Origin of the sequence: Oceaniglobus roseus (assembly GCF_002869745.1) — a bacterium.
Classification (GTDB): Bacteria; Pseudomonadota; Alphaproteobacteria; order Rhodobacterales; family Rhodobacteraceae; genus Oceaniglobus; species Oceaniglobus roseus.
Genome location: NZ_PNOS01000013.1, coordinates 55,680 through 104,171 on the forward strand (window position 1 = coordinate 55,680; position 48,492 = coordinate 104,171).

The 48,492-nt window shown below is 68.1% G+C and carries 49 protein-coding genes (1 of these 49 cut by a window edge); 10 read left to right on the plus strand and 39 right to left on the minus strand.

What is annotated here, in order from left to right:
* Both tatC and A7B20_RS08575 read left to right on the plus strand, forming a co-directional pair.
* Positions 1–797: the 3' portion of a twin-arginine translocase subunit TatC gene (gene tatC / locus A7B20_RS08570; RefSeq protein WP_102108155.1), read on the plus strand. 133 nt of this gene lie to the left of the window's left edge; only the last 797 of its 930 coding nucleotides appear in the window; its start codon lies beyond the left edge, outside the window; it ends in the stop codon at positions 795–797.
* Positions 794–1,636 carry an ATP-binding protein gene (locus A7B20_RS08575; RefSeq protein ID WP_102108156.1) on the plus strand — a complete coding sequence of 281 codons (843 nt, stop codon included), beginning with the start codon at positions 794–796 and terminating at the stop codon, positions 1,634–1,636. The genes tatC and A7B20_RS08575 overlap by 4 nt, the downstream gene beginning before the upstream one ends.
* 174 nt (positions 1,637–1,810) lie before the next feature.
* Here the strand turns inward: A7B20_RS08575 and A7B20_RS08580 are convergent, their stop codons facing one another.
* Positions 1,811–2,902 carry an ABC transporter ATP-binding protein gene (locus A7B20_RS08580; RefSeq protein WP_245866730.1) on the minus strand — a complete coding sequence of 364 codons (1,092 nt, stop codon included), beginning with the start codon at positions 2,900–2,902 and terminating at the stop codon, positions 1,811–1,813.
* Between the two features lie 85 nt (positions 2,903–2,987).
* Entirely contained in the window at positions 2,988–3,767 is a 780-nt protein-coding gene (locus A7B20_RS08585) for an SDR family oxidoreductase (protein ID WP_102108158.1), read from the minus strand.
* Between the two features lie 290 nt (positions 3,768–4,057).
* On the opposite strand from A7B20_RS08585, the gene A7B20_RS08590 reads away from it, so the two are divergent.
* Positions 4,058–5,077: a Hint domain-containing protein gene (locus A7B20_RS08590; protein WP_245866733.1), complete on the plus strand. Its 1,020-nt coding sequence runs from the start codon at positions 4,058–4,060 to the stop codon at positions 5,075–5,077.
* A 15-nt stretch (positions 5,078–5,092) separates the two neighbouring features.
* Here A7B20_RS08590 and A7B20_RS08595 read toward each other — a convergent pair whose 3' ends face one another.
* Positions 5,093–5,464: a nuclear transport factor 2 family protein gene (locus tag A7B20_RS08595; protein ID WP_102108159.1), complete on the minus strand. Its 372-nt coding sequence runs from the start codon at positions 5,462–5,464 to the stop codon at positions 5,093–5,095.
* Positions 5,465–5,634: 170 nt separating this feature from the next.
* On the opposite strand from A7B20_RS08595, the gene A7B20_RS08600 reads away from it, so the two are divergent.
* The 3 genes from A7B20_RS08600 (at position 5,635) to A7B20_RS08610 (ending at position 9,650) form a co-directional block, all read left to right on the plus strand.
* Positions 5,635–7,242, plus strand: a complete 1,608-nt coding sequence (locus A7B20_RS08600) for a peptide chain release factor 3 (RefSeq protein WP_102108160.1) — start codon at positions 5,635–5,637, stop codon at positions 7,240–7,242.
* 207 nt (positions 7,243–7,449) lie between these two features.
* On the plus strand, positions 7,450–8,898 hold the full coding sequence (locus A7B20_RS08605; RefSeq protein WP_102108161.1) for a DEAD/DEAH box helicase: 1,449 nt from the start codon (positions 7,450–7,452) through the stop codon (positions 8,896–8,898).
* 2 nt (positions 8,899–8,900) lie between these two features.
* The gene (locus tag A7B20_RS08610) at positions 8,901–9,650 is read left to right on the plus strand and encodes a hypothetical protein (protein ID WP_102108162.1); all 750 of its coding nucleotides are present in this window, start codon (positions 8,901–8,903) and stop codon (positions 9,648–9,650) included.
* Here A7B20_RS08610 and A7B20_RS08615 read toward each other — a convergent pair.
* The 30 genes from A7B20_RS08615 to A7B20_RS08760 form a co-directional block, all read right to left on the minus strand.
* Positions 9,625–10,050 (minus strand): OsmC family protein, encoded by a 426-nt coding sequence (locus A7B20_RS08615; protein ID WP_102108163.1) that lies wholly within the window; start codon positions 10,048–10,050, stop codon positions 9,625–9,627. The two genes, A7B20_RS08610 and A7B20_RS08615, sit on opposite strands and share 26 nt — an antisense overlap.
* A 162-nt stretch (positions 10,051–10,212) precedes the next feature.
* Positions 10,213–11,880 carry a ribonuclease J gene (locus A7B20_RS08620; protein WP_102108164.1) on the minus strand — a complete coding sequence of 556 codons (1,668 nt, stop codon included), beginning with the start codon at positions 11,878–11,880 and terminating at the stop codon, positions 10,213–10,215.
* Positions 11,877–12,656: a type III pantothenate kinase gene (locus A7B20_RS08625; RefSeq protein WP_102108165.1), complete on the minus strand. Its 780-nt coding sequence runs from the start codon at positions 12,654–12,656 to the stop codon at positions 11,877–11,879. The genes A7B20_RS08620 and A7B20_RS08625 overlap by 4 nt, the downstream gene beginning before the upstream one ends.
* A 12-nt stretch (positions 12,657–12,668) precedes the next feature.
* Entirely contained in the window at positions 12,669–13,427 is a 759-nt protein-coding gene (locus tag A7B20_RS08630) for a biotin--[acetyl-CoA-carboxylase] ligase (RefSeq protein WP_102108166.1), read from the minus strand.
* Entirely contained in the window at positions 13,417–14,856 is a 1,440-nt protein-coding gene (nuoN, locus tag A7B20_RS08635) for an NADH-quinone oxidoreductase subunit NuoN (RefSeq protein WP_102108167.1), read from the minus strand. The genes A7B20_RS08630 and nuoN overlap by 11 nt, the downstream gene beginning before the upstream one ends.
* 21 nt (positions 14,857–14,877) lie before the next feature.
* Positions 14,878–16,431 (minus strand): NADH-quinone oxidoreductase subunit M, encoded by a 1,554-nt coding sequence (locus tag A7B20_RS08640; RefSeq protein ID WP_102108168.1) that lies wholly within the window; start codon positions 16,429–16,431, stop codon positions 14,878–14,880.
* A 96-nt stretch (positions 16,432–16,527) separates the two neighbouring features.
* On the minus strand, positions 16,528–18,645 hold the full coding sequence (nuoL, locus tag A7B20_RS08645; protein ID WP_102108169.1) for an NADH-quinone oxidoreductase subunit L: 2,118 nt from the start codon (positions 18,643–18,645) through the stop codon (positions 16,528–16,530).
* Between the two features lie 4 nt (positions 18,646–18,649).
* A complete protein-coding gene (gene nuoK / locus A7B20_RS08650; RefSeq protein WP_102108170.1) occupies positions 18,650–18,955 on the minus strand; it encodes an NADH-quinone oxidoreductase subunit NuoK in 306 nt (101 codons plus the stop codon).
* A 91-nt stretch (positions 18,956–19,046) separates the two neighbouring features.
* Complete coding sequence (locus A7B20_RS08655; protein ID WP_102108171.1) at positions 19,047–19,661, minus strand: NADH-quinone oxidoreductase subunit J; 615 nt, start codon at positions 19,659–19,661, stop codon at positions 19,047–19,049.
* A gap of 47 nt (positions 19,662–19,708) precedes the next feature.
* A complete protein-coding gene (nuoI, locus tag A7B20_RS08660) occupies positions 19,709–20,203 on the minus strand; it encodes an NADH-quinone oxidoreductase subunit NuoI (RefSeq protein WP_102108172.1) in 495 nt (164 codons plus the stop codon).
* A gap of 3 nt (positions 20,204–20,206) precedes the next feature.
* Positions 20,207–21,244, minus strand: coding sequence for an NADH-quinone oxidoreductase subunit NuoH (nuoH, locus tag A7B20_RS08665; RefSeq protein WP_102108173.1), 1,038 nt, complete (start codon positions 21,242–21,244; stop codon positions 20,207–20,209).
* A gap of 36 nt (positions 21,245–21,280) precedes the next feature.
* Complete coding sequence (locus A7B20_RS08670) at positions 21,281–21,652, minus strand: hypothetical protein (RefSeq protein WP_102108174.1); 372 nt, start codon at positions 21,650–21,652, stop codon at positions 21,281–21,283.
* A 30-nt stretch (positions 21,653–21,682) separates the two neighbouring features.
* The gene (nuoG, locus tag A7B20_RS08675) at positions 21,683–23,701 is read right to left on the minus strand and encodes an NADH-quinone oxidoreductase subunit NuoG (protein WP_102108175.1); all 2,019 of its coding nucleotides are present in this window, start codon (positions 23,699–23,701) and stop codon (positions 21,683–21,685) included.
* Positions 23,702–23,879: 178 nt separating this feature from the next.
* On the minus strand, positions 23,880–24,230 hold the full coding sequence (locus A7B20_RS08680; protein ID WP_102108176.1) for a hypothetical protein: 351 nt from the start codon (positions 24,228–24,230) through the stop codon (positions 23,880–23,882).
* Positions 24,231–24,234: 4 nt separating this feature from the next.
* Complete coding sequence (locus A7B20_RS08685; protein WP_102108177.1) at positions 24,235–24,639, minus strand: DUF5333 domain-containing protein; 405 nt, start codon at positions 24,637–24,639, stop codon at positions 24,235–24,237.
* A gap of 107 nt (positions 24,640–24,746) precedes the next feature.
* The gene (locus tag A7B20_RS08690; RefSeq protein WP_102108178.1) at positions 24,747–25,112 is read right to left on the minus strand and encodes a hypothetical protein; all 366 of its coding nucleotides are present in this window, start codon (positions 25,110–25,112) and stop codon (positions 24,747–24,749) included.
* Between the two features lie 28 nt (positions 25,113–25,140).
* The gene (locus A7B20_RS08695; RefSeq protein ID WP_102108179.1) at positions 25,141–25,884 is read right to left on the minus strand and encodes a class I SAM-dependent methyltransferase; all 744 of its coding nucleotides are present in this window, start codon (positions 25,882–25,884) and stop codon (positions 25,141–25,143) included.
* Entirely contained in the window at positions 25,884–27,179 is a 1,296-nt protein-coding gene (gene nuoF / locus A7B20_RS08700) for an NADH-quinone oxidoreductase subunit NuoF (RefSeq protein WP_102108180.1), read from the minus strand. The genes A7B20_RS08695 and nuoF overlap by 1 nt, the downstream gene beginning before the upstream one ends.
* Positions 27,180–27,190: 11 nt before the next feature.
* Positions 27,191–27,415: a DUF5337 family protein gene (locus A7B20_RS08705; RefSeq protein ID WP_102108181.1), complete on the minus strand. Its 225-nt coding sequence runs from the start codon at positions 27,413–27,415 to the stop codon at positions 27,191–27,193.
* A gap of 93 nt (positions 27,416–27,508) precedes the next feature.
* Positions 27,509–28,273, minus strand: a complete 765-nt coding sequence (locus A7B20_RS21775; RefSeq protein WP_342747245.1) for an NADH-quinone oxidoreductase subunit E — start codon at positions 28,271–28,273, stop codon at positions 27,509–27,511.
* A gap of 74 nt (positions 28,274–28,347) precedes the next feature.
* Positions 28,348–29,553 carry an NADH-quinone oxidoreductase subunit E gene (locus tag A7B20_RS08715; RefSeq protein WP_102108182.1) on the minus strand — a complete coding sequence of 402 codons (1,206 nt, stop codon included), beginning with the start codon at positions 29,551–29,553 and terminating at the stop codon, positions 28,348–28,350.
* 15 nt (positions 29,554–29,568) lie between these two features.
* Positions 29,569–30,051, minus strand: a complete 483-nt coding sequence (locus tag A7B20_RS08720; RefSeq protein ID WP_102108183.1) for a hypothetical protein — start codon at positions 30,049–30,051, stop codon at positions 29,569–29,571.
* On the minus strand, positions 30,048–31,259 hold the full coding sequence (locus A7B20_RS08725; RefSeq protein ID WP_102108184.1) for an NADH-quinone oxidoreductase subunit D: 1,212 nt from the start codon (positions 31,257–31,259) through the stop codon (positions 30,048–30,050). Before A7B20_RS08725 ends, A7B20_RS08720 begins: the two co-directional genes overlap by 4 nt.
* A 14-nt stretch (positions 31,260–31,273) precedes the next feature.
* Entirely contained in the window at positions 31,274–32,155 is an 882-nt protein-coding gene (locus A7B20_RS08730) for a sulfotransferase (RefSeq protein ID WP_157937633.1), read from the minus strand.
* Between the two features lie 34 nt (positions 32,156–32,189).
* A complete protein-coding gene (locus tag A7B20_RS08735; RefSeq protein WP_102108186.1) occupies positions 32,190–32,804 on the minus strand; it encodes an NADH-quinone oxidoreductase subunit C in 615 nt (204 codons plus the stop codon).
* 11 nt (positions 32,805–32,815) lie between these two features.
* The gene (locus tag A7B20_RS08740; protein ID WP_102108187.1) at positions 32,816–33,340 is read right to left on the minus strand and encodes a NuoB/complex I 20 kDa subunit family protein; all 525 of its coding nucleotides are present in this window, start codon (positions 33,338–33,340) and stop codon (positions 32,816–32,818) included.
* A complete protein-coding gene (locus A7B20_RS08745; RefSeq protein WP_102108188.1) occupies positions 33,337–33,702 on the minus strand; it encodes an NADH-quinone oxidoreductase subunit A in 366 nt (121 codons plus the stop codon). The genes A7B20_RS08740 and A7B20_RS08745 overlap by 4 nt, the downstream gene beginning before the upstream one ends.
* A gap of 98 nt (positions 33,703–33,800) precedes the next feature.
* Complete coding sequence (locus tag A7B20_RS08750) at positions 33,801–34,469, minus strand: glutathione S-transferase family protein (RefSeq protein ID WP_102108189.1); 669 nt, start codon at positions 34,467–34,469, stop codon at positions 33,801–33,803.
* 68 nt (positions 34,470–34,537) lie between these two features.
* On the minus strand, positions 34,538–35,734 hold the full coding sequence (locus A7B20_RS08755) for a DegT/DnrJ/EryC1/StrS family aminotransferase (RefSeq protein WP_102108190.1): 1,197 nt from the start codon (positions 35,732–35,734) through the stop codon (positions 34,538–34,540).
* 4 nt (positions 35,735–35,738) lie between these two features.
* Positions 35,739–36,404: an HAD-IA family hydrolase gene (locus A7B20_RS08760; RefSeq protein WP_102108191.1), complete on the minus strand. Its 666-nt coding sequence runs from the start codon at positions 36,402–36,404 to the stop codon at positions 35,739–35,741.
* Between the two features lie 119 nt (positions 36,405–36,523).
* On the opposite strand from A7B20_RS08760, the gene glmU reads away from it, so the two are divergent.
* Entirely contained in the window at positions 36,524–37,882 is a 1,359-nt protein-coding gene (glmU, locus tag A7B20_RS08765) for a bifunctional UDP-N-acetylglucosamine diphosphorylase/glucosamine-1-phosphate N-acetyltransferase GlmU (protein WP_102108192.1), read from the plus strand.
* Positions 37,882–39,687, plus strand: a complete 1,806-nt coding sequence (gene glmS, locus A7B20_RS08770) for a glutamine--fructose-6-phosphate transaminase (isomerizing) (RefSeq protein WP_102108193.1) — start codon at positions 37,882–37,884, stop codon at positions 39,685–39,687. Before glmU ends, glmS begins: the two co-directional genes overlap by 1 nt.
* Before the next feature lie 22 nt (positions 39,688–39,709).
* On the opposite strand, the gene A7B20_RS08775 is transcribed toward glmS, so the two are convergent.
* Positions 39,710–40,237, minus strand: coding sequence for a hypothetical protein (locus A7B20_RS08775; protein WP_102108194.1), 528 nt, complete (start codon positions 40,235–40,237; stop codon positions 39,710–39,712).
* Between the two features lie 84 nt (positions 40,238–40,321).
* Between A7B20_RS08775 and moaA the strand changes: the two genes are divergently transcribed.
* Complete coding sequence (moaA, locus tag A7B20_RS08780) at positions 40,322–41,326, plus strand: GTP 3',8-cyclase MoaA (protein ID WP_102108195.1); 1,005 nt, start codon at positions 40,322–40,324, stop codon at positions 41,324–41,326.
* Between the two features lie 24 nt (positions 41,327–41,350).
* Here moaA and A7B20_RS08785 read toward each other — a convergent pair whose 3' ends face one another.
* The 5 genes from A7B20_RS08785 to argE form a co-directional block, all read right to left on the minus strand.
* The gene (locus A7B20_RS08785; RefSeq protein ID WP_157937634.1) at positions 41,351–42,964 is read right to left on the minus strand and encodes a sensor histidine kinase; all 1,614 of its coding nucleotides are present in this window, start codon (positions 42,962–42,964) and stop codon (positions 41,351–41,353) included.
* A 297-nt stretch (positions 42,965–43,261) separates the two neighbouring features.
* Positions 43,262–44,425: a M20 aminoacylase family protein gene (locus tag A7B20_RS08790; protein WP_102108197.1), complete on the minus strand. Its 1,164-nt coding sequence runs from the start codon at positions 44,423–44,425 to the stop codon at positions 43,262–43,264.
* A 63-nt stretch (positions 44,426–44,488) separates the two neighbouring features.
* Entirely contained in the window at positions 44,489–45,421 is a 933-nt protein-coding gene (locus A7B20_RS08795) for a calcium/sodium antiporter (protein ID WP_102108198.1), read from the minus strand.
* A gap of 169 nt (positions 45,422–45,590) precedes the next feature.
* A complete protein-coding gene (locus A7B20_RS08800; protein ID WP_102108199.1) occupies positions 45,591–46,100 on the minus strand; it encodes a DUF1697 domain-containing protein in 510 nt (169 codons plus the stop codon).
* Entirely contained in the window at positions 46,097–47,257 is a 1,161-nt protein-coding gene (gene argE, locus A7B20_RS08805; protein ID WP_102108200.1) for an acetylornithine deacetylase, read from the minus strand. The genes A7B20_RS08800 and argE overlap by 4 nt, the downstream gene beginning before the upstream one ends.
* A gap of 216 nt (positions 47,258–47,473) precedes the next feature.
* Between argE and A7B20_RS08810 the strand changes: the two genes are divergently transcribed.
* Positions 47,474–48,478, plus strand: coding sequence for an ABC transporter ATP-binding protein (locus tag A7B20_RS08810; RefSeq protein WP_102108201.1), 1,005 nt, complete (start codon positions 47,474–47,476; stop codon positions 48,476–48,478).
* Positions 48,479–48,492: the final 14 nt, after the last annotated feature.

Sequence of the window (48,492 nt, forward strand, 5' to 3'; positions counted from 1 at the left end):
CGATCCTGCAGTTCCTGCTGCACCCGATCGAGGAGACCCTGCGCAACCTCGGCGATCCCGCGCCGACGCTGCAATACACCTCGCCGCAGGAATACCTGTTCACGCTGTTCCGAATCTCGATGGTCTTCGGCTTCATGCTGGCCTTCCCGGTGATCGGCTACCAGATGTGGCGGTTCGTGGCGCCCGGTCTCTACCGCACCGAGAAGTCGGCCTTCCTGCCGTTCCTCATCGCCTCGCCCGCGATGTTCCTGATCGGCGCCGCCTTCGCGCAGTTCGTGGTCACGCCGCTGGCGATGAAGTTCTTCCTCGGCTTCGCGGACGTGAGCTCGATCTTCACAGCGATCCTGAAGAACGCCGTCTCGTCCGACCTGCCCGGCAATGCCGCCGTGGCGGTGCCGCCGGTCGAGGAAGGCGTGCGCATCACCTTCTTCGGCAAGGTGAACGAGTCGCTCGACATCACGCTGAAGTTCATCCTGGCCTTCGGGCTGTGCTTCCAGCTGCCCGTGCTGCTGACGCTGATGGGCAAGGCGGGGCTGGTCTCGTCCCGCGGGCTTGCCGGGGTGCGCAAGTATGCCGTCGTCGGCATCCTCGTGCTGGCGGCCGTCGTGACCCCGCCCGACGTGGTGACCCAGCTGATCCTCTTCACCGTGGTCTACGGCCTCTACGAGATCTCGATCCAGCTGGTGAAGCGCGTCGAGAAGCGGCGCACCGAGGAGCTGCGCGCCGAAGGCGTGCTGGGCGAGGACGAGGAGCTTTGGGACGATCTGGAAGACGGCGAGGACGAGCCCAAGGCATGACCAAGAAGACCCTGCGTCGCATCGCCGAGGCGCTGGAGCGCATGTCGCCCCCGCCCCTCGCCGCCCCCGACTTCGCCGCGGCCGAGGCCTTCGTCTGGCATGTCGCGCCCGACCGGCTGGTGCCGGTGTCGAAGGTGAACCGGGTGGACCTGCCGTTGCTCGTCGGCATCAACCGCTCGCGCGACACGCTCCTGGCGAACACCCTGCAGTTCGCGAAGGGCCTGCCCGCCAACAACGCGCTGCTCTGGGGCGCACGGGGCATGGGCAAGTCGAGCCTCGTGAAGGCGATCCATGCCGAGATCGTGGCGCAGGGCCTTCCGCTGAAGATTGTCGAGGTCCAGCGCGAGGACCTGCCCAGCATCTCGCGCCTGCTCGGCCTCCTGCGGGCCGCGCCGTTCCGCTTCGTGCTGTTCTGCGACGACCTGAGCTTCTCCCACGACGACGAGCACTACAAGTCGCTGAAGGCGGTGCTCGATGGCGGGATCGAGGGGCGGCCGGACAACGTGGTTTTCTACGCCACCTCCAACCGCCGCCACCTGATGCCCCGCGACATGATCGAGAACGAACGATCCTCGGCCATCTCGCCTTCCGAGGCGACCGAGGAGAAGGTCTCGCTCTCGGACCGCTTCGGCCTGTGGCTGGGCTTCCACCCCTGCACCCAGGACGAGTACCTTGCCATGATCCGCGGCTATTGCGACGCCCACGGGGTCGAGATCGACGCCGGCACCCTGCGCGCCGAGGCGATCGAGTGGCAGGCGACGCGGGGCGGACGCTCGGGGCGCGTGGCCTGGCAGTACTTCACCGACCTTGCAGGGCGGCGGGGCGTCGCGCTCGACTGAGGCGTTTTGCCGAAATAACTTTTGGTGCCTCCGGCGGGGATATTTGGAAAGCAAAGATGACGGGGGTCGGCGCTCCCATCCCTGGTCGTTCGGGCTCCGCCCGTCCGAAGGGGAAACGATCCGCCGGATCGTTTCTTTACCCCTTCGAACTCCCCGCCGGAGGCTCCCGCCCTCTCAGGCCGCGCTGCGTCTTGGGAACACGAAACACCGTTCCCGCCGGATCATCAGCCAGAGCGGCGTACCCTTCTTCGGCAGGAACACCGAGGGCACGGTCGCCGTCATCAGCGACCCGTCGTAGTCCAGCCGGAACTCCACCAGGCTTTCCTTGCCGATGAAGCGCGCCCGTTCCACCGTGGCGCGGGCCGGCGTACCGTCGACCGCCGTGGGCAGAGGGCCCCGGCCGCCGCGGTCGAAGTCGATGCGGACGTGCTGGGGGCGGATCACGATGTCGACCGGCGTGCCGTCGGCCACGCCGGGCGCCAGGAACTGCCCGAAGGCGGTTTCCGTCAGCGCGCCCTGCACCACGCCCTCGATCACGTTGATGTCGCTGAAGAAGGCCGCCGCGGCCTTGTCCACCGGCGCGTTGTAGATGTTGTAGGGCGCGCCCTGCTGGACGATCCGCCCGCCGCGCATCAGCGCGATCTCGTCGGCCATGCGCATCGCCTCTTCCGGCTCGTGGGTGACGAGCAGAACCGCCGTCCCCTCCTCCTTCAGGATCAACAGCGTGTCGTCGCGGATGCCGTCGCGAAGCCGGTTGTCGAGGCCCGAGAACGGCTCGTCCATCAGCATCACCTTGGGCCGGGGCGCCAGCGCGCGGGCCAGCGCGACCCGCTGCTGCTCGCCCCCCGACAGCTCGTGCGGATAGGCGTCGATGTAGCGGCCGAGCGCCACCCGTTCCAGCAGTTCCTCGACCCGGGCCCGCTGCGCGGCCTTCGGCCCCTTCAGCCCGAAGGCGACGTTGCCCGCCACCGTGAGGTGCGGAAACAGCGCGAAGTCCTGGAACATGAGCCCGACCGAGCGCCCCTCGGGCGGCACCCGCGTGACCGTGTCGCAGACCAGCCGCCCGTCGACCCAGATGCGCCCCGAGTCCTGCATGTCGACGCCCGCGATGATCCGCAGCGTCGTCGACTTGCCGCAGCCCGAGGGGCCGAGCAGGCAGGTCACCTGCCCCGGCATCACCGACAGCGACACGTCGTCCACCACCCGGCGGCCCGAGAAGCTGCGGGTGATGTTCTCGATCTTCAGGCGGGGGGTGACGTCCTTCACCGGGGCCTCCGGACAAACCCGAGCGTTTGCGTCGGGCAAGCCGGAGGTAGCAGCAGGGCCGCCGGGCTTCAACCCCGCCGCAGTCTCAGAGAGTCGCGTTGATCGCCCCGCCATCCAGCAGGATGTTCTGCCCCACGATGAACCCGGCATGCTGCGAACAGAGGAAGGCGCAGGCCTGCCCGAACTCCGCTGCCGTGCCGTAGCGGCGGGCGGGCACCGTCGCCGCACGCTCGGCCCGCGCCTCCTCCATCGAGATGCCGCGCGCCTTCACCACCGCCTCGTCCAGGGCGGTGGCGCGGTCGGTGTCGTGGATGCCGGGCAGCAGGTTGTTGATCGTCACGCCATGGGGCGCCACCTGCCGCGCGGTCCCGGCAACATAGCCCGTCAGCCCGGTCCTTGCCGCGTTCGACAGGCCCAGCACCGCGATCGGCGCCTTCACGGACATCGAGGTGATGTTGACCACCCGGCCCCAGCCCGCCTCCATCATCCCCGGAAGCGCCGCCTTCATCAGCGCGATGGGGGTCAGCATGTTGGCGTCGAGCGCCTTGATGAAGTCCTCCCTCTCCCAGTCGCTCCACATCCCCGGGGGCGGCCCGCCGGCATTGGTGACGAGGATCGCGATCCCCCGCGCCTTCTCCAGCACGGCGCGCTGTCCGTCCGGCGTGGTGACGTCGCAGGCCACCGTCTCGACCGTGACGCCGAAATCCGCCCGGATCGCCGCTGCGGCTGCTTCCAGCGCTTCGGCACCGCGCGCGTTCATCACCAGATCGCACCCCGCCTCGGCCAGGGCGCGCGCGCAGCCCAGTCCCAGCCCCTTCGAGGACGCCGTGACCAGCGCCCGACGTCCCGCAATCCCCAGATCCATTCCCGTCCCCTCCGTTTTCGGTGCGGCCCAGCTTGGGACGGCGCCCGCAGCCGCGCAAGGGGGCGCGGCGGCGTCACGATTCGGCGTGCCGCGCCTTGTGGGCAACAATCGCGCCCGGGACGGGGGATAGATCGGGCCAGCGGGACAATCGTGATCGGGAGCGCGACGAAACTGCCGTGCAATTGACCGATCTGCAGCACGCTCTTAACGTCCGGACGCTAGGGTGAGGCGGCAGGACGCGACCGGCAGGCAGCCGGCAGTGCGTCGGTTTCCGGTGGACGGGCGGTGTGATGCAGGGTGGCAGCGACATGCAGGGCGAACCGGCACAAAGCCTGCCGGTGTTCCATGCCACCCAGTTCACCGCCATCGACGGCGCGAACCTCGGCGATCCGGTGAGCTTCTTCGACGAGTTGAACCTTGGCGACGTCTACATGCTGTCGCGCACCGCGCGGCGTCGGCGCCTTTCCGTGACGCCCCGCAAGGACGGCCGCTGGCTGTCGGTCGCCGCGGGAACGGAGTGCGCCCGCCCCGGCGCGGCGCTGCACCTCGACTGCTGCGCCACTCTGATGTCGCCCGACGGCACCACGCTTGAGGCGCTGATCCTGGTCGAGCTCGATCCCGAGGAGCGGGCCGTCGCCGACATCTGGCTGTTCCCGATGGCCAAGCTGAAGCCCAAGACCGGCTACGCGCTGGTCGCAGTGGACCGTGCCGCTGCCCGTGCCCGCTTTGCCGAGGCCGCCTGCGTGTCCTTCACCCGCGGCACCCGCATCACCCTCGCCTCGGGCAGGATGGTCCCGATCGAGGAGCTGGAGGTCGGACAGGCGGTGCTGACCCGCGATCACGGGCCGCAGAAGATCCGCTGGATCGGCCAGCAGACGGTGCGCGCCCTCGGGGCCTTCGCGCCCATCCGTATCGCCGCCGGTGCGCTCCGGAACGAGGCGGACCTGATCGTCAGCCCCAACCACCGGCTGTTCATCTACCAGCGGCGCGACGCGCTGAAGGCGGGCCGCGCCGAGGTGCTGATCAAGGCGAAGTACCTTCTGAACGACGACACGGTGACCCGCACCGCGGGCGGCTTCGTGGACTACTTCCAGCTGCTCTTCGACCGCCACGAGATCATCTATGCCGAGGGCATCGCGGCCGAGTCGCTGATGGTCGACACCCGCACCCGCCCCGTCCTGCCCTCCGAGATGCAGGCGGGACTGGCCATCCACGGCGACCATGCCGCCCTGCCGGGCCACGACCTGACCGTCGACCGCGAAGCCGCGCCGCGGATGGTCGACCTGCTGCGCAGCGCCACCCGCGCCTGAGACGCGGCGCCCGGTTCAGCCGCCGGTATAGAAGAACTCCTCCCGCACGATCTTGCCATCGGCGACGTGATAAATGCCGACCTCGCGCATCCGGGTCCGCTGACCGGTCTGCTTCATGGTGCTGTCGGCGTCGAAGATCACCGCGAACCGGTCGTCGCCGTGCAGGTACGGGCCGTCCGCCGTCATCTCGTGCACCTCGAAATTCTCGTTCCACCAGGCGTGCTTGCCGCGTATGGCGTCGAGCCCGGCGCTCACCCGGTCCTGTCCCGGGGGTGCGCCGGCCTCCACCGAGACCGCGTCGTCGGCGTAGAGCCGCCCGAGGTTCTCCTCCTCGCGGTGCGTGCGGCAGCCTTCCACCAGAGCTTCGGCAATGTCCTTCAGTTCCATCTCCGATTCCTTTCCGATGTTCACCCAATGTTCCAAGGATACGCCCGTTTCGCAAAGCTGGGAAGCCGGGAAATCGGGCCCGGCCGAAGACAGCGCGACGATCCCGCAAAACCGCCGCGGGGCGGGACAGCCCGATTGCGCATGGCACCGCCCGCCGCTATATCCGCGCAATGCTAGACCGCGCCTCAAATGCCCCCGCCCTGCCGCCGGAGATCGCCCGGCGCCGGACCTTCGCCATCATCTCGCACCCCGATGCGGGCAAGACGACGCTGACCGAGAAGTTCCTGCTGTTCGGCGGCGCGATCCAGATGGCCGGCCAGGTCCGCGCCAAGGGCGAGGCGCGCCGCACGCGGTCGGACTTCATGCAGATGGAAAAGGACCGGGGCATCTCGGTCTCGGCCTCGGCCATGTCCTTCGATTTCAAGGAGTTCCGCTTCAACCTCGTCGACACGCCGGGCCACTCGGATTTCTCAGAGGACACCTATCGCACGCTGACGGCCGTCGACTGCGCGGTGATGGTGATCGACGGCGCGAAGGGCGTGGAAAGCCAGACCCAGAAGCTGTTCGAGGTCTGCCGCCTGCGCGACCTGCCGATCCTGACCTTCTGCAACAAGATGGACCGCGAAAGCCGCGACGTCTTCGAGATCATCGACGAGATCCAGGAAAACCTCGCCATCGACGTGACCCCGGCAAGCTGGCCCATCGGGATCGGGCGCGATTTCCTCGGCTGCTACGACATGCTGCACAACCGGCTGGAGCTGATGGACCGCGCCGACCGCAACCGCGTCGCGGAGTCCATCAGGATCGACGGGCTGGACGACCCGAAGCTGGCGCAGCACGTGCCCGCGGCCCTGCTCGACAAGCTGAAGGAAGACATCGAGATGGCGCGCGAGCTGCTGCCGCCCTTCGACCGGCAGGCGCTGCTCGACGGGACGCTGACGCCGATCTGGTTCGGCTCCGCGATCAATTCCTTCGGTGTGAAGGAGCTGATGGACGGCATCGGCGAATTCGGCCCCGAGCCGCAGCCGCAACGCGCCGAGCCGCGGCAGATTTCCCCCGACGAGACAAAGGTTTCGGGCTTCGTCTTCAAGGTGCAGGCCAACATGGACCCGAAGCACCGCGACCGCGTCGCCTTCGTCCGCCTCGCTTCGGGGCATTTCCAGCGCGGCATGAAGCTGACCCATGTCCGTTCGAAGAAACCGATGGCGATCAGCAATCCCGTGCTGTTCCTCGCCTCCGACCGCGAACTGGCCGAGGAGGCCTGGGCCGGCGACATCATCGGCATCCCGAACCACGGACAGCTCCGCATCGGCGACACCCTGACCGAGGGCGAGAGCATCCGCGTCTCGGGCATCCCTTCCTTCGCGCCGGAACTGCTCCAGAACTGCCGCGCGGGCGACCCCATGAAGGCCAAGCACCTCGACAAGGCGCTGTCGCAATTCGCCGAGGAAGGCGCGGCCAAGGTGTTCAAGCCGATGCTCGGCTCGGGCTTCATCGTCGGCGTCGTCGGTGCCCTCCAGTTCGAGGTGCTGGCGAGCCGGATCGAGCTGGAATACGGCCTGCCCGTCCGCTTCGAACCCTCGCAGTTCACCTCGGCCCGCTGGGTGTCGGGCAAGCGGGACGCTGTGGACAAGTTTGTGAATGCAAACAAGGGCCACATCGCCCACGACAACGACGGCGACATCGTCTATCTCACGCGGTTGCAGTGGGACATCGACCGGATCGGGCGCGATTATCCCGACGTCACCCTGACCGCGACGAAGGAAATGCTGGTCTGACAGCGGCTTCCCCGTCAAAGCTCAGGAAAAACATGCGCTTGGGCGCGGTCCGATGCAACCCGATGGACACTGTGGCGTTGACCCCGGCGGCGCTTTGCAGTAGCCACGGGCGCAGCGTGCTATCCATGTGGATAAGACTGGCCATCCGGGCCGCCGCACCCTCGACGCACGGGCCACGAGACTCGGTCCGTTAACCTTCGGATCCGAATGACAAATTTCTCTGACCTGAACCTCGACCCCAAGATTCTGAAAGCCGTGGACGAAGCGGGCTACACCACGCCGACGCCGATCCAGGCCGGTGCGATTCCCGCGGCCCTGCAGGGGCGCGACGTGCTGGGCATCGCCCAGACCGGCACCGGCAAGACGGCAAGCTTCGTGCTCCCGATGATCCACCAGCTGGCCCGCGGCCGCGCAAAGGCGCGGATGCCGCGCAGCCTGGTGCTGTGCCCGACCCGCGAACTGGCCGCGCAGGTGGCGGAAAACTTTGACACCTACTCGAAATACGTCAAGCTTTCCAAGGCCCTGCTGATCGGCGGCGTGTCTTTCAAGGAGCAGGACGTGCTGATCGACCGCGGCGTCGACGTGCTGATCGCGACGCCCGGGCGGCTTCTGGACCACCAGGAGCGCGGCAAGCTGATCCTGAACGACGTCAAGATCATGGTGGTGGACGAAGCCGACCGGATGCTCGACATGGGCTTCATCCCGGATATCGAGCGGATCTTCGGCCTGGTGCCCTTCACCCGGCAGACCCTGTTCTTCTCGGCCACCATGGCGCCCGAGATCGAGCGGATCACCAACACCTTCCTGTCCAACCCCGAGAAGATCGAGGTCGCCCGCCAGGCGACCGCCTCGGAGACGATCGAGCAGGGCGTGGTGATGTTCCGCGCCTCGCGCAAGGACCGGCAGGCGAGCGAGAAGCGCGACGTCCTGCGCGCCCTGATCGACGCCGAGGGCGACAAGTGCAGCAACGCGATCATCTTCTGCAACCGCAAGATCGACGTCGACATCGTCGCGAAGTCGCTGGCGAAGCACGGCTATGACGCGGCGCCGATCCACGGCGACCTCGACCAGTCGCAGCGCACGCGCACGCTGGACGGCTTCCGCGCCGGCAGCCTGCGCTTCCTCGTCGCCTCCGACGTCGCGGCGCGCGGGCTGGACGTGCCCGCGGTGAGCCACGTGTTCAACTTCGACGTCCCCTCCCATGCCGAGGATTACGTGCACCGGATCGGCCGCACGGGTCGCGCCGGGCGCGACGGCAAGGCGATGATGATCTGCTCGCCCTCCGACGAGAAGAACCTCGACGCCATCGAGAAGCTGATCGACCGGCCGGTGCCGCGGATCGACAATCCGCTGGGCGCCACCCCGCCCGCGGCCGACGATGAGGCGCCGGCGAAGCCCGAGAAGCGCAGCCGCAGCCGCACGCGCAAGAAGCCCGAGGCGGAGCCTGCACCCGAGGCGGCGAAGGCCCCCGTGGAAGCGGCCCCGCAGGCCGAGAGCACCCCGGAGCGCAACGAGGAGCGGCCGCGCGGCGGTCGCGGCGAGCGGCGCGGCGGCGAGCGCAACCAGGACCGCGGCGGCGACAACCGCGTGGTCGGCATGGGCGATCACCTGCCCAGCTTCATCGCGATGAGCTTCGACGAACGCCGCGCGGGCTGATCTTGCTGCGCAAGGCCCTGATCTGCTTCGGTCTTTGCATCGCGCCACTCTCGCCGGTTGCGGCGCAGGAAAGCTGCGCCTCGGTGGTGAATGGCGAGCTGGTGGTGTTCGATCCGTCCTTCCAGGCCCCGCAGGACACGGTCAGCCGCCGCGAACGCCTGCTGTCCTGGCCGGGACGGAAGCTCGACTCCCTGCGCGGCCGCCCGCCCGCCTGCGACAGCCAGACGATCATCGCCTACCTCGGCCAGACCATCCCGGCCGACCAGATCGACGGCTACTGCCTCAGCGAACAGGGCGAGGACGGCTTCCTGCTGCTGCCGGGCGAACGGACCTATAACGGGCGCTGCGCGAAGACGGCCTGCGAGCGGGTGAACGCCACCAAGGACAGCGCGCTGGCCATCGCCGGAACCGCGGCGCGCGGGGCGGCGGACAAGGCCCTGGGCATCGAGCGGGAGGAACCCGAGGAGGCGCCGAAGAGCCTGATCCACAGCTCGGGCGCGGCGATCCTGACGGGGACGTCCGGCTATATCACCTCGAACCTCGGGGCGATCGGCAGCAGCCTGACGGCGGCGCTCTCGACCCCGGCGATCCTCGCGGCCACCGCCGTCACCGTGGTTGCCGTGGGCGGCGCGGTCTACGTCTGCAGCGAATGCCCCACCGGTAACGCAACGAAAAAGCCCCGGAGCATCGCTCCGGGGCTTTTCTTCTGCAGGGATGCGCGGCGGGTCAGGCCAGCTTCGCGTCCATCGTGATCTCGGCGTTGAACAGCTTTGAGACCGGGCAGCCTTCCTTGGCTGCGGTCGCCGCCTCCATGAACTTCTCCTCGCTGGCGCCGGGGATCTTCGCGGTCACGTCCAGGTGCACCTTGGTGATCGCGAAACCGCCGTCCTTCTCCTCGAGCGACACGGTGGCCTTGGTGGCGATCTCGTCCGCCGTCAGGTCGTGCTGGCCCAGGATCATGCTCAGCGCCATGGAATAGCAGGACGCATGGGCGGCGCCGAGCAGCTCCTCGGGATTGGTGCCCTTGGCGCCCTCGAAGCGGGTGTTGAAGCCGTAGGGCTGGTCGGACAGCACGCCGGTTTCGGTCGAGACGTGGCCCTTGCCGTCCTTCAGACCGCCGGACCATTTCGCGGAACCACTCTTCTTGATCATGTCGTCTCCTTTCCATGACTGCGCCGCAGCGGCAGAGGGGCGCGCGCCGGTTGTCCGACGTGCGCCCCGCGCCTCTGCGGTCGAACCGGCCAGCGGACCGGCTTACCTATGTCATGGAACAAACGCGCGGGACCCTCCGATGGTTTCCCGCGCGTGCCGATTTCAGCTCAATCGGCTGACCACCACCGTCACCTCGGGCTTGCGGCCGATCTCGTCGTTGGCGGACTGGCGCGTGGTGCGCTTCAGCAGCTCGTCGAGCTTGTCGTCGTCGATCAGCACCCTGTCGTCGGCACGGGCCACCGCCTGCGCAAGATCGGCCTCCAGCACGTCGACCAGCGGCGCGCCCGAGCGGCCGGTTTCCGGCAGGCCCATGATCTCGACCCAGGGCTCGCCCAGAGGCTCGTCGTTCTCGTCGATGATGAGCGTGACGATGGCGTGGCCGTTCAGCGCCATGCGGATCCGGTCCCGCACCACGCCATCGAGCGCGCCGATCTGCACCGAGCCGTCGAGGTAGGTGCGCCCCGTCTCGACGTATTCCACGACCTTCGGCGTGTTGCCCGAAAGCGCGACGCAGGTGCCGTTCGGCGCCAGCACCGACATCCGCCCCGCGTTCTGCGCCAGCTTCGTGTGCTCGCGCAGGTGGCGGTGCTCGCCGTGCATGGGGACGACGATCTGCGGGTTGACGATGTTCTGCAGCTCCAGCAGGTCCGGCCGGTTGGCGTGGCCCGAAACGTGGTACATGCCGTTGTTGTCGTCCACCACGTCGACGCCCATCTCGGAATAGGCGTTGATGATGCGGATCACGCCGCGCTCGTTGCCGGGGATGACCTTGGAGGAGAACAGGAAGGTGTCGCCGTCCGCCATGGACAGCCCCAGGTACTTGCCCCGCGCCAGCTGGGCCGAGGCCGCCCGCCGCTCGCCCTGCGAGCCGGTGACGATCAGCATCAGCGCCTCGCGCGGGATCTCGCGGGCATCCTCGACCGTGACGGTGGAAGGGAAGTCGCTCAGCACCCCCGCCTCGACCGAGGCCTCGATCATCCGCCGCATGGCGCGCCCCAGAAGGCAGACCGAGCGGCCCGCGGCCACCCCCGCCTCGGCCAGGGTCTTCACCCGCGCGACGTTGGAGGCGAAGGTGGTGGCCACCACCATGCCCTTCTGGGACGAGATCAGCTTGGTGATCTCGGGGCCCACCGTCGCCTCGGACCGGCCGGGATGGCCGGAGAAGACGTTGGTGGAATCGCAGACCAGCGCCAGCACCCCGTCCTTCGCCACCTCGGCATAGAGCTTGGGATCGAAGGCCTCGCCCACCACGGGGGAATAGTCGAGCTTGAAGTCGCCGGTATGGATCACGCGGCCCTCGGGCGTGTCGATCACCAGGGCCGAGCTTTCGGGGATCGAGTGCGAGATCGGCAGGAAGCCCACCTCGAACCCGCCGACCTTGTGGGTGGCGGGCCAGGGCTCGACCACCTTCACGTTGGCCGGATCCTGCCCCTGTTCCTCCATCTTGCGCTGCGCGTGGATGGCGGTGAAGGCGCGGCAATAGACCGGCGCCTTCAGCTGCGACCAGAGGTGGCCGATGGCGCCGACGTGGTCCTCGTGGGCATGGGTGATGAAGATGGCGTCCAGCCGGTCGGCGCGTTCGGCCAGCCACGAGACGTCGGGGAAGATCAGGTCGACCCCGGGGCTGCCGTCCATGTCGGGGAAGGTCACGCCGCAGTCGACGAGGATGTAACGCTCTTTCCCCGGCTGGCCGTAGCCGTAGACATAGGCGTTCATGCCGATTTCCCCGGCGCCGCCGAGGGGCATGTAGATCAGGTGTTTGGTACTCATACGCTATTGTTTTCCTTGTTATAGCGATGGATCACGGTCAGGCCGTGAATCGTCAGTTGGTCTTCATAGGCGTCGAACAACGCCTCGGTCTGCTGGAACAGGGGCGCCAGCCCGCCCGTTGCGATGATCTTCATGGGACGGTCGCGCTCGGCCTTGATGCGGGCGCAGATCTCGCGGATCAGACCGATGTATCCCCAGAAGATGCCGCTTTGCATGCAGGCCACCGTGTTGGTGCCGATCACGCTTTGCGGCTTGGAAATGTCGACATGGGGCAGAGCCGCCGCCGCCTGGTGCAAGGCTTCGAGCGACAGGTTCACCCCGGGAGCGATCACCCCGCCGATATAGGCCCCGTCCGATGCCACCACGTCGAAGGTGGTCGCGGTGCCGAAATCGACGACGATCAGATCGCCTCCAAACAGATCGTACCCCGCGACGGTATTTACAAGGCGGTCCGGACCGACGGCCGTTCCCTGGTCGACCCTGACGTCGATCGGCAACAGGCAGTCGGGCTTTCCCACCACCAGCGGGCGGCAGTTGAAGTAGCGGTCGGCGAGGACGCGCAGGTTGAAGACGACGCGCGGCACGGTCGAGGAGATGATGACCTCGGTGATATCGACGTCGATCTTGCGGAAGGCCATCAGCGAGGACAGCCAGACATAGTACTGGTCCGCTGTCCGCTGCCATTCGGTCGAAGTGCGCCAGGTGGCGACGAACGAGGTGCCGTCCCAGACGGAGAAGACGGTGTTGGTGTTGCCGCAGTCGATGGCCAGAAGCACGGGCGCGCCTCCCTAGAAGTAGATGTCGGCGGCGGGGATGGTCTGTCGGCCGTCGGGCGTGTCGAGCACCAGCTGCCCGGCCTCGTCGATGGTGACGAACTTGCCCACGATCTCGGCGGTGCCGGTGCGCGCGGTGATGACCTCGCCCAGGCGGGCCGCGTTCCTGAGCCACTTCTCGCGGATCGGGGCGAAGCCCATCTGCTCCAGGATCATCTCCTCGGTCGCGTAGAACCCGGCCAGCTCGGTCAGGAAATCCTCGGGCAGCACGGGGCTGCCGCCCTGCGCCGCCAGCCCCACAGGCGGGAAGGCGGCGTCGCGCACCTCCGGCGCCTCGCCGAGGTTCACGCCGATGCCGATGGCCAGCCAGTTGGTCTGCCCGTCGGTGCTGGCACTTTCCAGCAGGATCCCCGCAACCTTGCCGTTGTCGAGCAGCACGTCGTTCGGCCACTTGTTGGCCAGCCGGTCCCGCTCGATGTGCAGAGCCAGCGCCTCGAACAGGGCGTTGGCCGCCATGAAGCTGCGCAGCGCCGCCCAGCCGGCGACGCCGCCGGGTCGCATCACGAGCGTTGCGGCGAAGTGCCCCGGCGGGCTTTGCCAGGGGCGACCCCGCCTGCCCTTCGCCGCCGTCTGGCGATGCGCCATGATCCAGGTCGGATGCCCCAGTTCCGGCGCGATGCGCGCGGCATGGGTGTTGGTGCTGTCGACCTCGTCGAGGATCAGGCGTTCATACCGCTCCGGCCAGAGGTTCGCCCCCGCGGGTTCAGTTGACAAGGGTGGCCGCCGCCGCTGCCGCGGCGCCCTCGATGCCGAAGAGGTTCACGACCCCCAGCACCATCGCCGCCGCCGAGACCATCAGGAAACCCCAGAGCACCGGCGAGCCGCCCGCCTCCAGCGCGTCGTCGTCCTTGCCGAAGTACATCAGGAACACGATCCGGAGGTAGTAATAGGCGCCGATGGCCGAGGCGACGGCGGAGAGGCCGACGAGCCAGTAGAGATCGGCGTCGATTCCCGCCTGCCAGACGCCAAGCTTGGCGAAGAAGCCCAGCATCGGCGGCACGCCCGCAAGCGAGAACATCAGGACCAGCAGCGCCAGCGCCCTCAGCGGCTCGCGCTTGGCGTACATGTTCAGTGAGGAGATCTCGACCACCGGCTGGCCGTCCTTCTCCATCGACAGGATGAAGGCGAAGGTGCCGACGTTCATCGTGACGTAGACCGCCATGTAGATCAGCATCGACTGCACGCCGAGCGCGGTGCCCGCGGCGAGGCCGATCAGCGCATATCCCATGTGCGAGATCGACGAATAGGCCATGAGCCGCTTGATGTTGTTCTGCCCGATCGCCGCCACGGCGCCGAGGAACATCGAAGCGATCGCGATGGCCGAGACGACCTGCTGCCAGTCGCCGACGACGCCGCCGAAGGCATCGTGCATCACCCGCGCGAACAGGCCCAAGGCGGCGACCTTGGGCGCGGTCGAGAAGAAGGCGGTGACGGGCGTGGGCGAGCCTTCGTAGACGTCGGGCGTCCACATGTGGAACGGCGCGGCCGAGACCTTGAACGCCAGGCCCGACGCGATGAACACCAGCCCGAACAGCAGGCCGAGCGGCGCCTGCCCCTCGCCCACGGCGGTGATGATGCCCGAGAACAGCGTGGTGCCCGCGAAGCCGTAGGTCAGCGAGCAGCCATAGAGCAGCAGGCCCGAGGACAGCGCGCCGAGGACGAAATACTTCAGCCCGGCCTCGGTCGACTTGATGCTGTCGCGGCGCAGGGCGGCGACGACGTAGAGCGACAGCGACTGCAGCTCGAGCCCCATGTAAAGGGTCATCAGGTCGCCCGCGCTGACCATCACCATCATGCCGATGACGCCGAGCGCGACGAGGATCGGGTATTCGAACCGCAGGAGGTTGCGGCGGGCCATGTAGCCCTCGCTCATCAGCAGGACCGCGGCGGCGGAGAACAGGATCATCACCTTGGCGAAGCGGGCGAAGCCGTCGTTCAGGAACATGCCGTGGAAGCCGGTCTGCGCCTCGCCGCCCCGGAGCGAGATCCAGACGCCGATCACGGCGAGAACGGCGGACGTCACCCAGACCAGCACGGGCCCGAGCTTGTCCTTGCCGCCGTACACGCCGAACAGCAGGGCCGCGAGCGCGTAGAGCGCCAGCAGGAACTCGGGCAGGATGGTCTGGAAATCGGCAGAAGTCATCTTGGCTCTCTCACTTCCGGCTCAGTGGCTTTCGGGGGCGGCGTCGGCGACGGCGGACCCTCCGGCATCCACGAGGGCTGTCTGGTATCCCGACACCATGGCCTCGACCGAGGGGCCGATGATGTCGGTGACGAGGCTGGGATAGACCCCCAGCAGCAGGGTCATGGCGACGAGGGGCGCGAAGATGATCCGCTCGCGCCGGTTCATGTCGGTGATCGAGCGCAGGCTCTCCTTGATCAGGTCGCCCATCACGACCCGCCGGTAGAGCCAGAGCCCGTAGGCCGCCGAGAGGATCACGCCGGTGGTGGCGACGGCAGCGACCCAGGTATTGGCCTGGAACATGCCCATCAGCGTCAGGAACTCGCCCACGAAACCCGAAGTGCCGGGCAGGCCGACGTTCGCCATGGTGAAGAACATGAAGATCATCGCATAGGCCGGCATACGGTTCACGAGCCCGCCGTAGGCGTCGATCTCGCGCGTGTGCATCCGGTCGTAGATCACGCCGACGCAAAGGAAGAGCGCGCCGGAGATGAAGCCGTGGGACAGCATCTGGAAGATCGCCCCGTCCATCCCCTGCTGGTTCGCCGCGAAAATCCCCGCGGTGACGTATCCCATGTGCGCGACCGAGGAATAGGCGATCAGCTTCTTCATGTCGCTCTGCGCCAGCGCCACGAGCGAGGTGTAGACGATCGCGATGGCCGAGAGCCACAGCACCAGCGGCGCGAGGAGGTCCGAGGCGACGGGAAACATCGGGAAGGAGAAGCGCAGGAAGCCGTAGCCGCCCATCTTCAGCAGGATCGCCGCCAGCACCACGGACCCCGCGGTCGGCGCCTGCACGTGGGCGTCGGGCAGCCAGGTGTGCACCGGCCACATCGGCATCTTCACCGCGAAGGACGCGAAGAAGGCGAGCCAGAGCAGCGTCTGGAGACCGCCGACGATGTGGATGCCGAGCACCGAGAACTCGGAACTGGCGAAGTTGTGCTGGAGCAGCTGCACGATGTCGGTGGTGCCCGCGTCGACGATCATGGCGATCATCGCCACCAGCATCAGCACCGAGCCGAAGAAGGTGTAGAGGAAGAACTTGAAGCTGGCGTAGATCCGGTTCGCCCCGCCCCAGATGCCGATGATCAGGAACATCGGGATCAGACCGGCCTCGAAGAACAGGTAGAACAGCACGAGGTCGAGCGCGCAGAACACGCCCAGCATCAGTGTCTCCAGCAGCAGGAAGGCGATCATGTATTCCTTGACCCGCACCTTCACGTCCCAGCAGGCCAGGATCGTGATCGGCATCAGGAAGGTCGTCAGCATCACGAACAGGACCGAGATCCCGTCGACCCCCATCTTGTAGTGCAGGCCGAGAAGCCAGGGCTTGTCCTCGACGAACTGGAAGCCGGTGTTCGACGGATCGAAGCCGAACAGAACGAACAGCGACAGCAGGAACGAGGCCGAGGTGGCGATCAGCGCCATGTACTTGGCGTTGGTCTGCGCGGCCTCGTCGTCGCCGCGCAGGAACAGGGCCAGGATGACCGCCCCGAGCGCCGGGATGAAGGTGATGATGGAAAGCAGGTTATCCATGGTCAGGCTCCGGACGGCGCGTCTTTTCGGCGGCGTGGGTCGTGGTCTCGGTCTGGTCCGCCGTCAAGCGGCCGTGGCTCGGGTCTGTCGGCACGCTCATCCTCCGATGGTCATCCAGGTGATCAGGATCGCGATCCCGAGGACCATGGCGAAGGCATAGTGGAACAGGTACCCCGACTGCGCCCGCCCCGCGAGGCGGGTGAAGAACGGAATGATCCCCATGGCGATGCCGTTGATCGTGCCGTCGATCACGCTGCCGTCGCCGCGCCGCCACAGGAGGCGGCCAAGCGCCTTGGCCGGGCGGACGAAGACCGCATCGTAGATCTCGTCGAAGTACCACTTGTTCAGCAGGAAGCGGTAGAGCGCGGGCTGGTTCTCGGCCAGGTTGCGGGGCCATTCGGGGCGGCGGATGTAGAACACCCAGGCCAGCGCCAGGCCAAGCAGCATGGCGATGGTCGGCGACACCGCGACCCAGGCGGGCGAATGGTGCGCGTTGTCCAGGACGTGGTTGTCCGGCCCCATGTAGATCGCGCCCTCGCCCGGTGCGCCGCCGAAGGCCGCCTCGTGCTCGCCCGCTTCCGCCTCGGGTTCGGTGACGGCCTCGGCGGCCTCCCCGGCATTGCCGTGCTCCAGCGCCTCGACCGCGGCCCCGACGCCCTCGTGCTGGGCGCTCGCCTCGGTCGGGATGCCGAAGAAACGGCCGACCTTGTCGTGGTCGCCGAAGAACGGGCCGAACCAGATCATCCCCGACAGCACCGCGCCAAGCGACAGGACGCCAAGCGGCACCAGCATCGACATCGGGCTTTCATGGGCATGCTCGTGGGTGTGCCTGTCGCCCCGCGCCTCGCCGAAGAAGGTCATGAAGATCAGCCGCCAGGAATAGAAGCTGGTGAAGCCCGCCGCGACGACCAGCAGCCAGAAGGCATAGATGCCCGCCCCGCTTGCCGCGCCGTAGGTGGATTCGATGATCGCGTCCTTCGACAGGAAGCCTGCGAAGCCGATGTGGGTGAAGGGGATGCCGACGCCGGTGATCGCCAGCGTGCCGATCATCATCGCCCAGAAGGTATAGGGCAGCTTCGTGCGCAGGCCCCCGTAGTTCCGCATATCCTGCTCGTGATGCATCCCGTGGATGACCGAGCCCGCGCAGAGGAACAGGAGCGCCTTGAAGAAGGCGTGGGTGAAGAGGTGGAACATCGCCGCCGAATAGACGCCGACCCCCGCCGCCGCGAACATGTAGCCGAGCTGCGAGCAGGTGGAATAGGCGATGACGCGCTTGATGTCGTTCTGCACCAGGCCCACCGTCGCCGCGAAGAAGGCCGTCGTCGCGCCAAGGACGGTGACGAAGGCGGTGGCGTGGGGCGCGAACTCCATCAGCGGCGACATGCGGCAGACAAGGAAGACGCCCGCCGTCACCATGGTCGCGGCGTGGATCAGCGCCGACACCGGGGTCGGGCCTTCCATGGCGTCCGGCAGCCAGGTGTGCAGGAACAGCTGCGCCGACTTGCCCATGGCGCCGACGAACAGCAGGAAGCAGATCACCTCGACCGCGGTCAAGTCGGTCCACAGGAACCGCAGCTGCGTGTCCGCAAGCTGGGGCGCTGCCGCGAAGACGTCGGAGAAGTTGATCGAGTCGACGAGGAAGAAGATCGCGAAGATCCCGAGCGCGAAGCCGAAGTCGCCGACCCGGTTGACCACGAAGGCCTTGATCGCCGCCGCGTTGGCCGAGGGCTTGCGGAAGTAGAAGCCGATCAGCAGGTACGAGGCGACGCCGACGCCCTCCCAGCCGAAGAACATCTGCACGAGGTTGTCCGCCGTCACCAGCATCAGCATCGCGAAGGTGAAGAACGACAGGTAGGCGAAGAAGCGCGGGCGATAGCTCTCGCCTTCGCGGAAGTTGTCGTCGTGGGCCATGTAGCCGAACGAGTAGAGGTGCACGAGGCTCGACACCGTGGTGACCACGATCAGCATGATCGCCGTCAGCCGGTCCAGCCGGATCGCCCAGTCGGTGGAGAGCGAGCCGGACTCGATCCAGCGCAGGATCTGGATCCGCTCCATCTCGCCGTCGAAGGAGAAGAAGACGATCCAGGACAGGAGCGCCGAGAGGAACAGCAGGCCCGTGGCCGTGTACTGGGCGGGCTTCTCGCCCATGAACTTCCAGCCGAAGCCGCAGATCAGCGCGCCGACGAGGGGGGCGAAGAGGATGATGGTTTCCAACGGTTCAGCCTTTCATCACGTTGACGTCTTCAACGTCGATGGTGCCGCGGTTGCGGAAGAAACAGACGAGGATGGCAAGGCCGATGGCGGCCTCGGCGGCGGCGACCGTCAGGACGAACAGCGTGAAGACCTGTCCGACGAGATCGCCGAGGAAGGAGGAGAAGGCGACGAAGTTGATGTTCACCGCGAGCAGCATCAGCTCGATGCTCATCAGGATGATGATGACGTTCTTGCGGTTCAGGAACAGGCCGAAGATGCCGATGACGAACAGCGCGGCGGCGACGGTGAGGTAGTGTTCAATGCCGATCATGTTCAGTTTTCCCCGCTGTAGTACCCATTGGCGACAAGCCCGCCCACGATGACGGCGACGGCGATCGCCGTGACGGTGCCCGCGTTCAGCTTCACAGCCCCTGCCCCGGCTTCACGTCCCGGATCTCCATGGCGAGCTTCGGATCGCGCATGATCTGCGCCACGATGTCCTGCCGCTTGACGTCGGCGCGGTGGCGCAGGGTCAGCACGATGGCTCCGATCATGGCGACGAGAAGGATCAGCCCGGCAAGCTGGAACAGCAGCAGGTAGTCGTCATAGACGAGCTGACCCAGCATCGCGGTGTTCTCGGCCCTGCCGTAATCGGCGGCGACGGCGGCGCGCAGGGACTCGGCCTGGTCGGACGCCTGCCAGACCCCGAAGGCGATGCCGAGCTGCATCAGGATCACGATCCCGATCAGCAGCGCGAGCGGCATGTACTTCGCCATCTCCGCCTTCAGCTCGGCGAAGTCGACGTCCAGCATCATGACCACGAACAGGAACAGCACCGCCACGGCGCCGACGTAGACGATCACCAGCAGCATCGCCACGAACTCGGCCCCGAGCAGCACGAACAGCCCCGCCGAGGACAGGAAGGCGAGGATCAGCCACAGCACCGAGTGCACCGGGTTGCGCGCGACGACCACGAACAGCCCGGCCGCGACCACGGTGATGGCGAAGAGATAGAATGCGAAATCCGCAGCGCCCATGGTTTCAGTTCCTCGTTCCTGCGGGCCTCTTGCGGGCCCTGTTCACGTTACCGGTAGGGCGCGTCGATCTCGAGATTGCGCGCGATCTCGGCTTCCCAGCGTTCGCCGTTCTCCAGGAGCTTCTGCTTGTCGTAGAACAGCTCTTCCCGGGTCTCGGTCGAGAATTCGAAGTTCGGCCCCTCGACGATCGCATCCACCGGGCAGGCCTCCTGGCAGAAGCCGCAGTAGATGCATTTCGTCATGTCGATGTCATAGCGCGTCGTGCGGCGCGAGCCGTCGGCGCGGGGCTCGGCGTCGATGGTGATGGCCTGGGCGGGGCAGATCGCCTCGCAGAGCTTGCAGGCGATGCACCGCTCCTCGCCGTTGGGATAGCGGCGCAGCGCGTGTTCGCCGCGGAAGCGGGGCGACAGCGGCCCCTTCTCGTGCGGGTAGTTCAGCGTCGCCTTGGGCGCGAAGAAGTATTTGAACCCCAGCCCCAGCCCCTTGAACATGTCGAAGAGCAGGAAATACCGGGCGCGGCGTGCGTAGTCGACGTTAGCCATGGATCAGCCTCCCACCGCCCAGCGGGCGTAGGCGCCGCCGAACAGTCCGAAATGTGCGAAGAACGAGACCAGCACCACCCAGGCGAGCGAGAACGGAAGGAACACCTTCCAGCCAAGGCGCATCAGCTGGTCGTAGCGATAGCGCGGCACGACCGCCTTCACCATCGCGAAGAGGAAGAAGAAGATCGCCATCTTGCCGACCATCCACAGCGCGCCGTCCGGCAGACCCGGGATCGGCGACAGCCAGCCGCCGAAGAACAGCAGTGTGGTCAGCGCGCACATCAGGAAGATCGCGATGTATTCGCCCGCCATGAACAGCAGGAACGGCGTCGAGGAATACTCGACCTGGTAGCCTGCGACGAGCTCCGACTCGGCCTCGGGCAGGTCGAAGGGCGGGCGGTTGGTCTCGGCCAGGGCCGAGATGAAGAACAGGAACACCATCGGCAGGTGCGGCAGCCAGTACCAGTTCAGCAGGCCGAGGTTGCCGTCCTGCGCCCGCACGATGTCGCCGAAGTTCAGCGACCCGGTCGAGATGATGACGCCGATGATGATGAGGCCGATCGAGACCTCGTAGGAGATCATCTGCGCGGCCGAGCGCAGCGAGCCGAGGAACGGGTACTTCGAGTTCGACGCCCACCCCCCCATGATCACGCCGTAGACCTCGAGCGAGGAGATGGCGAAGACGTAGAGGATGGCGACGTTGATGTCGGCCAGAACCCAGGTGTCGGTGAAGGGGATCACCGCCCAGGCGATCATCGCCAGCACGAAGGACGTCATCGGCGCCATCATGAACACCGCGCGGTCGGCGCCCGCGGGAATGACGATCTCCTTCACCACATATTTCAGCGCGTCGGCCACGGTCTGGAGCAGCCCGAAGACGCCCACCACGTTCGGGCCCCGCCGCATCTGCACGGCGGCCCAGATCTTGCGGTCGCCGTAGACGAGGAACAGCAGCGAGATCATCACGAAGGCGATGACCATCAGGCACTGGGCCGCGATCAGCAGGGCAATCCCCGGTCCGGTCGAAAAGAAATCAGCCATTCTGTCTCACACTGTCCTGTTTCACGTCGGGCCTTCTCAAACAGTCGGTATGCCGCTTTCCCGGCATCTCGCAACGACGACTTCGGCGTCGATGGTCTTCAGTCCGTCGGGCAGCGCTGGCGAGATGGTGTAAACAGCATCGCCGCGCCAAAGGCCACCCTCTTCATCCACATTCGTCCGGACGTGCCGGGCGAATCCGTAGCCCCGGATCAGGGCATACTGCGCCGCCGCACATTCGGCATAGCGCGTCACGTCGGCCGGTGTCAGCGCGCCCCGCGCCTCGACCAGGAAGTTCACCAGATCGCCGTCCAGGAGGCGCGTCTGCACCCCGAGGTAATCCGGCACCAGCCCCAGATCCTCCACCGTGGGATTGGCCGGGGCGCAGCCGCCCGACACCAGGGCGGCCATCAGCAGGGCACTCGTCACGCGAATCGTCGTCTACTCCGCGGCCAGCTGCGTCTTGCCCCGGGCATGGGCGTTGGCGCTGAGCTCGGCCATCAGCTGGCTCGCGCGGGCGATGGGGTTGGTCAGGTAGTGATCGCGGATCGCCGGGGCGAAGTCGGAGTCCGTCACCTTGCCGCCGCTCACCGGCTGCCAGTCGTTCTCGGCCACCTCGTCGATCAGGGCAAGGTGGGGCACCGCCTTCACCAATGCCTTGCGCAGCTCGGCCAGCGAGTCGAACGGCAGCGTCGCGCCCATCTCGGCCGAGAGCGCGCGCAGGATCGCCCAGTTCTCCTTGGCCTCGCCGGGGGCGAAGCCCGCGCGCAGGGAAAGCTGCGGACGGCCCTCGGTGTTGACGAACAGCCCCTGCTCTTCCGTCCAGGCGGCGCCCGGCAGGATGATGTCGGCCCGGTGCGCGCCGCGGTCGCCGTGGCTGCCCTGGTAGATCACGAAGGGCCCGTCCGGGATGTCGCCCTCGTCCGCACCGAGGTTGTAGACCACCTCGGCCCCGTCGAGCGCGGCGGTGATGCCGCCCTCGGTCACGGCGCCGACGTCCATCGCGCCGACGCGCGACGCGGCGGTGTGCAGGATCAGAAGCTTCGCCCCCGCCGCCTCGGCCGCCTTCATCGCCCGCGCCAGCACGGCCTCGCCGTCCTCGCGCGCCAGGGCGCCCTGGCCGACGATCATCACGCCGGGCACGTCCTTCTTGTCCGAGTGGTCCATTTCGGCCAGCTCGTCCATCGCGGCGGCGCCCCGGCCGAAATGGTGATAGTCATAGGTCAGGTCCATCGCCGGGCCGACGACGCCGACCTGTGCGCCCTTCAGCCAGGCCTTGCGGATGCGCGCGTTCAGCACCGGCGCCTCGACACGGGGGTTGGTGCCGACCAGGAGGATCATCTTCGCATGGTCGATGTCCTCGATCGTCGCCGTCCCGACATAGCCCGAGCGGTTGCCCGCGGGCAGCTTGGCGCCGTCGGTGCGACACTCCACATGGCCGCCCTGCCCCTCGATCAGCTGCTTCAGCGCGAAGGCGGCCTCGACCGGGGCCAGGTCGCCGATCACGCCGGCCACCTTCTTCCCCTTCATCGCCGCCGCCGCCGCGGCCAGGGCCTCGGGCCAGGTGGCCGGCTTCAGCTTGCCGTCCTTGCGGATGTAGGGCCGGTCGAGCCGCTGGCGGCGCAGCCCGTCCCAGACGAAGCGCGACTTGTCCGACAGCCACTCCTCGTTGATGCCGTCGTGGTTCCTCGGCAGGATCCGCATCACCTCGCGCCCCTTGCAGTCGACCCGGATGTTCGAGCCGAGGGCGTCCATCACGTCGATCGTCTCGGTCTTCGTCAGCTCCCAGGGGCGGGCGGTGAAGGCATAGGGTTTCGAGGTCAGCGCGCCCACAGGGCAGAGGTCGATGATGTTGCCCTGCAACTCGGAATCGAGCGTCGCGCCGAGGTACGAGGTGATCTCGGCATCCTCGCCGCGGCCCGTCTGGCCCAGCTCCGGCATCCCCGCCACCTCGGTGATGAAGCGGACGCAGCGGGTGCAGGAGATGCAGCGGGTCATCGACGTGGCGACGAGCGGGCCGAGGTCCATGTTGGTGCTGGCGCGCTTCGGCTCGCGGTAGCGCGAGAAGTCGACGCCGTAGGCCATCGCCTGGTCCTGGAGGTCGCACTCGCCCCCCTGGTCGCAGATCGGGCAGTCGAGCGGGTGGTTGATGAGAAGGAACTCCATCACCCCTTCTCGCGCCTTCTTCACCATGGGCGAGTTGGTCTTGATGACGGGCGGTGCGCCCTCGGGCCCCGGGCGCAGGTCGCGCACCTGCATCGCGCAGGAGGCGGCGGGCTTGGGCGGGCCGCCCACGACCTCGACCAGGCACATGCGGCAGTTGCCGGCGATGCTGAGACGTTCGTGATAGCAGAACCGCGGGATCTCGATCCCGGCTTCCTCGCAGGCCTGGATCAGCGTCATGGCCGGGTCGACCTCGATCTCCATGCCGTCGATGACGATCTTGCGCAGGTTGCTCATGGCGGGGCCCTCCAGAAGGCCGGACAGCCTTGGCGGCCGCCCGCGTGATGCTTGCGGCTACGCTGCACATGCAGCGCGAACCGGTCCCCCCTGTCTTGGAGCAACTCCGCCCGGACTGCAACGCCGTTTGCCGCGCCTGCGGCAGCACGCCCCGATAATTCTGCCGGGGCGCGCGCCCTCAGCGGCAGGAGAAATACATCTGCCAGGCGTCGAGCTTCAGGCGGGAGTGACGCTTGACCGACCGGAGGCCGAGGTCGTGCTGCCCGAGGCGCGCGCAATGGACCCGCCCCGCGTTCACCGCGGCGACCAGCGCGGCCGCCTTCGGCACGAGGTTCGGCGTCACGAGGACGCTGAACTGCCCGCTGTGACCCGATTCCACGATCTGGGTCTTGCGCGCGAACAGCGCCTGGGCGTTCGGATGCGCCCCGAGGCCGCTCGGGGCGTAGATGCCCGGCACCTCCCGGACATAGGCCACCGCGGCCAGCGGCAGGCAGAGGGCAAGGACGGCGGGAAGGGCAAGACGTTTCATCAAATCACTCCGACAAGAGGCGGCCGGCAGGGGTGTCGGCCGCGATTTCCTCCCGCCCGACGGCGCAATAGCCCTCGGGGGAGCCGGGCTTGGCGCCCCGCTTGGCCAGGTCGGCGCGGATACGCGCGCGCAGGGCCTCGCGCGCGGGCTTGTTCTTCCGCAGCGCGGTGATCTGCGCCTCGGAATACCCCGCCTTCTCGGCATAGCTCTTCAGCGACATGAGGTAGTTCCAGGCGCGCACGAGGCGAGGGGAAATCGTCGGGCAGTTCTTCCGGATCTCGTCGGCAAGGCCGATGTTGTAGAAGCCGTCGACCACCACCGGGTTCTTCTCGAGGGGCACCAGGGCCTGCGCCTGCGCCCCGGCGAATGTCGTCGCGGCCAGCGCCGCAGCGGTCAGAAACTGTTTCATCAAGGACTCCGTCGTCGCGTTTCGGGTGTCCGCACACTCCGCTCCGCGCCCGCGGGCGCGATGCCAAAGATGGCCCGGGACGGCCCGATTTTCAAGCGTGACGGCGGCTACCTGCCGGTACAGCGCCCGCTGTAGACGGTGGTTCCATCGGCCTGCGGCACCCCCTGCCAGTCGCCAGAGGCGTCGAGCGTCCAGTCGATCTCGGCCGTGCCGAAGGTGGTCACGCAATAGGCGGTGCCGGGAAAGCGGATGCTTTCGCGCGTCGCCTCGATGTCCGCGCCCTGCGCCATCAACCGCACGCGGAACGACCGCGGATCTTCCTTGTTCTTGTCCAGCTTCGCCTCGAACGGCAGCGCCACGTCCGGTTCCGCCGGTCCGAATCCCAGACGCTTTCGGATGCCGCAGCCCTGGACCAGCCCGATGGCGAGGATCAGTCCGACCAGGACGGCCCGGCTTGAAAGATGGCGTGGCATGTTCACTCCCGTGTCCCTTCCTGCCGCCTCAGGCGTCCGAGCCGATGGCGGAATGCACCGGTGGGTATACCGGCTCTTTCTCGATCACCAGAACGGAATCGTGAACGTGCAGGCCGGAAATTCCCATGACCGGGGCGCTGCCGCCACTGTGGTAGGGCGCGTGCATGTCGGCGATCCAGCCCGGAAGCTCGGAAAACAGGTTCGCCCGCCGCCCGGGGCCGCCGCCGTAATCGGGCCAGTAGGCGGTGTGCAGGTCCTCGATCATGTAGAGACCGCCCTTGGCGAGCGCGGGGAACAGCACCTCGAAACTGGCGCGGATGTGCTCCATGACGTGACTGCCGTCGTCGAGCACCACGTCGACGCCGCCCATCTCGTCCAAGACCCGGCGCAGGAAGGCGGCGTCGGCCTGCGAGCCGATGCGCACCTGCCCCGCCTGCCCGTCGAAGGCGGCGCAGGCCGGGTCGATGTCGATGCCGAAGATCACCGCCTCGGCCCCGAAGTAGCGCCGCCACATCTGGAGCGAGCCGCCCTTCGAGACGCCGATCTCGAGAAACCGCAGCGGCCGGTCGCGGAAGCGCGCGAAGTAGCGGTCGTAGAGCGGGATGTAGTGGTGCCACTTGTGCACCACCGGCCCCGCGTTCTGCGCGAAGATGTCCAGCAGGTCGCCGCCGAAGCCGTACTTGTCGCGGATGTCCCCCGCGGGATCGGCGCCGTCGTAGGCGAAGGCGCCGATGGTCGAGGGGGATTTCTTCCCGAAGAAAGGCAGTCGCACTACTCGGCCGCCACCGCGCTGACGCGGGCCCGCTTGTGCTTGATCCGGTCCTCGATCTCGTCGCGGAAATGCCGGATCAGGCCCTGGATCGGCCAGGCGGCGGCGTCGCCCAGGGCGCAGATCGTGTGCCCTTCGACCTGCTTCGTCACGTCGAGCAGCATGTCGATCTCGGCCGGGTCGGCATCGCCCTTCACCAGCCGGTCCATGACCCGCATCATCCAGCCGGTGCCTTCGCGGCAGGGCGTGCACTGGCCGCAGCTCTCGTGCTTGTAGAAGGCCGCGAGGCGCCAGATCGCCTTGATGATGTCGGTGCTCTGGTCCATCACGATCACCGCCGCGGTGCCAAGGCCCGACTTCTGCTCGCGCAGCCAGTCGAAGTCCATGATCGCCTCTTCCCGCATGATCTTGCCGGGCAGGCAGGGCACGGACGAGCCGCCGGGAATCACCGCCTTGAGGTTGTCCCAGCCGCCGCGGATGCCGCCGCAATGCTTCTCGATCAACTCCTCGAAGGAGATCGACATCGCCTCCTCGACGACGCAGGGGTTGTTGACGTGGCCCGAGATGGCGAACAGCTTTGTGCCCGCGTTGTTCGGACGGCCGAAGCCTGCGAACCACTCGGGGCCGCGGCGCAGGATCGTGGGGACGACGGCGATGGATTCCACGTTGTTCACCGTGGTCGGGCAGCCATAGAGCCCTGCACCGGCGGGAAACGGCGGCTTCATCCGCGGCATCCCCTTCTTGCCCTCGAGCGACTCGAGCAGCGCGGTCTCTTCCCCGCAGATGTAGGCGCCGGCACCGTGGACCAGGAACAGGTCGAAGTCCCAGCCCGAGCCGCAGGCGTTCTTCCCGAGGTAGCCGGCGTCGTAGGCCTCGTCGATGGCGATCTGCAGCGCCTCGCGCTCGCGGATGTATTCGCCGCGGATGTAGATGTAGCAGGTATGCGCCTGCATCGCGAAGGAGGCGATCAGCGCCCCCTCGACCAGCGTGTGCGGGTCGTGGCGCATGATCTCGCGGTCCTTGCAGGTGCCCGGCTCGGATTCGTCGGCGTTGATGACGAGGTAGGCGGGCCGCCCGTCGGATTCCTTCGGCATGAACGACCACTTCAGACCCGTGGGGAAGCCCGCGCCGCCGCGTCCCCGCAGCCCGCTCGCCTTCATCTGGTCGATGATCCAGTCACGCCCCTTGCCGAGGATCCCGGCGGTGCCGTCCCAGTGGCCGCGCGACTCCGCCCCCTTCAGCGAGCGGTCGTGCATGCCGTAGATGTTGGTGAAGATGCGGTCTTCGTCTTTCAGCATAGTCTCTTACCTTACCTGTCCCGGCGCTTGCGCCAGACCCTGAATGTCACCACCAGTGCCCAGACCATGGCGGCCAGGGCGGCGAAATCGGCGAGGAACGTGAAGCGCACCGGGATCATGCCCTGTGCCCCGGCGCCCTGGATCAGCAGCCAGCCCAGCATGGTGCCCGCGATCACGAACCCCGCGAGACGCTGCTGGCGGGCCAAGGACCGGTCCGCGCCGTCATCTTCGCTCATCTTCCTTCCTCGCGGCCCGCGCGGGGTGGCGTCAGGTCGGATCCGCCCGGGCCGCTGCCTTGGGAAACAGGGCAGCGGCCTGTGGCGGGACCGTCAGTGCACGCCGCCGTCGCCGACCCTTCTCGAAAACTCGGTTTCCTCGCCGGAGGCCAGGACCTTCGCCTGCGACACCCATGCGTCGCGGCTGACGCGGCCCTTGAACCCTTCGAGGTGATCGTCCACCCAGGCCACCTCGGCCGGGGTCCAGGCGGCGATCTGATCGTAGTGGTAGAAGCCCATGGAATGGCACAGCTCTTCCAGCTTCGGCCCGATCCCCTTGATCCGCTTCAGATCGTCCGCGCCGCCCTCGCGCGGGGCGTCCAGCGTCTCGGGCTTCTTCTCCTCGCCCGGCGCCACGCGGTGCATCTGCGCCTCGGACGAGCTGCCCGTCGCCTCGGGCGTGTCGATCACCGCGGCGGCAGTCGACGCATCGGGGGCCGGCGCCATCTCGGCCGCGGAACGGCCGGTGTCGGACGAGGGCGACTCGCTCTTCATCTGCGAGGGCGTCACCGTTTCGGTCGCGTGACCGGAATGGCCCGGATGGCCGCCATGGCCCGAATGGGACGAGGAGGTGGCGGTCGGTGCGGCTACGTTGGGAGCGGGGGCGCGGGTCTGGAGGGCGAGGCTGCGATCCGACGGCTTGCGGTGGAAGCCGAGGACCAGGACGACCGCCACGGCGATGGCCACGAAGGCCGCCAGGAACAGCGCGGGGGAGAAGTTGTAGTCACCAACCACCATGAGCGCCACGAAGGCCACGAACCCCACCGTCCCGGCCAGCGCACCCACCATCAGCATGGTGCCCTGTGTCTGTTTCGACATCACTTCTCTCCCTGTCCCAATGATCTGAACGTCATCACGACATAGTATTTAGCGCGGATTGGTCAGCCTGTCTCCTATCTCGATGCGAGTCGGCGCGCCTGGGCCACCCAGTCGTCGCGCACGACGCGGCCCTTGAACCCTTCGAGATTGCGGTCGACCCAGGCGATTTCCGCCGCCGACCAGCCCGCGATCTGGTCGAAGTGGAAGATGCCGAGATCGTGGAGCACCGACTCGAGCTTCGGCCCCACGCCCTTCAGCTGCTGGAGATCGTCCGCCTGGTCGCCGCGCGCGCCGGGCAGCGGCTCGGGGCGGCGGGTGTCCTCGTCGGCCAGGTCGGCCGCCGCGCGGGTCTCCTCGGAGCGCTCGGCATGGTCCGCGATCGTCGCGTCGGTCTTGGGCGCAGGCGCGGGATCGTCGGTGGCGGGGCGGGCCGAGGATTCCTCGGTCGCCTCCTGCTTGGTGACGCCGGTCTCGTCGACGCTGGCATTCGCCGCGGGCTCCGGTCCCTTCGGATGGTCGCTTTCCTCGCGGATCCGCGCCACTTCGGCGTCGCTGGGCGTGTCCGAGGGGGTCTTCTGCCGCCATGGCGTCACCAGCGGCACCTCGGTGCCGTCGATCCGCTTGATCGTGTCCTGCAGCCGCACGGCCAGCGCCGCGCTGGAGTTGTGCTCGGGCCGGCCGTCGGCGTGGTCCTTCAGGCTCGTCAGGCCCGACTTCGGCTCGGAGGCATAGCGGCCGTTCTGCGGGCCCGGCACCGGCACCCTGCCCTCGGCCAGTTCGTCGAGGATCTCCTCGAACCGCTCGGCGGTCAGATCCTCGTAATAGTCCTTGCCGATCTGCGCCATCGGCGCGTTCGCGCAGGCGCCGAGGCATTCGACCTCTTCCCAGCTGAACCGACCGTCCGCCGACAGGGCATGGGCCGATTTCGCGATCTTCTTCCGGCAGACCGCAATCAGGTCCTCCGCCCCGCAGATCATGCAGGAGGTGGTGCCGCAGACCTGGATATGGGCAACGGAGCCAACGGGTTGCAGCTGGAACATGAAGTAGAAGGTCGCGACCTCCAGCACCCGGATATAGGCCATGTCGAGGATCCGCGCGACTTCCTCGATCGCCGGGCGGCTGAGCCACCCCTCCTGCTCCTGCGCCCGCCACAGCAGCGGGATCACGGCGCTGGCCTGCCGGCCCTCGGGATACTTGGAGATCTGCCCTTCGGCCCAGGCCATGTTGGCTTCGGTGAAGGCGAAGGAGGCGGGCTGTTCGGCGTGGAGGCGGCGAAGCATCGTGCGGTCCTCTTGTCAGTCGGTCGTGGCGCCGCACAGGGCGGGCGAAAGGGTGGCGACATGGCCCGAGACCGTCAGGTCCCCGGCGTCGTGAAGCGGATAGACGATGGCGCGCAGCTGCGCATCGCTGAGGTCGAGCGAAGAGAGCAGTTCCGGCACGTCATCGTTCGAGAAGCTGCAGCCGTTGTCGCGGAAGCGGGCGATCACCTCGTCCCGCGGCGAAGGCACCGGCTTTTCCGGCGGGCAGAGCGAGATCGGCAGGCTCAGCACCCCCGCCGCGTTCTGGCTGGCGGTGCCGTCGAGCATCAGCTCGGTCAGGGTCGAGCGCACGAACTCGGGCGTGAAACCCTGCGGAGAGAAGACGTCGGCCACCCGGCCGGGCGCGATGCTGCAATCGTGGGCGGCAAGGACGGTATAAAGCGCCTCGCGGCTCTGCCCCGCCCCGGCCATGGCGGGCAGCAGCAGAAGCAGCGTTGCAGCGGAGAGGGATCGTCTCACCTGTCGATCTCTCCGAACACCACGTCCATCGTGCCGATGATCGCCGCCACGTCGGCCAGCTGGTGGCCCGAGGCGACGTGGTCCATCGCCTGGAGGTGCAGGAAGCCCGGCGCGCGCAGCTTGGCGCGGTAGGGACGGTTCGTTCCGTCGGCCACGAGGTACACGCCGAACTCGCCCTTCGGCGCCTCGACCGCGGCATAGACCTCGCCCTCGGGAACGTGGAAGCCCTCGGTGTAGAGCTTGAAGTGGTGGATCAGCGCTTCCATCGAGGTCTTCATGTCGATGCGCGTCGGCGGCGAGATCTTGCCGCGGGTCATCACCGGGCCCTTCTCGTGGCGCAGCTTCTCGCAGGCCTGCTTGATGATCTTCACCGATTCGCGCATCTCCTGCATCCGCACCAGATAACGGTCGTAGCAGTCGCCGTTCTTGCCCACCGGGATGCCGAACTCGAACTCGTCGTAGCACTCGTAAGGTTGCGCACGGCGCAGGTCCCAGGCCATGCCCGATCCGCGCACCATCACGCCGGAGAAGCCCCAGTCCAGCGCCTCCTGCTCGGTCACCACGCCGATGTCGGCGTTCCTCTGCTTGAAGATGCGGTTCTCGGTCAGGAGGCCGTCGATGTCGTCCATCACGCTGCCGAAGGCGTCGGCCCAGTCGTCGATGTCCTCGATCAGCTGCGGCGGCAGGTCCTGGTGGACGCCGCCCGGGCGGAAATAGGCCGAGTGGAGCCGCGCGCCGCAGGCCCGCTCGTAGAAGACCATCAGCTTCTCGCGCTCCTCGAAGCCCCAGAGCGGCGGCGTCAGCGCGCCGACGTCCATGGCCTGGGTCGTCACGTTCAGCAGGTGGTTCAGGATCCGGCCGATCTCGCAGTACAGCACCCGGATCAGCGAGGCGCGGCGCGGCACGGGGGTGTTCGTCAGCTTCTCGATCGCGAGGCACCAGGCATGTTCCTGGTTCATCGGCGAGACGTAGTCGAGCCGGTCGAAGTACGGCAGGTTCTGGAGATAGGTCCGGCTCTCCATCAGCTTCTCGGTCCCGCGGTGCAGGAGACCGATGTGCGGATCGCAGCGCTCCACGATCTCGCCGTCGAGCTCCAGCACCAGCCGCAGCACGCCGTGGGCCGCCGGGTGCTGGGGGCCGAAGTTCAGGTTGAAGTTGCGGATCTTTTGTTCGCCGGTCTGGGCGTCGTCGAATTGTCCGTCTTTCATATCAGACCTCCAGGTCAGACCCTTGCCATGTTCGCCAGCCACGCCTCGGGCAGGCTGCGGCCCATGGTGCGGGCCACGAAATCGTATTGCGGCGCCAGCCACGCTGCCGCCTTGTCGCGCAATGGCCCCGGCATGTCCAGCGCCCCTCCGGCATGGACGCGGCGCGCCGTGTCGCCCTCGACCGGGGCGATGCCGAGGAAGGCGCAAAGCCGCGTCATCCCGCCGCCGCCGAAGATGTCCTCGTAGAACAGCACCAGCAGCTTCTCGGGCGCCACGGCGGTGCGAAGCCTGGTCAGCGCGGCGCGATAGTCGCCGCGGTTCCCGATCTCGGTCTCTTCGCCGCGCAGCGTGCGATTGAGGATATTCCTCGCGCGTTTCGGGTCAACCGTGCCGTCCGGGCCGCGTCGTGCGGCAATCATGCGCACGTGGGACCAGAGCCGCGCCACCGGATCGCGCATCAGGTAGACGAATCGCACGTCGTCCGTGAGAGCCGCCATCGCCCGCAGCCGCTCTTCCGGGAGCAGCGCATAGGCCGGGGTCACGTCGCCCACCACCCGCGCGCCTTCGGCCCCCGCGGTGAGATAGCCGAGATAGGCTGCCGGATCCTCGCCCTCGCGCTCCAGCACGGCAAGCCAGTCGTGGCGGTCCTTCAGCCGTTCGGCCAGCGCGGGCAGCTTCGTCGCCGGTGCCGTTTCAATCCGCGCGGCCAGCTGGTCGCAACTTGCGCGGATCTCGCGGATCTGCCCGGCCCGCCTGCCGAGGTCGAGCGCGTCGAAATAGTGCAACTCCTTGACCGAGCGCAGGTGGCACTCGGGGTGGCCGGCCAGCGTCTCGTGCAGCCAGGAGGTGCCCGACTTGGTCGCGCCCACGGCCAGGAGGAGGACGGGTGCGCCCACCCTGCCCCTCAGCGCCCCGCGCCCGCCGTCCGGTTCACTTCGCGGCCTCTTTCGCCTTGTCGTCGCCGGGCAGGATGTAGTCGGCACCTTCCCAGGGGCTCATGAAGTCGAACTGGCGGTATTCCTGCACCAGGTTGACCGGTTCGTAGACGACCCGCTTCTCGGCCTCGTCCCAGCGAACCTCGGTATAACCGGTGGTCGGGAAGTCCTTCCGCAGCGGATGGCCGCGGAAGCCGTAGTCGGTCAGGAGGCGGCGCAGGTCCGGGTGGCCGGTGAAGAGGATGCCGAACATGTCGAACACCTCGCGCTCGAACCAGTTGGCCGAGGGGTGGACCGAGATGATCGAGGGGATCATGTCCTCTTCCCGGGCCGCGACCTTCAGGCGGATCCGCTGGTTCTGGTACATCGACAGGAAGTGATAGACGACGTCGAACCGCGCCTCGCGCGCCGGGTAGTCGACGGCGGTGATGTCCACCAGCGTCGAGAACCGGCAGGTGCGGTCGGTCTTCAGGAACTCGGTCAGCGACACCAGCGAGGACGGCGCGATCTCCATCGTCAGCTCGCCCCGCGTCACCGCCCAGGAGATCACGCAGTCGGGCCGCTTGGCTTCGATGTGGGCGCCGAGTTCGTTCAGGGCGGCTTCGGACATTCTGACGCTCCTTAGCGGGTGATGGTGCCGGTGCGGCGGATCTTCCGCTGCAACTGGAGGATGCCATAAAGCAGCGCCTCGGCGGTCGGGGGGCAGCCCGGGACGTAGATGTCGACCGGCACGATCCGGTCGCAGCCGCGCACCACGGAATAGCTGTAGTGATAGTAGCCGCCGCCGTTCGCGCAGGAGCCCATGGAGATGACGTACCGCGGCTCGGGCATCTGGTCGTAGACCTTGCGCAGCGCCGGGGCCATCTTGTTGGTCAGCGTGCCCGCCACGATCATCACGTCGGACTGGCGCGGAGAGGCGCGGGGCGCGACGCCGAAGCGTTCGGCATCGTAGCGCGGCATCGAGGTGTGCATCATCTCGACCGCGCAGCAGGCCAGCCCGAAGGTCATCCAGTGCAGCGAGCCGGTGCGCGCCCAGTTGATGATGTCGTCGGTCGAGGTCAGCAGGAAGCCCTTGTCGGTCAGGTCCCGGTTCAGGTCCTGCACCGTGACCTCGCGGTCGACCCCGGCGGTATTGGTGCCCGTCATTGCCATTCGAGGGCTCCTTTCTTCCATTCGTAGGCGAAGCCGACCGTCAGCACGCCGAGGAACACCATCATCGACCAGAACCCGACATCGCCAAGGTCCTTGAACGCGACGGCCCAGGGGAACAGGAAGGCGATCTCGAGATCGAAGATGATGAACAGGATCGAGACGAGGTAGAAGCGCACGTCGAACTTCATCCGCGCGTCGTCGAAGGCGTTGAAGCCGCATTCGTAGGCCGACACCTTCTCGGGGTCGGGGTTCCGGACGGCCACCACGGCGGCGGCTAGGATCAGGATCAGCCCCAGGCCGATGGCCATGCCCAGGAATATCAGGATGGGGAGGTATTCTCTCAGAAATCCGTCCACGGTCAGCGGCTCCTTCGTGCGGGTCCGTCTGCACGGACGCTCGGCTTCTGGTCTATCTACGCACCGGGCCCGACAGGGTCAACCGAGGCGGATGAGGCTTATTGTCCGGGGATCGGGTAGAACGCCCGCTCGTACAGCAGCTCGGCCCCCTCGGGCGGCAGGGCGCCCTGGAAGGCGGGCCGCTCGGTGATGCGCTGGTACCATTCGGCCACCGCCGGAAACGCGTCGAGCGAGGCGAAGTGGCGCGCCATGTAGACGGCCTGCCCCACGCAGATGTCCGCCGCCGAGAAGCCGCTGGTCAGCAGGTAGTCGCGGTTCTCGACCGGGGTCGAAAGCCGCCCCTCGATCGCGGCATAGCACTTCTTCAGCCGCGCCGCCTCGAGCTTCATCACCGTGGGCGAGCGCATGTGATCCTCGTAGAGCATGATGTGCTGCTGGGTCAGGCTGGCGGTGTGCTGGCTGATGGTCTCGGCGAAGTGCAGCCAGACCAGGTAATCGGGACGCTCGATCTCGCCCTGGATGCGGCCGAGCTCGCGCTCGGGGAACCTCTCGCACAGCACCTCGACGATGGCGCCGCTCTCCCACAGCGTCTCGCCGTTCATCTCCAGCGCGGGGACGCGGCCTGCCGGGCTGCGGGTCAGGAATTCCTCGGATCTCAGCGACTTGTCGAAGGGGTGCACGCGCAGCGAAAATTCGATGTCGAGCTCGTTCAGAAGCCACAGGACGCGCATCGAGCGGGTCTGGTGGCAGTGGTGCAGCGTTATCATGGGACGCCTTTACCTGCTTTGGTGCGGGAAGGATAGCGCAAGGCGGTCCTTTTGCAATCGCAGCATCCTCAGCCCCGCCGCCAGAGCCGCCCGATCTCGTCCCGCAGGATGCGGGCGATCTGGTCGCAGTCCTCCGGGCTGAAGGTCAGCGGCAGGCGCATGTCGATCAGGCCCGCAAGGATCCGGTCGGTCTCGGGCAGCTCCTGCCCCCCGGCATAGCGCCAGTCGCGGTAGGTCGAGGTGAAGCCGGCGGGCGCGGCGGCGCCGAACCATTTCAGCTCGACCCCCCGCATTTGGCAGTTCCCGACCAGCGTGGCGACGGCCTCCGCCGTCCAGTCCGGCAACAGGAACTGGAACGAGGAGCCGACGAACCCCTCGCGCGGGTCGCGCGCGATCAGCGCGAGTCCCGGCAGATCGGACAGCGCCGACTCGATCCGCCGGTAGCGCGCGTTCCACCCCTCGCGCCGCGCGGCGAGAAGCGGCAGCTGGGGGCGCAGGATCGCGGCGCGCAGGTTGTCCATCCGCCCCGAGATGTTCGGCGTGTCGTACTTCAGCCCCTCGAAGGCCTCGGGCGGCGGCGCGGCGCGGTGGCGGTCATAGAGCATGTAGCTGCCCGACAGCAGCACCGCCCGCGCCATCGCCGCGGCATCGTCGGACACCAGGAAGCCGCCCTCGCCCGCGTTGACGTGCTTGTAAGTCTGCATGGAATAGCAGCCGATCGCCCCGTGCCGCCCCGAGGGCGTGCCGTTCCAGTCCGCGCCCATGGTGTGGGCGCAGTCCTCGACCACCTTCACCCCGGCCCCGTCGCACAGCGCCATCAGCGCGTCCATGTCGCAGATGTGGCCGCGCATGTGGCTGAGCAGCAGCACCTTCGCGTCGGAGCTTCCGATCCTCGCCGCGAGGTCGTCGAGGTCGATGGTCAGGTTCCGGGTCACGCCGACGAAGACCGCCCGCGCCCCGACCGCGGCGATGGCGCCGGGCACGGGGGCGAGGGTGAAGGCGTTCGACAGGACGAGATCGCCCTGCCCCACGCCGAGCGCGCGGAGCGCCGTCGCCATGGCATAGCCGCCCGAGGCCACGGCAAGGCAGCAGCGGGCGCCGGTCAGCGCCGCGAACTCCTCTTCCAGCAGCGCCGTCTCCCCCGCCTCGCCGGGCGCGAGGTTGTAGCGGTGCAGCCGTCCGTGGCGCAGGACGGCGAGCGCCGCCGCGATCCCCTCTTCCGGGATCGGTTCCTGCTGGGTAAAGCTGCCGGTGAAGACTTCCATCGCCCTAGCCGATCAGCCCGGCCACCACGCGGCCGAGATCGTCGAAATGGTCCAGCGTCGCCTCGGGCGCGAGGTCGCGCACCGAATCCCTGCCGGGACCGAAGGTCACCAGCACCGAAGGCACGCCGGCATTGCGCGCCGTGTCGCGGTCGGTCTTCGTGTCGCCGACGAGGACAGAGCGTTTCCGATCGCCCCCCGCCCGCTCCACCGCAAGGAAGAACGGCGCCGGGTCGGGCTTCCTGACCGGCAGGGTGTCGGCCCCGACGAGAGAGGCGAACCAGTCGCGCGCGCCGAGCTGCACCATCAGCGCCTCGGCCAGCGCCTCGGGCTTGTTGGTGCAGATGCCGACGGCATAGCCCCCTTCGCGCAGCGCGGCGACGGCCCGCTCGACCCCCGGATAGAAGGCCGTGTGCACCCGGATCGCCTTGGCATAATGGCCCAGAAGCAGCGGATATTGCTCCTTTATCAGATCCTCCGGCGTCCCCATCCCCAGCCGTTCGAACCCGAGGGTCAGCATCGCCCGTCCGCCCCGGAGCGCGGTGCCCTTGTCCCGCGCCACCTCCAGCACGTCGCCATGTCCGAGGTCGCGGAAACAGGCGTTGGCGGCGGCGATCAGGTCGGCGCCGGTGTCGGCGAGCGTGCCGTCGAGATCGAAAATCACCGTGCGCATCTACGCCTCCCCTATGCCGTCAATCCTGAAATCCGACGAAACCATGTTTGATCCGATGGCCCCTTGCGACAGGGCGGGCAAGGGGTAAAACGGCAACAAGCAAAAGGAAAGAGCAGTCCATGGCCACTCACCTCATCGTTCTGGCCGCAGGTCAGGGCTCGCGCATGCAGTCGGACCTGCCCAAGGTGCTGCACCGGCTGGGCGGCGTGCCGCTGTTCGCCCATGCCCTGGCCGCCGGCGCCGCGCTGGAGCCCGAGCGGCGGGTGCTGGTTGTCGGCCACGGCGGCGAACAGGTGCGCAAGGCGGCGGCGAAGCTCGACCCCGGGATCACCATCGCCGAGCAGGCGGAACAGCTCGGCACCGCCCATGCCGTCGCGCAGGCCCGTGCCGCGCTGGCGGGGGCGGAGGGCACGGCCTTCATCCTCTACGGCGACACCCCCTTCGTGCGCCCCGAGACGCTGGAGCGCTTGGCCGAGGCGCGCGCCGCGGGCCACCACGTCGTCGTCTCGGGCTTCACGCCCGCGGATCCAGCACGTTACGGCCGGCTGGTGATGGACGGCGACGCGCTGGAGCGGATCGTCGAGTTCAAGGACGCCACCGAGGCCGAGCGCGCCATCGGCTATTGCAACGGCGGCATCATGGCGGTCGACGCCGCGCGGCTGTTCGACCTGGTGGACGCCATCGGCAACGACAACGCCGCCGGGGAATACTACCTGACCGACATCGTCGAGATCGCCCGCGCCCGCGGCCTCTCGGCCACCGCCGTGACGATGGACGAGGCCGAGACGCTGGGCATCAATACCCGCGCCGAGCTGTCGCGCGCCGAGGCGCTGTTCCAGGCGCAGGCCCGCGCCGCCGCGCTGGAGAACGGCGTGACGCTGGTCGCGCCCGAGACGGTGTTCTTCGCCCAGGACACGATGATCGGGCGCGACGCGGTGATCGAGCCCAACGTCGTCTTCGGCCCCGGCGTCACGGTGGAATCCGGCGCCACGATCCGCGCCTTCTGCCATCTCGAAGGCTGCCACGTCGGCGGCGGCGCCGAGGTCGGGCCCTTCGCCCGCCTGCGCCCCGGTGCGGAGCTTTCGAACGACGTGAAGATCGGCAATTTCGTCGAGATCAAGAATTCCGAGATCCTCGACGGCGCGAAGGTCAACCACCTCTCCTATGTCGGCGACGCGACGGTGGGCGAGAAGGCGAACCTCGGGGCCGGCACCGTGACCTGCAACTACGACGGCGTGTTCAAGCATCGCACCCAGATCGGCGCCCATGCCTTCATCGGCTCCTCGACCATGCTGGTCGCCCCGGTGAAGGTCGGCGCCCACGCGATGACCGGCAGCGGCACGGTCGTCACCTCGGACGTGCCGGACGGCGACCTGGCCATCGGCCGGGCGCGGCAGGTGAACAAGCCGGGTCTCGCCCGGCGGATGATGGACCGGCTGAAGGCAATGAAGGCGGCAAGGCAGAAGGAAACGACCTGATGTGTGGAATTGTCGGCGTTCTGGGCAGGCACGAAGTCTCGCCCATCATCCTCGAGGCGCTGAAGCGGCTCGAATACCGCGGCTATGACAGCGCGGGCATCGCGACGGTGAACGACGGCGTGCTCGACCGCCGCCGCGCCGTGGGCAAGCTGGTGCACCTCTCCGACCACCTGGTGCACAACCCGCTGGCCGGGAAGGCCGGCATCGGCCACACCCGCTGGGCCACCCACGGCGCCCCGACCGAGTTGAACGCCCATCCCCACAAGGCCGGCCCGGTCGCGGTGGTCCACAACGGCATCATCGAGAACTTCCGCATCCTGCGCGAGGAACTGGGCACCGACCACGAATCCCAGACCGACACCGAGACGGTGGCCCAGCTGGCGCGCCACTACATGGAGCAGGGCCACGACCCGGTCGAGGCGACGCGGCTGACGCTGGCAAGGCTCGAAGGCGCCTTCGCCCTCGCCTTCCTGTTCGAGGGCGAGGAGGACCTGATCGTCGCCGCGCGCAAGGGTTCGCCGCTGGCCATCGGCCATGGCGACGGCGAGATGTTCGTCGGAAGCGACGCCATCGCGCTGGCGCCGATGACCAACCGCATCACCTATCTCGAAGAGGGCGACCGCGCCGTGGTCACCCGGACGTCGCTGACGATCTACGACCGCGAGGGCAACATCGCCAACCGTCCGCTGAAGGTGCTGAGCGCCGAACAGACGCGGGTGGAAAAGGGCGGCCACCGGCACTGGATGGCCAAGGAGATCGCCGAGCAGCCGGTGGTGCTGGCCGACGCCATCGCCCATTACCTTCCCGGCGACAGCATCCAGCTGCCCGACGTGAACCTCGACCTCGCGGGGGTCGAGCGCATCGTGATGGTCGCCTGCGGTACCGCCTATTACGCCTGCGTGACGGCGAAATACTGGTTCGAGCAGCTGGCGCGGATCCCGGTCGAGGTCGATGTCGCCTCCGAGTTCCGCTATCGCGAGCCGCCGATCGCGGGCAAGACGCTGGCGATCTTCGTCAGCCAGTCGGGCGAGACGGCCGACACCCTCGCCGCCCTGCGCTACTGCCGCGACAAGGCGCAGGTGCTGGCGGTGGTGAACGTCCCCGAAAGCTCCATCGCGCGGGAAAGCGACGTGATGCTGCCGATCTTCGCGGGCACCGAGATCGGCGTCGCCTCGACCAAGGCCTTCACCTGCCAGCTGACGGTGCTTGCGATCCTCGCCATGAAGGCCGCCGCCGACCGGGGCGTGATGGACGGAGAGACGCTGGCGCAGCACATCGCCGCGCTGCGCACCCTGCCGGGCCTGCTGAACCAGGCGCTGGCCCGCGACACCCAGATCGCCGAGATCGCCCGGAAGCTGGCCGAGGCGCAGGACATCCTGTTCCTCGGCCGCGGCGCGATGTTCCCGCTGGCGCTGGAGGGTGCGCTGAAACTGAAGGAAATCAGCTATATCCACGCCGAAGGTTATGCGTCGGGCGAACTGAAGCACGGCCCCATCGCGCTGGTCGACAAGCATGTGCCGGTCATCGTGCTCGCCCCCCGCGACGCGCTGTTCGACAAGACCGTGAGCAACATGCAGGAGGTTATGGCCCGCAGCGGAAAGGTGCTGCTGATCACCGATGCCGAGGGTGCCGCCGAAGCCTCGGCCGGGACGTGGGACGTGGTGGTGATGCCGGCGATCCAGAGCTTCCTCGCGCCGATCCTCTACGCGATCCCGGCACAGCTTCTCGCCTATCACACCGCCATCGCCAAGGGCACCGACGTGGACCAGCCGAGGAACCTCGCCAAGTCCGTGACGGTGGAGTGACGCGCGCGGCGCCGACCGCGGATCAGTCGGCGTAGACCACCAGCGTCGGCAGGTCGGTGATCGGCGCGTCGAGGTTGCGCAGCGCGGCGAGCGACACCTGGCTGCCGCCGGTGGCCGGGCCGTCGAGCGGGATCAGCTCGACCTTCGTGGACTTGCCGGTGGCGGGATACTCCAGCCGTCCCGATCCGGGGGCCGAGACCAGCGGCGTCTTGATCCAGAACCCCGACTTCGTGGGATCGCCGAGCGAGGCGACGGTTTCGCCCAGCCGCTTCTCGCCCGCCTCGGGCGCGGCGGCGGCCTTGGCGCGCTGTTCGGCGGTCGTGGTGTCGAAATCCTCGGCCGTGCGCGCGGCGGCGGAAGGGGGCGGCGCGGTCACGACCTCGCTCACCTCCGAGGGCAGTTCGGCGCTGCCGGGCTGGGGGGTGGTGGTGGCGTCGAGCGGCGCCTCGGCGCCGCCGCCGGGGCGCAGGAAACCGGGGGCCTTCATCTGGGCGCAGCCGGTCAGGACGATCAGCCCGAGGGCCAGCGAGGGGAACAGAAACCTTTTCATGGCAGCAGCCTATCCGGGCGCATCGGGGCAGACAACGGGCAATCCCCCTTGCGGCGGCACTTCGCCCTCCTTAGGTTTCAGGGCATGAATGCACCCCTGATCGACCCGTTCCAGCGCGCCATTTCCTACCTGCGAGTCTCGGTGACGGACCGCTGCGATTTCCGCTGCGTGTACTGCATGTCCGAGAACATGACCTTTCTGCCGAAGAAGGACCTGCTGACGCTGGAGGAACTGGACCGCATGTGCTCGACCTTCATCGGGCTCGGCGTGGAAAAGCTGCGCATCACCGGGGGCGAGCCTCTGGTGCGGCGGGACATCATGACCTTCTTCCGCGCCATGACCCGCCACCTCGACAGCGGCGCGCTGAAGGAGCTGACGCTGACCACCAACGGCTCGCAGCTCGAACGCTTCGCCGCCGACCTCCACGCCGCAGGGGTGCGGCGGGTGAACGTCTCGCTCGACACGCTGGACGAGGGGAAGTTCGCCGAAGTCACCCGCTGGGGCCGCCTGCCCCAGGTCCTGCGCGGCATCGACGCGGCGCAGAAGGCGGGGCTGAGGGTCAAGATCAACGCGGTGGCGCTGAAGGGCTTCAACGACAGCGAGCTGTTCGAACTGACAGAGTGGTGCGCCGCCCGCGACATGGACCTGACCTGGATCGAGGTCATGCCGATGGGCGATCTCGGCAACGAGGACCGGCTGGACCAGTACTGGTCCCTGAAGGACCTGCGCGCGCGCCTGGCCGAGCGCTATACCCTCGTCGACCTGGCCGAGCGCACGGGCGGGCCCGCCCGCTATGTCCGGATCGAGGAGACGGGCCAGAAGATCGGCTTCATCACGCCGCTGACCCACAACTTCTGCGAAAGCTGCAACCGGGTGCGGCTGACCTGCACCGGCGAACTCTACATGTGTCTCGGGCAGGAGGACATGGCCGACCTGCGCGCGCCGCTGCGTGCCTCGCCGCAGGACGAACTGCTGGAAGACGCCATCCGGCGCGCCATCGGGCGCAAGCCGAAGGGCCACGACTTCGACTATTCGCGCCAGCGCGCCGACGGCCAGATGAGCCGCCACATGAGCCACACCGGCGGCTGAACAGGCCGGCGGTCCCCTTCCGCATCACTCTGCGCGGTCGCCGTCTTCGCCGCCTTCGAGGTCGTGCACCGGGAACAGCATCGCAACCTCCGTGCCCTTGGCGGGAGCGCTGGAGAGCGTAAGGGCACCGTTCGACCGGCGGCAGAAGCTGCTGACCATCGCCAGACCCAGCCCCGAGCCGGCACCGGCCTCCTTCGTGGTGAAGAAGGGGTCTGTCGCGCGTTCCAGCGTCGCTTCGTCCATGCCCTTCCCCGTGTCGGTGACGCTCACCCGGACATGCATGGCCAATGCCTCGCCGCAGGTCGCCGCGGGGGCGGGTCCGACCCGGGTCGCCACGCGGATGCTGCCGCCCCCCGGCATGGCGTCGCGGGCGTTCAGCAGCAGGTTCAGCAACGCCTGCTGGAAGCCCGCCACATCCACCAGCACCAGGCTGTCCGTCAGGGCCAGGTCGGTACCGACAGCGATTCCCTTTCCGTGCAGGCGCGAGAACATGCCGAGGGTCTCCGGGATGTGATCGTCAAGCACCACGGCGCGCGGCCGCAGGCGCGACTCGCGGCCGAAGGTCAGGAGCTGGCGTGTCAGGTGCGCGCCCTGGGTCGTGGCCGCCAGCGCCTCGTCGCGGTGCAGGCGATCGGAGGCGGACAGGGCCGCCCCGTCCATCAGTTCGAGGTTGGCCAGGATGACGCTCAGCGTGTTGTTGAAATCGTGGGCAACCTCCAGCGCCAGGCGGCCCAGGGTCTCGGTCCGTTGCGCCCGCGCCGCCGCCATCTCGCTCCGGTCCCGCGCGGTTTCGGCCGCCACCAGCCGAGTCTCAAGCGAAAACGCGCGCCGTTCGGCCGCCTCGGCGAGCGCGGTGACATGCAGCATCGCCCCGGCGGCAAGGGCCGTCATCGAAACGGTCAGGAGGATCAGCCGCAGGTCGGTATCGAGCAGCCCAGCCCGCGTCGCGAAAAGCCCGAGACCGCCAAGCAGGATCGGCAGCAGGACGATGACGGGCGCGAGCCGCCGCACCCCCGCGCCGCCGGGTTCGCGTCCGGACAGGGCACTGGCCCATCCCGTTCCGGAGCGCAGCAGGAGCAGCGCGGCGCACAGGCAGAGCAGGCACAGCGCGGTGGACGGCGACATGGCGCCGAGAACGGGATCATGGCGCAGCGCATCGGAGGCGAAGGGTGCGCCCGAAAGGCGGAGCGTCGGCAGGCAGAGGCCCAGCACGTCAGCCAGGACGGCCACCCCCTGCCCCCGGCGCCGGGCCAGCCACGGCGACACGAGGCTGACCGCCAGCAGGAGGAACCCCGCCATCGTCGCCAGGGCCATGTCGGCATGGGCCGCGGGATCGCGGAAACGGTGCATGACGATCTGCTCGCCCAGGACGGTCAACAGAACCGCGGTGCCGCACAGCGCCGCCGGGATCCCGTCGCGGCCACGCAGCACGCTCCACGCGCCGGCGGCCCCCAGAAGCAGGCACAGCGCGGTGGTCGGCGCCCCGTCCGGCCGAAGCGTCAGACCGACCCCGATCAGCCCCCCGGGCAGCAGGACGGAAACGGCGAACACCGCCACGGCGAGGATCAGCAGGCGGGCGACAAGAACGGCCGTCCCGCGATCCGGGGATCGCAGGACAAACTCTGATGAGCTGGACACGGCAGGGACTTTCGGCTTCCGGCGTCCGGTAACGGACACCACGAATGACAGGAGCGGTTGAGCTTCGGGCGAGGCGCACAATTTCCGGGTGTTTCCCGGCACAATCTATTGGACGGCTCAACAATGCCAAATCTCATATCGCCGGAGGCATCTCATCTGGAAACGATGCTTTGTCCCGCTTTCACGACATTGCCCTATGGCACCGGGACGCGCCGTCGGGGCATGTCGGTCAGGTCGTCCGCGGTGCCGCCCCGGTCTTGCGTCGGGGCGCCGCCGGGCCGGTGTCAGCCGACTGTCTCAGCCCACCGGCATCCGCTGTTCGGCGATCCCCGCCCACCAGGAGCAGCCCGCCGGGATCGCCTCGTCGTTGAAGTTGTACTTGGGGTGGTGCACCCCGGCTGTATCCCCGTTGCCGACCATGATATAGGCGCCGGGACGCGCGTTCAGCATGAAGGCGAAATCCTCGCCGCCCATCACCTGCGGCGCCTCGTCGCAATCGCCCGAGACCGCCTTCGCCACCTCGGCCGCGAACTCGGTCTGCTCCTCGGAGTTGACCATCACAGGGTAGTTGCGGGTGTAGTTGACCGTGGCCGTGCAGCCCATGGCGGCGGCGGTCCCTTCGGCGATCGCCGTCAGCCGCGCCTCGGCCATGTCCTGCACCTTCGCGTCCAGCGTGCGCACGGTGCCGCGCAGCACGACCTGGGGCGGGATCACGTTGAAGGCCTGGCTTTCCGACTGGATCGAGGTGATCGAGACCACTAGCTGGTCCACCGGGTTCAGGTTCCGCGCCGCGATGGACTGCGCCGCGATCACGACATGGCTGGCCGCGACGACGGGATCGTGGGTCTCGTGCGGCTTCGCGGCATGGCCGCCCTTGCCCTCGATCACGATCTCGAAGTGGTCGGCCGCGGCGAAGAAGGCGCCGGGGCGGATCGCGAAGCTGCCCACGGGCCGGCCGGGCCAGTTGTGCATCCCGTACACCTCCTGGATGCCGAACTTCTCCATCATGCCGTCGTTGACCATCTCGCGCCCGCCGCCGCCGCCTTCCTCGGCGGGCTGGAAGATGACCACCACCGTGCCGTCGAAGTTCCGCGTCTCGGCCAGGTACTGCGCCGCGCCAAGCAGCATCGCCGTGTGCCCGTCATGGCCGCAGGCATGCATCGCCCCCTTCGTCTCGGAGGCATAGTCGAGCCCGGTCGCCTCGATGATCGGCAGCGCGTCCATGTCCGCGCGCAGCCCGATCACCTTGCCCGAGTTGGTCCTGCGCCCCTTGATGACGCCGACGACGCCGGTCCTGCCGATCCCCGTCACCACCTCGTCGCAGCCGAAGGCCTTCAACTTCTCGGCGACGATGCCGCTGGTGCGGTGGGTGTCGAACTGAAGCTCCGGGTGGCGGTGCAGGTCGCGCCGCCACTCTGTGATGTCGGCGTGCAGTTCGGCGAAGCGGTTCTTGACGGGCATGGCGGTTCCTCTCGTTCGTTGCGAACGAAGCCTGTCACTGACCCGCGCCGCGGTAAAGGGCCCTCAGGCAAGTCGCGTCAGCACCGCCAGATAGCCGACGTAGCCGCCCAGCAGCAGCGCGCCGCGCCCCCGGCCGAGCCGCGCACCGAAGCGGGCGAAGAGGATCAGCAGCAGCGTCGCGCCGCACATCGCCCAGATGTCGAACAGAGCGATCTGGCGCGGCACCTCCAGCGGCTTCACCAGGGCGGTGACGCCGAGGATGCCGAGGACGTTGAAGATGTTGCTGCCGACGATGTTGCCGAAGGCGATGTCGCTGCGCCCCTTCAGCGCCGCCATGACGGTCGTCACCAGTTCGGGCAGCGAGGTGCCGACGGCGACCACGGTCAGCCCGATGATCGCCTCGGACACGCCGAGCGAGTCGGCGATGCCGATCGCGCCGCCGACCAGCAGCCGCGCGCCGAGCAGGATCAGGCCCAGCCCCGCCGCGAACAGCAGCAGCGAGACGGGCATCGTGTGGGCCGGCGCCTCGGGAATGTCGGCAGTGGCTTCGGGCAGGTTGCGGCTGTCTCTGAGCGCCCGCCAGACATAGAGCGCCAGCAGCAGCACGAAGGCGGCGCCGACGCCGCGCCCGATGCCGCCCCAGAGCGTCACGCCGAGGGCCAGCGCGGTCGCCGCGGCCAGCACCGCGCCGTCGCGCCGGAACTCCCGTGCGTTGATCAGCACCGGCGCCATCAGCCCGGCGACGCCGAGGATCAGCAGGATGTTGCAGATGTTGCTGCCGACGACGTTGCCGACGGCGATCCCGGGCGAGCCGTCGAGCGCGGCCTGCACCGATGTGAAGAGCTCGGGCATCGAGGTGCCGAAGCCGACGAGTGTCAGCCCGATCACGAGGGGGGAGAGACCCGAGCGCAGGGCGACGGAAACGGCGCCGCGCACGAGGAGTTCGCCGCCGGCGACGAGGCCGGCGAAGCCGAGCAGGATCAGGAGGATGTCCATGGAAGTTCAGTCCGGCGCGTGACGTGGGGCCGACGCTGCGCGAGGCGCCGGCCGGTGGTAGCTGTGGTGGCGCTCGGCGTGCCGCAAGGAGGGCGCCGGAATATTTGCGCAGCGTGTTCCGGGCCCCGGCGGGCCTTCGCCGACGAGCCCGCGGGAGGGCCTCTCCGCCTCAGCCGCCGGTGGCCTCGGCCAGCCTCGCGACGGTGGCGAGGTTGCGCGCCGTGCCCGCCCGCGCCGCCGGGATCACCAGCTTCGAGCGGCCCATGCCCGAAAGATAGTGGACATGGATCTCGCGACCGATCACCTCGAACCGCTCGTCCTGCCGGCCCTTCGCCTCCAGCGCCCCCGCCCCGAGGGGCGGCGCGTCGAGGAACACCACGGCGACCCGGGCGGGCGGACAGTCGCGGAAAGGTGAGGCGGCGAGCGCCGCGGCGATCTCGGGCCCGGTGCGCAGGATCACCTCCGGCGCGACGCCCATGCACTGCGCCAGCCCGTCGCCGAGGGCGGCGCGGATCGCCCACTCGTCCGCCTCGCTGCGGAACACCGCGTTGCCCGAGGCCAGCACGGTCGAGACGTCGCGAAACCCGGCCGCCTCGCAGACCGCCCGCAGGTCGGACATCTTCAGCCGCCCCGTGCCGCCGACGTTGACGGCCCTCAGAAGCGCGACCCGCCAGGTCAAGTGCAGAGCGAGTCGACCACCTTCGCCACGAAGGCCTCGCCCGCCTCGAACTGGGCGATCTCGATGTATTCGTTCGGCTGGTGCGCCTGGGCGATGTCGCCGGGGCCGCAGACCACGGCGGAATAGCCGCGTTCCTGGAACTGCCCGGCCTCGGTGCCGTAGCTCACGACGTGCGATCCGTTGTCGCCGGTCAGGCTGCGCACCAGGCGTTCGGCCGGGCCGTCCTGCTCGGGTTTCAGGGGCGGCACGGACGAGCGGTGGTCGACCTCGATGAAGGCCGTGGGCTGGATCTTCTGCATCGCCGCCTCGACCTCGGCCACCTTCGCCATGTAGCGCGCCTTCCAATCCTCCGGATCGTCCCCCGCCACGCAGCGGAACTCCATGGCGAAGACGCAGTCCTTTGCGGTGATGTTGCGCGCGGTGCCGCCCTCGATCGTGCCGACATGGGCGGTGGTGTAGGGCGGGAAGAACACCGAGGCGAGCGGCGAAGGCGTCGCCGCCGCGCTGGCCGCGTTCTGCTGGTTGCACCACTCGATCAGCTTCGCCGCCTCCATGATCGCCGAGACGCCGGTGGGCAGGAGCGAGGAATGCACCTCGAACCCGTGGACATGGGTGACGATGGCGGCGCCGCCCTTGTGCCCCGTCACGGTCTTCATCATCGACGGCTCGCCGATGATGGCGGCGGCGGCGCGCGGCAGGTGCTGCACCATGTCGTCGATCATCGGCGGCGCGCCGGTGCAGCCCACCTCCTCGTCGTAGCTGAGCGCGATCTGGAGCGGCCGCTTCACCCCCCGCTCCAGCGCCAGCGGCACGGCCGAGAGCGCGAGCGCGTCGAACCCCTTCATGTCGCAGGTGCCCCGGCCATAGAGACGGCTGCCCTTCTGCGTCACGGTGAACGGATCGGTGTCCCAGGCCTGCCCGTCCACCGGCACCACGTCGGTATGGCCCGACAGCACGATCCCCCCCTCGACCTCGGGCCCGACATTGGCATAGAGCGCGGCCTTCTTCCCCGTCTCGTCGTAGACCCGCCGCGCCGTGACGCCGAAGCCGTCCAGGTATTCCTCGACCCAATCCACGAGGTCGAGGTTGCTGTCGCGGCTGACCGTCGGGAAGGCGACGAGGCGCTCCATGATCTGACGGGCGGTGAGGGTCTGCATGGCGGGCTCCGATTCAGGGGTGACGGGCGGAGGGTGAGCCGCCGCGCGGGCCGGGTCAAGCGGGCCTGCCCGATCTTTGGCCAGTTGCTGAAAGTTGACGCAGGGATTTCGGATTAATGGTTGTCGCCTCGCATTTCTCGGGTACAAGTTTTGACAACCACCGGGGGGCATGACCCCATCGGGGACAAGAACAAGAGACCGACTGGGGAGTCATACATGCCCGATGGGGCCTTGCCCGTCCTTGATGTCAGGGACCTCAAGACCGTGTTCAAGACCCGCTCGGGCGAGGTACACGCGGTCAACTCCGTCAGCTTCGATCTGCGCCCCGGCGAACTTCTCGGCGTCGTGGGCGAATCCGGCTCGGGCAAGTCGGTGACGATGATGTCGCTGATCGGCCTCCTGCCCTCGCCCCCGGCGGACGTGCGCGCGGGCCAGGTGATGTTCGGCGGGCGCGACCTGCTGGCGGCGGACGAGGCGGCGCTGCGCGGCATCCGCGGCGCGCGCATCGGCTTCGTCTTCCAGGATCCCATGACCTCGCTGAACCCGGTGTTCAACGTCGGCTTCCAGATCATGGAGCCGCTCAGGAAGCACATGAAGCTTGGCAAGGCGGCCGCCCGCGACCGCGCGGTGGAGCTGCTGGAGCTTGTCGGCATCCCCGACGCCCGCCGCCGCCTCGGCGACTATCCGCACCAGTTCTCGGGGGGGATGCGGCAGCGGGTGATGATCGCCATCGCGCTGGCCTGCGATCCCGAGGTGCTGATCGCGGACGAACCCACCACGGCGCTCGACGTGACGATCCAGGCGCAGATCCTCGAGCTGGTGAAGGAGCTGCGCGAGAAGCTCGGCATGGCGATCATCTGGATCACCCACGACCTCGGGGTGATCGCGGGCATCGCAGACCGGGTGCTAGTGATGTACGGCGGGCAGGTCGTGGAACAGGCGCCGGTGGGCGAGCTGTTCAGGAACCCCCAGCACCCCTACACCCGAAGCCTGCTGAAGACCGTTCCCTCGGTCAGCGGCGAACGCGCCAAGCGGCTGCAGGTGATCGAGGGCCAGCCGCCGATCCTCCACGCGCCGCCCGACGCCTGCGCCTTCCGCGCCCGCTGCGCCCACCGGTTCGACCGCTGCGACCGCGAGAACCCGGCCCGCTTCCCCGTCGGCCCCGCCCACGACGCCGCCTGCTTCTGGGATCCCGCCACCGGAGGGCCCCGCCATGTCTGACCGGCTCCGCCGGT

Coding starts and splice junctions, on each gene's coding strand:
- A7B20_RS21775 (WP_342747245.1), bottom strand. CDS start 28,273: ATGTCGAAACAGACACAGGGCACCATGCTGATGGTGGGTGCGCTGGCC.
- A7B20_RS08595 (WP_102108159.1), bottom strand. CDS start 5,464: ATGGAACTGAAGGACATTGCCGAAGCTCTGGTGGAAGGCTGCCGCACG.
- A7B20_RS08760 (WP_102108191.1), bottom strand. CDS start 36,404: ATGCGCACGGTGATTTTCGATCTCGACGGCACGCTCGCCGACACCGGC.
- nuoG (WP_102108175.1), bottom strand. CDS start 23,701: ATGAGCAACCTGCGCAAGATCGTCATCGACGGCATGGAGATCGAGGTC.
- nuoK (WP_102108170.1), bottom strand. CDS start 18,955: ATGATCGGCATTGAACACTACCTCACCGTCGCCGCCGCGCTGTTCGTC.
- A7B20_RS08790 (WP_102108197.1), bottom strand. CDS start 44,425: ATGCCCGTCAAGAACCGCTTCGCCGAACTGCACGCCGACATCACAGAG.
- A7B20_RS08690 (WP_102108178.1), bottom strand. CDS start 25,112: ATGCCACGCCATCTTTCAAGCCGGGCCGTCCTGGTCGGACTGATCCTC.
- A7B20_RS08810 (WP_102108201.1), top strand. CDS start 47,474: ATGCCCGATGGGGCCTTGCCCGTCCTTGATGTCAGGGACCTCAAGACC.
- nuoI (WP_102108172.1), bottom strand. CDS start 20,203: ATGGCTAACGTCGACTACGCACGCCGCGCCCGGTATTTCCTGCTCTTC.
- nuoN (WP_102108167.1), bottom strand. CDS start 14,856: ATGACTTCTGCCGATTTCCAGACCATCCTGCCCGAGTTCCTGCTGGCG.
- argE (WP_102108200.1), bottom strand. CDS start 47,257: ATGCAGACCCTCACCGCCCGTCAGATCATGGAGCGCCTCGTCGCCTTC.
- nuoH (WP_102108173.1), bottom strand. CDS start 21,244: ATGGCTGATTTCTTTTCGACCGGACCGGGGATTGCCCTGCTGATCGCG.
- A7B20_RS08655 (WP_102108171.1), bottom strand. CDS start 19,661: ATGGGCGCTGCGGATTTCGCATTCTATCTCTTCGCCATCACCGTGGTC.
- A7B20_RS08615 (WP_102108163.1), bottom strand. CDS start 10,050: ATGATCAAGAAGAGTGGTTCCGCGAAATGGTCCGGCGGTCTGAAGGAC.
- A7B20_RS08795 (WP_102108198.1), bottom strand. CDS start 45,421: ATGGACATCCTCCTGATCCTGCTCGGCTTCGCCGGCCTCGTCGCCGGC.
- A7B20_RS08735 (WP_102108186.1), bottom strand. CDS start 32,804: ATGTCCGAAGCCGCCCTGAACGAACTCGGCGCCCACATCGAAGCCAAG.
- moaA (WP_102108195.1), top strand. CDS start 40,322: ATGAATGCACCCCTGATCGACCCGTTCCAGCGCGCCATTTCCTACCTG.
- nuoF (WP_102108180.1), bottom strand. CDS start 27,179: ATGCTGAAAGACGAAGACCGCATCTTCACCAACATCTACGGCATGCAC.
- A7B20_RS08775 (WP_102108194.1), bottom strand. CDS start 40,237: ATGAAAAGGTTTCTGTTCCCCTCGCTGGCCCTCGGGCTGATCGTCCTG.
- A7B20_RS08725 (WP_102108184.1), bottom strand. CDS start 31,259: ATGAAAGACGGACAATTCGACGACGCCCAGACCGGCGAACAAAAGATC.
- A7B20_RS08640 (WP_102108168.1), bottom strand. CDS start 16,431: ATGGATAACCTGCTTTCCATCATCACCTTCATCCCGGCGCTCGGGGCG.
- A7B20_RS08585 (WP_102108158.1), bottom strand. CDS start 3,767: ATGGATCTGGGGATTGCGGGACGTCGGGCGCTGGTCACGGCGTCCTCG.
- A7B20_RS08605 (WP_102108161.1), top strand. CDS start 7,450: ATGACAAATTTCTCTGACCTGAACCTCGACCCCAAGATTCTGAAAGCC.
- A7B20_RS08680 (WP_102108176.1), bottom strand. CDS start 24,230: ATGAAACGTCTTGCCCTTCCCGCCGTCCTTGCCCTCTGCCTGCCGCTG.
- A7B20_RS08750 (WP_102108189.1), bottom strand. CDS start 34,469: ATGATAACGCTGCACCACTGCCACCAGACCCGCTCGATGCGCGTCCTG.
- A7B20_RS08740 (WP_102108187.1), bottom strand. CDS start 33,340: ATGACGGGCACCAATACCGCCGGGGTCGACCGCGAGGTCACGGTGCAG.
- A7B20_RS08705 (WP_102108181.1), bottom strand. CDS start 27,415: ATGAGCGAAGATGACGGCGCGGACCGGTCCTTGGCCCGCCAGCAGCGT.
- A7B20_RS08715 (WP_102108182.1), bottom strand. CDS start 29,553: ATGCTTCGCCGCCTCCACGCCGAACAGCCCGCCTCCTTCGCCTTCACC.
- A7B20_RS08600 (WP_102108160.1), top strand. CDS start 5,635: ATGCTAGACCGCGCCTCAAATGCCCCCGCCCTGCCGCCGGAGATCGCC.
- A7B20_RS08670 (WP_102108174.1), bottom strand. CDS start 21,652: ATGGCCGCCCTGGTGTCGGGCGGCTGCGCCCCGGCCAATCCCACGGTG.
- A7B20_RS08620 (WP_102108164.1), bottom strand. CDS start 11,880: ATGAGTACCAAACACCTGATCTACATGCCCCTCGGCGGCGCCGGGGAA.
- A7B20_RS08590 (WP_245866733.1), top strand. CDS start 4,058: ATGCAGGGTGGCAGCGACATGCAGGGCGAACCGGCACAAAGCCTGCCG.
- glmS (WP_102108193.1), top strand. CDS start 37,882: ATGTGTGGAATTGTCGGCGTTCTGGGCAGGCACGAAGTCTCGCCCATC.
- glmU (WP_102108192.1), top strand. CDS start 36,524: ATGGCCACTCACCTCATCGTTCTGGCCGCAGGTCAGGGCTCGCGCATG.
- A7B20_RS08755 (WP_102108190.1), bottom strand. CDS start 35,734: ATGGAAGTCTTCACCGGCAGCTTTACCCAGCAGGAACCGATCCCGGAA.
- A7B20_RS08575 (WP_102108156.1), top strand. CDS start 794: ATGACCAAGAAGACCCTGCGTCGCATCGCCGAGGCGCTGGAGCGCATG.
- A7B20_RS08685 (WP_102108177.1), bottom strand. CDS start 24,639: ATGAAACAGTTTCTGACCGCTGCGGCGCTGGCCGCGACGACATTCGCC.